This window comes from Brevundimonas sanguinis, assembly GCF_029636725.1.
GTDB classification, from domain to species: Bacteria; Pseudomonadota; Alphaproteobacteria; order Caulobacterales; family Caulobacteraceae; genus Brevundimonas; species Brevundimonas sanguinis.
Window position 1 is genome coordinate 1,081,086 of record NZ_CP116770.1, and the last position, 54,806, is coordinate 1,135,891.

The window sequence follows — 54,806 nt, forward strand, 5'->3', positions numbered from 1 at the left end:
CGCATAGGCGCAAATGCGGCACGCTACGCGCCGCCGATGCCTCGCCATGGTTCGCCACAGTCCGCTGCCGCCCCCGGCAGCCCAATTCCGACTGGAGGTGATCCATGCCCAACCCGCTTGCGGGCCTGCCGCCGCGCCTGTTGCGCACCAAGGAAGCCGCGCGCTTCCTCGGCATATCCGTCCGCACCCTTGAGAAGCATCGCACCTATGGCACCGGCCCGACCTATCGCAAGGTCGGCGGCCGCGTCCTCTACACCGTCCGCGATCTGGAAGACTGGAGCGCGGTCGGTGAGCGTAAGTCCACCCGCGACAAGACCGCCGGCATCGTGTTTCCCGCGCGTCCGCTCACCCCCGAAGAACGGGGCGACTGCTAGATGCTGCGCGAGGACGGGCACGACCCCGCGCAGCCGACCGAGGACAGCGAGCGCAGCCGCCTAGACCCATTCGTGGTGGCGACCGGCGACGCGCCGTCGCGCGACCAGCGCGATTTGATGGAACGGCCGTTCTTCTCGCTGGCGAAGACCCCACGCACCAAGCCGATTCTCTACAAGGCCGCTGACATAGAAGTGCAGGTGTTCGGGATGCCCGAGCACGGCATGGCGACCATATGGGACGCCGATGTGCTGATATGGGCGGCCTCGCAGATTGTCGCGGCCGAGAACACCGGCCTCGCCACTTCGCGCTTTATCCGCTTCACGCCCTACCATCTGTTGCGCGCCATCGGCCGCCCGACCGGCAATCACCAATACCGGCTTTGAAAGCCGCGCTGGCGCGGCTGCAATCGACCGTCATCGCCACCACGATCCGCAACGGCCCGCATTGGCGTCGCCGGCAGTTCTCTTGGATCAACGAGTGGGAGGAAATGACGACGCGCGCCGGCCGCGTCGAGGGCATGGAGTTCGTCCTGCCCGAATGGTTCTACAACAGCGTCATCGACCGTTCGCTGGTCCTGACCATCGACCCGGCCTATTTCCGGCTGACTGGCGGCATTGAGCGATGGCTTTATCGCGTCGCCCGAAAGCACGCCGGGCACCAGCGCCACGGCTGGATTTTCGAGATTGCGCATCTTCACCAGAAATCCGGCAGCCTCGCGCGGCCGTCCGACTTTGCGCTCGACCTGCGCCGGATCGCGGCCCGCCAGCAGCTCCCCGGCTACCTGCTCCAGATCGAGCGGGAAGACGGCCGTGAGTTGCTGCGCATCCGCCCCGGAAACTTATCAACAGGCACTGTTGATAACCCTGTTAATGCCATCGGCACATCCGGCGCACGGGGTATCGGCACATCAGGCGCATCACTATCGGCACATCAGGCGCACGAACCGCAGCTAACGCTTTGGCCTGAAACGCGGAATCCGACTGCTAACTTATCTAACAGAGAATCTAACTCTTATTCTTTGACGCGCGCGCAGGCGAAGCGTGGTGCCGGTTCTGCCCGAAGGGGCGAACCATGACGGCCGCGCCCGACGCACTGCGCCCGCGCAGCCCCCAGCACATCACCGGAGACGAACAATGACTCGTCGCGCCCGCCGCAGCGCGCACGGCCGTCCGCTGCCGGACGGGCCGGCGCCCTTCACCACATTGGTCGAGCTGACCTTCGAGAAACGCAAGGTTGAGCACTGGATACGGTTCGGCCACAAGAGCTACGAACAGATCATCGACCGCCGCCGCAGTGTCGTCGGCTTCGCACCGAGCAGCGTTTTCGCCTTTGTGCGATGGGCGAGCGGCGAGCATGGCACGGTCGTTTCGCGCATCGACATTGTGCGCGCCATCGGCCGGGGCGAACCGTTCCAGACATTGCCCTTCGTCCGACCCGGCGGCGAAATCCTGTTGCGCCTCGATAGCTGGCCCAAGGTGCAGCGCGCGCTTGCAGCCATCGACGCCGTGGATGCGCTCGGCCTCGATCCGGCCGATGCCTCGCCGGATCACTGGCGGCACGTCCACAACCGTCTGACCGCCAATCTGGAGCCGCACGCCTACACCCCCGAGCGCCACGCCGCTTGGCTTCATCGCCGAAGGATCGGCCCATGACGCGCCGCCGCACCCTCACGGTGACGGTGCTCGCCGTCATCGGCATCGCCGCCGCAAGCGCCGTCGATTGGCCTTTGAGGCTCATCTGGAACGCCACGGCCAGCGCGCCAGTCGGGTTCTACACCGTTGAGCGGGCCGACCGGATCGACGTGCCCGAGCTAGTCGCCATCATGCCGCCCGAACCGCTCGCCGCCTTCATGGTCGAGCGCGGCTATATCGCGCGAGGCGTCCCGCTCTTGAAGCGCGTTTTGGGCCTGCCCGGACAGCGGGTTTGCCGCGCCGGCCGCACGATCACGGTTGATGAGATCGAGATGGGCGAGGCGCTGGAGCGCGACAGCCTCGGCCGCGATCTGCCCGTCTGGCAGGGGTGCCGCGTCATCGGCGACGACCAGCTTTTCCTCATGAATTGGGAAGTCCGCGACAGCCTCGACGGCCGCTATTTCGGACCCATCCCCGCAGCTTCCGTCATCGGTCGAGCGGTCCCGCTCTGGACCGATGAGGAAGGCGTCGGCCGGTACGAGTGGCGCGCGCCGACGCACTGAAACCATCCCCCGAAAGCCAATCACAGGAGATTTCAATGGCAGAAATAGGCACCTTCACCCGCACCGAAACCGGCTATGCCGGAGAGCTTCATTCGTTCGGCCTCCACGAAAAGCTCTTCATCGTCCCGGCCAAGCCGAGCGACGTGAAAAACGCGCCCGACTATCGCCTGCACCTCGATAGCGAGGACGGCCCGGACGCCGGCGCGGCATGGAAGGACGCCAGCGAAAATGCCGGCGACTTCGTGTCGATGAGGCTGGAGGGACCGATCTTCCCGTTCCCGATCCGCGCCAAGCTGTTCCAGTCCAATGACGACCCTTCTGTCTGGACCCTGCGTTGGAAGCACCCCCGGAAAGTCGAGGACGAGGAGTGACGGCCGCGCGCGTCCGGCCAGCCATCCGATCAAAGATCGGCATCCCTTTGTTCGCGGGAAAGCCGTCTCATCCCTTCGTCCCGCTCGGCGACCAGACGGCCGGCGCGCGCAGCGAAGGTCAAGGGCGGCCATCGGCCGGCGCTTGCGCCTTGCCCTTGAGCGCAGCGAGCACGCTGGCAGGCTGGTGGCGAAGCGGAGAAAGGCAGGCATGGCGTTGTGCAATCCTGTTGCTGGCCGGCGCACTTTCCGCCTGCATCGGATCGGGCGTCGCTGTCGCGCAATCCGCGCCCGTCGAGCGGCCGGCCGCAGCCCATCCCTATGCGGCCAACATCGCCGAGGCGTCGCAGCGTTTCGGCATCCCCGAGCACTGGATTCGCGCCGTGCTGCGCGCCGAAAGCGCGGGCGACGTGCGCGCGGTTTCGGCGGCCGGGGCGATGGGATTGATGCAGGTGATGCCCGACACATGGGCGGGCCTGCGCGTCCGCCATGGCCTCGGCCGTGATCCCTATGACCCGCGCGACAACATCCTCGCCGGCACCGCCTATCTGCGCGAAATGTTCGACCGCTACGGCAATGTCGCGGCGATGCTGGCGGCCTACAATGCCGGTCCCGGCCGCTACAACGAGCACAGCGCGACAGGCCGACCGCTTCCCGCCGAGACGCGCGCCTATGTCGCCGCGCTCGCCCCGATCCTTGGCGGCGCGGCTCCATCGGATACGCTATCCCCACAGCCGGCACCGCCGCCCGATTGGCGCGAGGCACCGCTATTCGTCATGCGCCCCGACGACACGCGAGCTGCCGCCGCACCGCCGTCCGAGGCGCAATCAGGCGACGGCCACGCTGCCATTCCGGCGCGCGACCCCGCCCGTGCGGAGCCGCAGGACGGTAGCATTTTCGTGGCGAGCGCCAGCGACGGGGAAACGCCATGAGCGCGGCGTTCCCGCGTTCGGCCGCTTTGGTTTTGGCATCCGGTCGGTCAGGTTTACGCCCGGCAGGTTTACCGGCAGGAGGGGCAGAAAAGGCAGAAAGGGCGGAGGGCAAGATTAAAGAAGACGGCACCATATCGGGCCGCTTCTGGAAATTGTTGTTGTCTGCACACTGGTTAGGTGGCCGGTTCCGGCACCATGGTTTTGAGGGGTCGCGTGCCGCGATTTCGCACAAAGCCTTGGCTTTGCTGGGTTTCGAGCGGCACCATAGGCCCATATCAGCCGTTTTTCGGTGGTTTTATCAGGAGTCGCGCCCATGAGCGCCGACGATGAAAACCGCTTCCGTCCGAAGCCGGGCCGTATCCGATCCGACACACCGAAGGCCGGCAAGACCAAGAGCTTTTTCACGCAGGTCAAGAAGATCACCCGGCAGCATCAGGCAGCAGCCTCCCGCGATCCTTCCATGCCGTCATCCGCTCGCCCGTCATCGCCGGGGCGGTCCCGTGCCGTGGTCGCCAGCGGCAAGGGCGTGAAGCGCGGCCGGGGCGCGAGCTTCGTGCGCGCTCGGAACATCTCCGGCCAATGGCATCATCGCCAGCCCGGCAGCCGCCGCGTGATCGTCAAGCAGCGCAGCGTTCGGGCCGCGTGGAAGGGCGCACGCGCCCGCGCGCATCTGCGCTATGTCCAGCGCGACGGCACGTCACGCGACGGCGAGCGGGGCCGGCTCTATTCGGCGACCGAGGACCGCGCCGATGGCGACGCCTTCCTTGATCGCGGCAAGGACGACCGCCACCAGTTCAGATTCATCGTCTCGCCCGAGGATGGCGCGGAGCTATCGGACCTCACGGCCTACACCCGCGATTTCATGAAGCAGGTGGAAGCCGACCTCGGCACGAAACTCGATTGGGTCGCCGTCAACCACTACAACACCGGCCATCCCCATGTGCATGTCATCGTCAACGGCCGCGACGAGATGGGCGAGGATCTAATCATCAATGGCGACTACCTCGCCAACGGCCTACGGGAGCGCGCCAGCGAGCTTGCCAGTCTGGAACTCGGCCCCGTCACCGAAATCGAGCAGACCCGCAAGCTGTCGGCCGAGATAGACCAGGACCGTTTCACCCGGATTGACCGCGCCATGGCCGAGGAAGCCGATGCCCGGTTCCTCGACCTGCGCCATGAACCGGCCGCACCGCGCCGCCAGTTCGAGCGCACCTTACGCCTGCGCCGTCTCGCCAAGCTGGAGAAGATGGGACTGGCGACCGAGCACGCGCCCGGCGTTTGGGAGTTGAGCAAGGACATGGAGCCGGCCCTGCGCGAGTTGGGCGAGCGCGGCGACATTATCCGCACCATGCAGAAGGCGCTCGGCCCGCAGGGAGGCGAACGCGATCCCATGAGCTTTCAAATCCATGACGGAGCGCCAGAGACACCCATCGTCGGCCGCGTCGTGGACAAGCACCTGTCGGACGAGCTGGGCGAGAACCTGACCATTGTGGTGGACGGGATCGACGGCAGGACGCACCACATCGCAGGCATCGCGCCCGAGCGGCTGGAGGACGCCCGCGTTTGCAGCGTCGTCCAGATCGGCCCGGCCGAGGCGACCGCCCGACCGTCCGAACGCGCCATTGCCGCCATCACCGAGGACGGCATCTATCGTCCGAGCCGCCATCTGGAGCAGGCGAAGTTCGAGGGCCGCGTTCCGGGCGGCGATTATGAGGGCTATGTCGATGCCCATGTCCGGCGACTGGAGGCATTGCGCCGCGCCGGGATCGTCGAGAGGATCGACGCCGACCAATGGCGCATCCCCGATGATCTGGTCAGCCGCGCCGCCGCCTATGACGCCGGCCGTGACCGGCAGGCCAGCGTTCGCATCCTTTCCCCGGTCGATCTAGGCAAGCAGATCGGATCGGACGGCACGACATGGCTGGACCGGCGATTGGTCCATGGCGAAACGGCCGACCTTGCGCCGGCCGGCTTCGGCCAGCAGGTGCGTGAGGCGATGGACCAGCGGCGCGAGCATCACATCGAACAGGGCGATGCCACCCGAGCACGGAACGGCCGCATCTTCTACCGGCGCAGCCTTCTCGCCACCTTGCGCGAGCGGGAGGTTGCCCGCATTGGCGCGGAGATGGCCGAGGGCAAGGGGTTGCCGTTCCGTGCCGCCACGGACGGCGAGAACGTCAGCGGCAAGTTCACCGGGACCGTTCAGCTATCGAGCGGCAAGTTCGCCGTGGTGGAAAAGAGCCATGAGTTCACGCTTGTCCCGTGGCGGCCGGTGATCGACCGCCAGCTCGGCCGCGAGATCACTGGCGTCGTGCAGGGCGGATCGGTGTCGTGGCAGTTGGGGCGAAGGCATGACCTTGGCCTTTAGCACATACGCGTGTTTCATCCGGTATCTATCATGCCCCGTGTATCTCACGCTGGATGCCGGCTATTGTAGGGGCCATCATTCAAGCGAGCAGTAGAAAAGAAGATATGCCGAGACCGAAACTTCATAGCGATGAGTTCATTCTAGATACCGCGCTAGGCATCCTTCTTCAGAAAGGTCCATCGGCCTTCACCCTCTCCGATGTTGCGGAAGCGGTCGGCATCTCGCGGGCTGCACTGATCCAGCGGTTCAAAGACAAGGCGACGCTGCATCTAAAGGTCATGGAGCGCAACACGCAGGAGGTGCGCGACTATTTCGCGGGTGCGAGTCCCGAAAAGGGCCTCGATCCGCTGTGGGCGATGCTCAAGGACCTCATCGCCGGTATGGGTGACGGTGCCGGAACGGAAGGCTACCTTCTTCTATTGTGGGGAGACGTTCAGGAGCCGTCGCTTCGCGCCCTTGCGGCGGAGCGGAACAGACTGGTCCTGAAAGCTATCGAGGCACGACTGCCCGCCGGGCCGCGCCCACCCGAGCATACCGCCGGCTTGATTCAGACGGTCATTCAGGGGTCTTGCATGCAATGGCTCGTTGAGCCGGAAGGCGAGCTAGCGGCTTTCATGACCAAGCGCACCCACATGCTTCTGTCCGTCCTCTATCCCGACCATGTGTTCGGGTAACACCATCTGGAGGGTTGTTTATAACAGTCGTGTCGGTTATTTATAAGGCGTGCGCCACGGTATCGCCGGGCACGGAAACCCGGAACGACTATCATGCCTATACAAGAACCCAGCCCGTTGGGGGGCGAACGACAAAAAGCACTGCCTGCGCCAACCTTGGCGCTGAACCTCATGGCCGACGAGTTCGATGCGTTGAACGCGAGCAGCGGGCCGCAAATCGCTTATCGCGACCTGTTCTGCCCACACATGGACCTGCCGCGCGCCTTGCGGAACTGGTCAGAGGCTCGGGGCGTCCAGTTGCGGAGCCTTCGCAAAATCACGCATGAGCGCGGCGGTCGGTCGCAGAAGGTGCTTTTCGGCCTTCATGACGGTTATGCCGTTGAAAGCGTTCTGATCCGTCGTCACGACGGACACACCGCCTGTATTTCGTCACAGGTTGGATGTGCCTTCGCCTGCCAGTTCTGCGCTTCCGGCCAAGCCGGCCTCAAGCGCAACCTTTCGGCGGGCGAGATTGTCGAACAGGTCGTTCAACTCGGGCCGAAGGTCAACCGGATCGTGTTCATGGGCATCGGCGAGCCTTTGAACAACTACGAGCAGGTGATGAAGGCGATTCGTATCCTGCGCGACCGGCGAGGGATGAATTTTCCCACCACGGGAATCACGCTTTCGACCATCGGCATACCGAAGGCTCTAGCGCAATTGCGAGAAGAGCATCTGGCGATCAATCTGACTATATCGCTGCATGCGACGACGCAGGAAGTTCGCGACCGTCTCATCCCCGGATCGCGTAAGCACGACATCAAGGAAGTCATCGCGCGCGCTTCGTCATGGGCGGAACGGCACAACCGGATCGTCACCTTTGTCTATCTGGTCCTCCCCGGCATCAACGACACGCTTGCTGATGCGAAACGGCTTGCCGGTCTCATGAACAAGCGAAGGGCGCGTGTGAACCTTATGCGCTGGAATCCTGTCGATGGCATCGCGCTTGATCGAACCGGCGACCGCAGCCTCGGACTTTTCCGTGAAGTGCTGGATCGCGCCGGTGTGCCGGTCGTGGTGCGGGATACACAGGGGCGGGATATTTCGGCGGCATGCGGTCAGCTCTGGTTGCGCGATCTGCGCGGAATCCCGGTCGAAAAACGCGGAGCCACAAAAAAGGCCGCCTAGCGGGAGCTTAGGATGCGGCGTTCGAAAAGACATGCGAACGATGCCTTCCGATCAAGTGAAACGCTGCTCGGGTCGCGCATACCTCTCTTGTCGCTGATCCAGACGCTTGCGGTCGCTGAATATCTCAACTTCCGCCACGCAGCGAACGCACTCGGGGTTGCACAATCCAGCGTCAGCGCCCGCGTGAAGGCGCTGGAAGAAGACCTTGGCATCCTCCTGTTCGAGCGTCGTGCGCGTGGCGTTCGGTTGACCGAAGCCGGACGCCACTTCGTCGAGCGGATCGCAGCCGGCGTCGATCAACTCGACCATGCGGTGAAGACCGCAGGCATGGCGGCGACGGGGGAATGGGGCCGCCTGCGCATCGGCGTCCATGCCTTGATTCCGCGCAGCTTCCTCGCCGATCTGATCGGGCAGTATCGGGAAAACCATCCCGGCATCGAGGTCGAAATCACCGAAGGCACGGCCCGCGATGCGGTCATGCAGCTTCGTGCCGACCGGCTGGACGTGGCGTTCGTCGCTGGCACACCAGAGCTGCCCGACTGCCATACACGGCCGGTCTGGACTGAATCGCTGGTAGCGGTGCTACCGGATAGGCATCGTCTTGCCGGGCAGCCGGCAATCACTTGGGCCGATCTGGTCGGCGAAACCTTCCTTGTCCGCTATGGTGGCACTGGCCCGCAGGTTCATGACCATATCGTGCTGCGCCTTGCCGGGCGCTGGCCCGCGCCTTCGATACTGCGCTTCGACGTAGGACGTGGCACGCTACTATCCATGGTCGGACAGGGATTCGGCATTACCATCGTCGGGGCAGCGACGGCACTGCTGCCGACTGCCGGCATCACCTTCCTGCCTTTCGCCGATGAGCCAGAGCCGGTTGCCTTTACCGCCGTCTGGTCGCCGTTCAATCGAAGCGCCGCGCTCCGTGATCTGCTCTCTCTCGCAAAAGAAATGGGTCGGCTGATCCGCGTCGACTGAACCTCTGCCCGTTCCAGCCAACCGCCAAAGCAAGGCATAGGGGTTTCATACGGCCAAGAATGACGGGAACGTCAACAGCGGGGGATTGGGTGGCTACGAGCCAGCGATACGGCATTGCGAGGCAACAGCTGATCGTATAAGTGATAGCTAGTCAAATTTGTGATCGTGGAGTGGTCAGCATGGGAAATCCAAAGTCAGCAGACAAGTAAGCCGCAACAGCAAAATTGTTGTTGCGGCGCTCTGTGAGACCAATCCCATGTGATTGCTGATGTGCAGACGCCGCCCGAGATTTCTTAATCGAGCGGTTGACTTATCATGACCATCACACGCCCTGCATGGGCCTATACGCTGCCGGCAGCCCTACTGCTGATGGCTCCCTTCGACATCCTCGCTTCACTGGCGATGGATATTTATCTCCCCGTCGTTCCAGCGATGCCCGGCATCCTGAACACGACGCCCGCCATGATCCAACTCACGTTGAGCCTCTATATTGTGATGCTCGGTGTGGGCCAGGTGATTTTTGGTCCGCTCTCAGACCGCATCGGGCGACGGCCAATTCTACTTGCGGGCGCAACGGCTTTCGTCATTGCGTCTCTGGGAGCAGCTTGGTCTTCAACTGCACCAGCCTTTGTCGCTTTCCGTCTGCTTCAAGCAGTCGGCGCGTCGGCCATGCTGGTGGCGACGTTCGCGACGGTTCGCGACGTTTATGCCAGTCGTCCTGAGGGTGTCGTCATCTACGGCCTTTTCAGTTCGATGCTGGCGTTCGTACCTGCGCTCGGCCCTATCGCCGGAGCGTTGATCGGCGAGTTCTTGGGATGGCAGGCGATATTCATTGCTTTGGCTATACTGGCGATGCTCGCACTCCTAAATGCGGGTTTCAGGTGGCACGAAACCCGCCCTCTGGATCAAGCGAAGACGCGCCGATCTGTTTTGCCGATCTTCGCGAGTCCGGCTTTTTGGGTTTACACCATCGGCTTTAGCGCCGGTATGGGCACCTTCTTCGTCTTCTTCTCGACGGCTCCCCGTGTGCTCATAGGCCAAGCGGAATATTCCGAGATCGGATTCAGCTTTGCCTTCGCCACTGTCGCGCTTGTAATGATCGTGACAACTCGTTTCGCGAAGTCCTTTGTCACCAGATGGGGCATCGCGGGATGCGTAGCGCGTGGAATGGCGTTGCTCGTTTTCGGGGCGGTCCTGTTGGGGATCGGCGAACTCTTCGGTTCGCCGTCATTCCTCACCTTCATCGTGCCGATGTGGGTCATGGCGGTCGCCATTGTCTTCACTGTGTCCGTTACCGCGAACGGCGCTTTGGCAGAGTTCGACGACATCGCAGGATCAGCGGTCGCGTTCTACTTCTGCGTTCAAAGCCTGATAGTCAGCATTGTCGGGACATTGGCGGTGACGCTGTTAAACGGTGACACAGCGTGGCCGGTGATCTGTTACGCCACGGCGATGGCAGTGCTGGTGTCGTTGGGGCTGGCGCTCCTTCGGCTCCGTGGGACTGCCACCGAGAAGTCGCCAGTCGTCTAACCGACGACTGGTGGCAGGCCCGCTCCGATGCGGCGCACTAACCATCGAAACCTCGTGAATGGCGGTATCCTGTCTGGCAGGATACCGCTCATTTCCCTTGTTCAGTTCATCGCCGTCGCCGAGCATCTGAATTTTCGGCATGCGGCCAAGGCACTCGGCGTCAGCCAGTCGAGCGTCAGCGCGCGTGTGAAAGCGCTGGAGGATAACCTTGGTATCCTGCTGTTTGAGCGCCATGCGCGGGGCGTTCGGCTAACAGACGCAGGCAGGCACTTCATGGAGCGTGTCACGGCGGGTGTCGATCAACTCGATCACGCGGTGAAGACCGCCGGCATGACAGCTCAAGGAGAATGTGGCCGGCTTCGCATCGGCATCCATGCCTTGATCCCACGCAGCTTTCTCACGGAGCTGATCCGTCATTATCGGGAAGCCCATACCGGCATTGAGGTCGAGATAACCGAAGGCACGGCCCGCGATGCGGTGATGCAGCTTCGTGCTGACCAGCTCGACGTGGCGTTCGTCGCGGGCAAGCCCGAGATGCCCGACTGCCATACCCGACCGATCTGGACCGAACCGCTGGTGGTGGTGCTATCGGATGGGCATCGCCTCGCCGGGCAGTCCGCAATCACTTGGTCCGATCTGGTCGGCGAGACTTTCATTGTTCGCTATGGTGGCACCGGCCCGCAGGTCCATGACCATATCGTGCTGCGCCTTGCCGGGCGTTGGCCCGCACCGTCGATCCTGCGCTTTGATGTGGGGCGCGGCACGCTGCTATCTATGGTCGGACAAGGCTTCGGCATCACTATCGTCGGCGAGGCCACGTCATTATTGCCGACGACCGGCATCGTCTTCCTGCCCTTCCTCGATGAACCGGAGCCGGTTGCCTTTACAGCCGTCTGGTCGCCGTTCAATCGCAGCTCCGCACTGAAAAATCTACTCAACCTCGCAGGCAAAATGAAGCGTGACGGCGATTCGCCCAATCGTTTCCTCGATGGCACTCGACCGGCACGATAACGGCAAAGGCGACCCGTCCTATTTGCCGCCGATAGTATCCGGCAGCCCTCCGGCATCCTCTTTCCTGTTGCCCGTCCCGATTTTGCCTACTCTCTGATCGGCTCCGTCTTTTTTTGCCGACTGGAGCCTGTATGCGCGGAGGCCGAATCCTTTGGGGGCAGATTGGTGCCGTCTTCACCATCGTTCTGGTGATGGTGTGGGCAGCGACGCAATGGACGGCGTTCCGCCTCGGCTTCCAGCCGCAGCTTGGAGCACCATGGTTCGAGCTGGCGGGCCTGCCGGTCTATTATCCGCCCGCCTTCTTCTGGTGGTGGTTTTCGTTCGACGCCTACGCGCCCGCGATCTTCGTCGAGGGCGGCATCATCGCGGTATCGGGCGGCTTCCTCGCCATCGCCGCCGCCATCTTCATGTCGATCATCCGGGCGCGGGAGGCGCGCAACGTCGCCACCTACGGATCGGCGCGATGGGCTGAGGACCGGGAAATCCGTGCGGCCGGATTGCTCGGCCCCGATGGCGTCTTGCTCGGCCGATACGACCGGGACTATCTGCGCCATGACGGTCCCGAGCATGTCCTATGCTTTGCCCCGACGCGTAGCGGCAAAGGCGTCGGGCTGGTGGTGCCGACGCTGCTGACATGGCCGGCATCCGCCATCGTTCACGACATAAAAGGCGAGAACTGGACGCTGACAGCGGGCTTCCGCGCGAAGCATGGCCGCGTGCTGCTGTTCGATCCGACCAACGCCAGATCGTCGGCCTACAACCCGCTGCTGGAGGTCCGGCAAGGGGAATGGGAAGTCCGCGACGTGCAGAATATCGCGGATATTCTGGTCGATCCCGAAGGCAGTCTCGACAAGCGCAACCATTGGGAAAAGACCAGCCATAGCTTGCTGGTCGGCGCGATCCTGCATGTTCTCTATGCGGAGAAGGACAAGACCTTGGCGGGCGTCGCCAACTTCCTGTCCGATCCCCGCCGCCCGGTCGAGGCAACCTTGCGCGCGATGATGGACACGCCGCATCTCGGCGAAGCAGGCGCTCATCCCGTCATCGCGTCGTCCGCCCGCGAACTGTTGAACAAATCCGAGAACGAGCGGTCGGGCGTGCTCTCCACCGCCATGTCGTTTCTCGGCCTCTACCGCGATCCCGTGGTGGCGCGGGTGACGGCGCGGTGCGACTGGCGCATTGCCGACCTGGTCGGCAGCCGCCAGCCCGTCACGCTCTATCTGGTCGTGCCGCCATCCGACATAAACCGCACCAAGCCGCTCATTCGCCTGATCCTCAACCAGATCGGCAGGCGGTTGACCGAGGAACTGACCACCTCCGGCAAGCGCCATCGGCTGCTGTTGATGCTGGACGAGTTTCCGGCGCTCGGCCGGCTCGACTTCTTTGAATCGGCGCTCGCCTTCATGGCGGGGTATGGAATCAAAGGCTTCCTGATCGCGCAGAGCCTCAACCAGATCGAGCGCGCCTATGGCCCGAACAACGCGATCCTCGACAACTGCCATGTGCGCGTCAGCTTCGCCACGAACGACGAAAGGACGGCCAAGCGGGTGAGCGACGCACTCGGCACCGCGACCGAACTGCGCGACTCCACCAACTACGCCGGGCACAGATTGGCCCCGTGGCTTGGGCATCTCATGGTTTCACGGCAGGAGACGGCCCGCCCGCTACTCACGCCGGGCGAAATCATGCAGCTTCCGCCCACCGATGAAATCGTGATGGTCGCGGGCACACCGCCGATCCGCGCGACCAAGGCCCGCTATTTCGAGGACGCGCGGTTGCAGGAACGCATCCTGACCCCGCCCGATCTGGTCGCCGCTCCGCTGGCGCCCAGTCCATCCGCCGATGATTGGTCCGGCCGTGTGGTCGCGGCGGAAAGCCATTCCGCGACCGACGCCGCACACGGGGCCGAGGGCGATCCGGCCAATGCTGGCATCCGCCGCGAGCCGGAGCTGCCTGAGCATGAGGAAATCGTCGCCCCGCCGCCATCACCCGAACAGGAGTTCGAGTTTGTGGACGACGAGCCGGACGTTGACGCGGCCAAGGCCCGCGCCATGCGCCAACGTATGAGGATGGTCGCGCGGCAGGTCGCATTGAACCCCGATGACGGAATCGACCTTTGAGGACACGACCATGGCAACCAGAACCCGCCTGAATCTCTATTTCGACCCCGCGCTCATTCCGCAGATCGAAGCGATGGCGCTGCGCCGCTCGGTGGCGCTGCGCCGTAATGTCTCAAAATCCGCCATCGTGGAGGCGGCGGTCATATCTTACCTGTCCGGCGATGCCGACGACCAGCTTGAAGCCGCCATGTCGCGCCGCATGGACAAGCTCGGCCGCCAGATCGACACGCTCGACCTGGATCTCGCCGTCCTCGGCGAGACGGTCGCGCAGTTCATCCATTTCTGGATGACCATCACACCGCCGCTTACGGGAGCCGCACAATCCGCTGCCCGAGCGAAAGGCGCGGAGCGGTTCGAGGGCTTCATGCAAAATCTCGGCCGGCGTCTGGCGACGGGCGACAGGTTCCTCAAGGAGCTGTCGCGTGACCTCGACTCACTTCCCGACGATCAGTTGCCGGACGAGTCCGAGAGCAACGGCGATCAAGAATGAGTATTCGGACCCATCCTATTTACCGCCGTTCGCCGCCGATCACCGCCGCCTCATAGATACTTGTTGAACCGGCCGCATTTCGGTCTCTCTTAATCGACCCCGATCTGGGGATTGCCTGTCGCGCCCCATGAAGAAACGGGGCCGACATGACCACCAACCACCAAAAACCGGAATCCATCGCGCGCGGCGCGCGCATGTTGCGCACCGCGCTCGGCCCCGCCATTGCCCGGCTGCTCGAAGACCCGGCCGTCGTCGAGGTGATGCTGAACCCGGATGGTCGCCTTTGGGTGGACCGGCTATCCGAAGGGCTTTCCGACACGGGCGAGCGACTGTCCGCCGCCGATGGCGAACGCATCGTTCGGCTAGTCGCGCATCATGTCGGCGCGGAGGTTCATGCCCGCAGCCCCCGCGTCTCGGCCGAACTGCCCGAGAGCGGGGAGCGGTTTGAAGGGCTATTGCCGCCCGTGGTCGCTGCCCCGACCTTCGCCATCCGCAAGCCCGCCGTCGCGGTGTTCACGCTCGACGACTATGTGGCGGCGGGCATCATGTCCACCGATCAGGCGGAAACGCTGCGCGAAGCCGTCGCATCCCGCGCCAATATCTTGGTAGCGGGCGGCACCAGCACCGGCAAAACCACGCTGACCAATGCGCTGCTCGCCGAGGTGGCGAAGACGGCGGATCGCGTCGTCATCATCGAGGACACGCGCGAGCTGCAATGCGCCGCGCCCAACCTTGTCGCCATGCGGACGAAAGACGGCGTGGCGACGCTTTCCGATCTGGTCCGGTCCTCGCTGCGCCTGCGCCCCGACCGCATCCCTATCGGCGAGGTGCGCGGATCGGAAGCCCTCGACCTGCTCAAAGCATGGGGCACGGGCCATCCGGGCGGGATCGGCACCATTCATGCAGGCACCGGCATCGGCGCGCTGCGCCGCCTTGAACAGCTCATCCAAGAGGCTGTCGTCACCGTCCCGCGCGCCCTGATCGCCGAGACAATCGACCTCGTTGCCGTCCTTTCCGGGCGCGGTTCCGCGCGCCGGCTGGCCGAACTCGCCCGCGTCGAAGGGCTGGGACCGGACGGCGACTACCGCATCACGCATCCCATCCCTTTGGCAATCCCCACCAGCACAGGAGAATCTTCATGATCCGCACGATTTCGCGCGGCTATCGCTTCGCCGCGACCGCCGCATCCACCCTTGTCATCAGCTTCATGCTCGCCCCGGCCGCCCATGCGTCCGGTTCGTCGATGCCGTGGGAAGCACCGCTCCAAAGCATCCTCCAGTCCATCGAAGGGCCGGTCGCCAAGATCATCGCCGTCATCATCATCATCGTGACCGGCCTGACTTTGGCCTTCGGCGATACGGGCGGCGGCTTTCGCAAGCTGATCCAGATCGTGTTCGGCCTGTCCATCGCCTTCGCGGCGTCGAGCTTCTTCCTGTCGTTCTTCTCGTTCGGCGGCGGGGCGCTCATCTGATGGCGGGCGGCCTCGAACAGCTCGACGCGGTGCCGGGGTTCACGGTCCCGGTCCATCGGGCGCTGACCGAGCATATTTTGCTCGGCGGCGCACCGCGCTCCATCGCGATTCTGAACGGCACGCTGGCCGGGGCCGTGGGCCTCGGCCTGCGCCTCTGGCTGGTCGGCATCGCCATCTGGGCCATCGGTCATTTCGCGGCCGTGTGGGCGGCAAAGCGCGATCCCCTCTTTGTCGAGGTCGGGCGGCGGCATCTGCGCATCCCCGGCCATCTGGCGGTGTGAGGGAGGCGCGTCGATGATGAACCTTGCCGAATACCGCAGCACCGCCACCCGACTCGCCGACTATCTGCCATGGGCGGCACTGGTCGGCTCCGGCGTCGTCTTGAACAAGGATGGGAGTTTTCAGAGGACCGCGAAGTTTCGCGGCCCCGATCTGGATTCCGCCGTCGCGGCCGAGCTGGTCGCCGTCGCCGGCCGCATCAACAACGCCGTGCGCCGTCTCGGCTCCGGCTGGAGCATCTTCGTCGAGGCACAGCGCAGCGAGGCGGCGACCTATCCCGATAGTCGCTTTCCCGATGCCGCGTCGGCGCTGGTCGATGCGGAACGGAAGGCTGGTTTCGAGGAAGCGGACGCGCATTTCGTGTCCGGCTACTTCCTCACCTTCCTCTGGCTGCCCCCGGCCGAGGAAGCCGCCCGCACTGAGGCATGGCTCTATGAGGGCCGCGAGAAAACCGGCGTGGACCCGTGGGAGCTGATGCGCGGCTTCATCGACCGCACCGACCGCGTGCTGGCGCTGCTCGACGGCTTCATGCCCGAGTGCCGTTGGATGGATGACGGCGCAACGCTGACCTACCTCCATTCCACCATCTCAACCAACCGCCATCGCGTGCGCGTGCCCGAGGTGCCGATGCACCTCGACGCGCTGCTCGCCGACCAGCCGTTGACTGGCGGGCTGGAGCCGCGCCTTGGCGACACACATCTGCGCGTCCTGACCATCGTGGGATTCCCGACCGCAACGATGCCGGGCCTGCTCGACGAGATGAACCGGCTGCCGTTCCCCTACAGGTGGGGCACGCGCGCGATCCTGCTCGACAAGACCGATGCGACCCGGTTGCTGACCCGCATCCGTCGCCAATGGTTCGCTAAGCGCAAGAGCATCGCGGCGATCTTGAAAGAGGTGATGACCAACGAGGCGTCCGCCCTTGTGGACACCGACGCGGCGAACAAGGCGCTCGACGCCGACATGGCGTTGCAGGAGCTTGGGGCAGACGTGGCGGGCATGGCCTACGTCACGGCGACCGTCACCGTATGGGATGCCGACCCGCGCGTGGCGCAAGAGAAGCTGCGCCTGGTCGAGAAGATCGTTCAGGGCCGTGACTTCACCGTCATGCCCGAGAGCGTCAACGCGGTTGACGCATGGCTCGGCAGTCTGCCCGGACACGCCTACGCCAATGTCCGCCAGCCGCCCATCAGCACTTTGAATCTCGCCCACATGATCCCGCTTTCAGCGGTGTGGGCGGGGCCGGAACGGGACGAGCATTTCGGTGCACCCCCTTTGCTCTTTGGAAAGACTGAAGGCTCAACCCCGTTCCGGCTAAGTCTCCATGTCGGCGACGTAGGACACACCCTTGTCGTTGGCCCGACCGGCGCGGGCAAATCCGTGCTGCTGGCGCTCATGGCCTTGCAGTTCCGGCGCTATGCGGGATCGCAGGTTTTCGCCTTCGACTTCGGCGGCAGCATCCGCGCCGCCGCGCTCGCCATGGGCGGGGATTGGCACGATTTGGGCGGTGGCCTCACGGAAGGAGATGAGGCGTCCGTTTCGCTCCAGCCACTTGCCCGCATCCACGACACCTATGAACGCGCATGGGCGGCGGACTGGATTGCGGCCATCCTCATGCGCGAGGGGCTGGCGATCACGCCCGAGGTCAAGGAACACCTTTGGACGGCGCTGACTTCGCTCGCTTCCGCGCCGGTCGAGGAACGGACCATCACCGGCCTTGCGGTGCTGTTGCAATCCAACGATCTGAAACAGGCGCTCCGTCCGTTCTGCGTCGGCGGTGCCTATGGCCGGCTGCTCGACGCCGAGACAGAGCATTTGGGATCGGCGGACGTGCAAGCCTTCGAGATCGAGGGCCTTGTCGGGACCGGCGCGGCCCCTGCCGTGCTTGCTTATCTGTTCCATCGTATCGGCGACCGGCTCGATGGCCGCCCCACGCTGCTCATCATAGATGAAGGCTGGCTTGCGCTGGACGACGAGGGTTTCGCCGGCCAGCTCCGTGAGTGGCTGAAAACGCTGCGCAAGAAGAACGCCAGCGTCATCTTCGCCACACAAAGCCTGTCCGACATTGACGGCAGCAACATCGCGCCCGCGATTATCGAGAGCTGCCCGACGCGACTCTTGCTGCCGAACGAGCGCGCCATCGAGCCGCAGATCACGGCCATCTATCGCCGCTTCGGCCTCAATGACAGGCAGATCGAAATCCTCGCACGGGCCACGCCCAAGCGGGATTATTACTGCCAGTCACGGCGCGGCAATCGCCTGTTCGAGCTTGGCCTGTCCGAAGTCGGCCTCGCCCTCTGCGCCGCATCCGCCAAATCCGACCAGACCCTCATTGCGCAGATCGTCGCCGAACGCGGCCGCGACGGCTTCCTCGCCGCATGGCTGCGCGAGCGCGGCGTCGATTGGGCGGCCGACCTGATCCCGAACCTCACCAATCTTGCCGACCGGCCGGAATCCGCCGCGCCGGCCCCGCTCGATAGCCACCCCACACAGGAGATTCTTCCATGACCTATCCCAAGATCGTTGGGGCCTCGGCCCTCGCGCTGGCGCTCGCCATGCCCGTCGCGCTTTCGCCCATGCTGGCAAGCCCGGCCCATGCACAATTCGGCTTCGGCCGGATCGTCTATGACCCGACCAACTATGCGCAAAACCTGCTTACCGCCGCGCGCACGCTGGAGCAGATCAACAACCAGATTCAGAGCCTCCAGAACGAGGCGCAGATGCTCATCAATCAGGCCCGCAATCTGGCGAGCCTGCCATATTCCTCGCTCCAGCAGCTCCAGCAGAGCGTCCAGCGCACGCAGCAGCTTCTCGGGCAGGCACAGAACATCGCCTTCGAGGTCGGCCAGATCGACCAAGCGTTCCAGAAGCAATATGGCAATGTCTCGCTTTCGGCGACCGACGCCCAGCTTGTCGCCGATGCGCGCAGCCGGTGGGAGAACACGGTCGGCAGCTTGCAGGACGCCATGCGCGTGCAGGCGGGAGCGGTCGGCAATATCGACAGCAACCGCGCCGAAATGGCCGCGCTGGTCGGCCAGAGCCAAGGCGCGACCGGCGCGCTGCAAGCCACGCAGGCCGGCAACCAGCTTCTCGCCCTCCAGTCGCAGCAGCTTTCCGACCTGATCGCGGTCATCTCGGCCAATGGCCGGGCCGACGCGCTGACCGAGGCCGAGCGCGCGACCGCTGCTGAACAGGGCCGCATCCAGCGCGAGCGGTTCCTGACACCCGGCACCGGCTACCTGCCGGGCAACGCGCAGATGTTCAACAACGGCAACAACTGACCGGGAGGCTCGCCATGGACGGCAAGATGCTGGCCCGGCTCGGGGCCGTGGTGTTCGTTGCGATTGCCTTGACAGTGACCGCAATCGACATGGCGCGGAAGGATGAACCTTCCGCGCCGCTCCCGGCCTCGGCCCTCCAGCCGCCGCCCGATCCCCTGCGCGCCAGCCTGCGCCGTTGCCAGCAGCTCGGCGAGGCCGCCGCAAGCGATGCCGACTGCCTCGCCGCTTGGGCTGAATCCCGCGACCGCTTCCTCGGCCGTGACCGCAGCGAGGCGCGCTGACCATGGGCAACACGGGCGTCATCGACAATTTCCTCGGAGTCTTCACCTCCTACATCGACAGTGGTTTTGGGCTGCTCGGCGGCGAGGTCGCCTTCATCGCCACAACGCTGATCGTCATCGACGTGACGCTCGCCGCGCTCTTTTGGGCATGGGGCGCGGATGACGACATTATCGCGCGGCTGGTCAAAAAGACGCTGTTCATCGGCGTCTTCGCCTACATCATCGGCAATTGGAACAACCTCGCCCGCATCGTCTTCGAGAGTTTCGCCGGCCTCGGCCTCATGGCCTCGGGCACCGGCTTTTCCGTCACCGATCTGATGCGGCCGGGCCGCGTGGCGCAGACCGGCCTCGACGCCGGCCGTCCGCTTCTCGATTCCATTTCCGACCTGATGGGCTGGATCAGCTTCTTCGAGAACTTCATCCAGATCGCGTGCCTGCTGTTTGCATGGGCGCTGGTGGTGCTGGCCTTCTTCATCCTCGCCATCCAGCTTTTCGTGACGCTGATCGAGTTCAAGCTGACCACGCTCGCCGGCTTCGTCCTGATCCCCTTCGGCCTGTTCGGCAAGACCGCCTTCATGGCCGAGAAGGTCTTGGGCAATGTGGTGTCGTCCGGCATCAAGGTCTTGGTGCTCGCCGTCATCATCGGCATCGGCAGCACCTTATTTTCGCAATTCACGGCCGGTTTCGGCGGGGCAACCCCGACCATCGACGACGCCATGGCGATTGTGCTGGCAGCCCTGTCGCTGCTCGGCCTCGGCATCTTCGGCCCCGGCATCGCCAACGGCATCGTCTCTGGCGGCCCGCAGCTCGGCGCGGGCGCGGCCGTGGGAACCGGCCTTGCGGTCGCAGGTGCAGGTGTCGCCGCTGGCGGCGGGGCTATGCTTGCGGCCAAGGGCGGTGCTGCCGCCCTCTCCGGTGGGGCCGCGGCCGTCCGCGGCGGTGCGACCGCCGCGGGCGCGGCAACCGCAGCCTATAGCGTCGGCGCGCTCGGCCAGTCCGGCGCGGTCGGTGTTGCTTCCGGCCTTGGTGGTGTTGCCCGCGCCGCAGGCTCGGCCGCCGTCTCTCCCTTGAAGCGCGCCGTCTCGAAAGCCACCGAGAGCGTCAAGTCCAGCTTTTCCGGTGGCGCACGCGCCGCCTTCGGTGTGACCGGCGGCTCATCCACCGCAGGCACGGTCGGCGGCGCGAGCGCCGATCCCACCGCAGCAGCATCCGGCCCGGCCGGCAGCCCGCCCGCATGGGCGCAACGGATGCGGCGCTCGCAGGCCATGAACCACGGCACGACCATGGCCGCCCATGCGGTGCGCTCCGGCGACAGCCACGGCTCCGGTTCCTCCATCAACCTTTCCGAAAGTGACCGCTCATGAGCATCTTCAAACGACCAGCAACCCACTACGGCAAATCGCCGGAACCCGAGACGCCCTATCAGAAGGCCGCGCAGGCATGGGACGAGCGTATCGGCTCGGCCCGCGTGCAGGCGAGGAACTGGCGTTATATGGCCTTCGGTTCCCTGATCCTGTCGGCCGGCTTCGCCTCGGCGCTGGTCTGGCAATCCGCGCGCGGGACCGTGGTGCCGTGGGTGGTGCAGGTGGACAATCTTGGACAGGCGCAGACCGTCGCGCCGGCCGCCGCCGATTATCGCCCGACCGACCCGCAGATCGCTTTCCATCTCGGCCGATTCATCGAGCAGGTCCGCGCGATCCCGGCCGACGCGATCATTGTCCGCCAGAACTGGCTTCGCGCCTACGAATGGACCACGGATCGCGGGGCGGCGGCGCTCAACGACTACGCCCGCGCCAATGATCCTTTCGCCAAGGTCGGCCGTCAACAGGTCGCCGTCGAGGTGTCTAGCGTCATCCGGGCGTCCCCCAACAGCTTCCGCGTCGCGTGGACCGAACGCCATTTCGAGAACGGCCAGCTTTCCAGCACGGAACGATGGACCGCGATCCTGACCATCGCCATCCAGCCGCCGCGCGATGCCGAACGGCTGCGCGCCAATCCGCTCGGCATCTACGTCAACGCAATTTCGTGGTCGCGGGAGATGAGCCAATGAGGACGATCACCCGCACCCCCACAATCGCGGCCGTGCTGCTTTCTGCCACCATGCTCGCAGGCTGCGCCACCAACCGGACGCCGCAATTCAGCTATGACGCCAGCGTACCCCCGCTGCCAACCGTGCAGGCGGCGGCAACCGATAACACGCCCCGGCCTTTGCGTGTGCCCCCTGCATGGACCGTCGCGCGTGGAGGAACCGCCGCAGGGACGCCGGCCGGCCGCGTCGAGAACGCCAATGCAGCCGCCCGCGTCGAGCCGCGCCGGGAAGGCTACTACAATGCAATCCAGATTTATCCGTGGTCGGAAGGCGCGCTCTATCAGGTCTATGCCGCAGTCGGGCAGATCACGACCATTGCGCTGGAGCCGGGCGAGAGCCTGACAGGCGCGGGGCCGATTGCGGCCGGCGACACCGCCCGCTGGATCATAGGCGACACCGAGAGCGGCAGCGGTGCGAACCGCCGCGTCCATATCCTCGTGAAACCGACGCGACCTGACATTTCCACCAACCTTGTCGTCACCACCGACCGGCGCACCTACATGATCGAGTTGCGCGCGCGGGAATCACTCTACATGCCGGCCGTCGCATGGGCCTATCCCGCACCGCCTGCCGGCCAGCGTCACACCGTTCCAGCCGCACCGATCATCCCGGCCGAGGCTGCGCGGAACTACCGCTATGCATTGCACGTGCAGGGCGACAACCCGCCATGGCGGCCGGCTTCCGTGTTCGACGATGGCCGGCGCGTCTATGTCGTCTTCCCGGCCGGGATCGTGCAGGGCGAAATGCCGCCGATTTTCGTGCTCGGCACGAATGGCGAACCGCAGATCGTCAACAGCCGAGTCCACCAGAACGTCCTGATCGTGGACCGCCTGTTCGGCGCGGCCGAGCTGCGCCTTGGCAACGGCAACCGCCAGCAGGTCGTCAGGATCGTTCGCATCAACCCGACGCAGGCCGCTGCCGCACAGCCCGCCAGCGCGACCGGAGGCTCCCCGTCATGACCGACAACACCATCAGCGACACCATCGCGCCCATGCGCCTGCGCGCCGAACCGCCGCGCGTCACCCGCCTGTCTCGCAAGATGCTGGCAGGCGTCGGCGCGGTCGCCTTGCTCGGCATCGGCGGCGCACTGATCTACGCGCTCCAGATCCGCGATGCAGGGCCGGGAGGCGAAGAACTCTATTCGACCGAGAACCGCCCAACGGCGGACGGCCTGTCCGGCTTGCCGCGCGACTATACGGGGCCGGTGCTCGGCCCGGCGCTGCCCGGCGACCTCGGCCGTCCGATCCTCGACGCGCAGAACAGGGGACAGCCGGTCGCGCCGCCCGTCATGACGACGCCCGCCGTCGATCCCGAAGAAGAACGCCGCCGCGCCGAGGAAGAAGCCGCGCGCTTGAGCAACGTGTTTTTCCAGTCCGGCCCACGCACGGGAGCGCCGGCAGGAACGTCCATGCCCGGCCTTGCAGGACTCGGCCTCGGCGGACAGCCCGCGACGCAAGACCGGCACGCGGCTTTCCTCAACGGACCCGTGGACCGGCAGACCATCGCGCCGGATCGCGTCGCGCCGCCGGCATCGCCCTACATCCTTCAGGCCGGGGCCGTGATCCCCGCCGCGCTCATCACCGGCATCCGCTCGGACCTGCCGGGCCAGATCACGGCGCAAGTGACCGAGAACGTCTATGACAGCCCGACCGGCAGCCTGCTCCTGATCCCGCAAGGGACGCGCATCATCGGTCAATACGATGACGGCGTGACCTTCGGCCAGCGCAGGGTGCTCTTGGTGTGGAATCGCCTGATCCTGCCCGGTGGCCGTTCCATCGTCCTTGAGCGCCTGCCGGGCGCGGACGCCAGCGGCTATGCCGGGCTGGAAGACGGGGTTGATTACCATTGGTGGGATCTGATGAAGGCCGCAGGGCTGTCCACGCTGCTCGCAGTCGGCACGGAGCTGGCGACCAGCGACGAGGACCGGCTTGTTCGAGCTATCCGCGACGGGGCGCAGGATACCGTCAATCAGGCGGGCCAGCAGATCGTGCAGCGCCAGTTGCAGGTTGCGCCGACTCTCACCATCCGGCCCGGCTTCCCGGTCAGGATCATCGTCACCCGCGACCTTGTATTTGAGCCGGCAGGAGGTTGACCATGACCAAGCTGAAACTCGGCCCGCTTCCCGACGACAAGCCCGTGAAGGTGACGGTGGAGCTACCCGCGCCGCTTCACCGCGATCTGACCGCCTATGCCGAGGTGCTGGCCCGCGAGAGCGGCCAGCCCGTCGCCGATCCCGTCAGGCTCATCGTGCCCATGCTGGAGCGGTTCATCGCCACGGATCGCGGCTTCGCCAAGGCACGGCGAGCCGCCAACTGAGTCCCATCCCGGCAGGGGTGCCGCCAGCGCATAGACGCAAATGCGGCACGCTACAGCCCGCCGACTGCCCTCCATGGTTCGCCCAATTCCGGGGCCTACAGCGCCCCGGAATCCACCAGAACCAAGGAGGATTCCATGTGTGCAGAGCGCCGTCGCGCCCGCAAAGGGCGACCGCGACAGCCGGTCCCCGAGACACTTCCCGACGATCTTTTCGACTATGCCGACGAACCTACGCCGGACGGCCGGGAGCGCCGCAGGTCGCCGCTTCGCATCGTCGATGTGGTGTCGTTGCCTGTCTTCGACGACTGGCCCGAGAAGGTGCCGATCACCGAGGAAGAACTGCAAATCTTCGAGCGGTATTTCGGTGACGTGCTCGACCGACTGTTCGGCCCAATCGACGATCCTGGCAATCAGGACTTGCAACGGTTATCCTCCGATGATAACACTAAGCCATGAGCGAGGATCGTGACCCGAGCCTCGACACGCTTCTGGACCTCGACGGACAGGTGCTCGTTGTCGATCCCGAGGGCGGCCATTGGGTGAAGTTCGTCGTCACCCGCGTTCCGGCCTCGCCGGAAAAGCCGCACGGCCTCGATTATTCGCTCACGCTTCACGGGCCTTCGGGCGAACGGTTGGTCGGATTCGATAACGCCCATCCGGTCGGCCGAGGAAGGCGGGGCGAGCCGATGGACCACCGGCATCGCCTCCAGACCGTGAAGCCCTACGCCTACGAGGATGCGGCCACGCTGCTGGCCGACTTCTGGCAGGCGGCGGACGCGGTGTTGAAGGAACGAGGCGTAACATGGCCACATTGAAAGTCGGGATTGCCGACTACGACGAGATGAAGGCGCGCACCATGCGGATCGCCAAAGGCGAGGAAAAGCCCGCACCCGACGATCCGAAGGTGTGGTTCACATCCATGGAATCCTTCGCGCAGCTCCTTTCGAGCGGGAACCGCGAGTTGCTGCGCGTCATCGACGAGCAGTCACCCGGTTCGCTGGAGGAACTGTCGCGGATCACGGGACGGGCGAAGCCTAACCTGTCCCGAACCCTCAAGAAGATGGCGAGCTACGGCCTGATCCGTATGGACCCCGGCGAGGGCCAGAAGCTCGTCCCTAAGGTGCTGCATGACCGCGTGGAGCTGGAATTGCCGCTGATAGAACGTCGCACGGCGGAAGGAGTCCGGTCATGAATATGCAAAGTCCCCATGTTGCGCTGCGCGCCGCGCTCTACCTGCGCGTTTCCACCACGCGGCAGGCCGAGCATGACGTGTCGATCCCCGACCAGCGCAAGCAGGGCGAGGCTTATTGTGTCTCGCGCGGCTACCAGCTTGTCGAAACCTTCGTGGAAGCCGGCGCTTCGGCCACCAATGACCGCCGCCCCGAGTTCCAACGGATGATCGAGGCCGGCACGTCCAAGCCCGCGCCCTTCGATGTCGTCGTGGTCCATTCGTTCAGCCGGTTCTTCCGCGATCACTTCGAGCTGGAGTTCAACGTCAGGAAGCTCGCCAAGAACGGCGTCAAGCTGGTGTCCATCACGCAGGAGATGGGCGACGACCCCATGCACGTCATGATGCGGCAGATCATGGCGCTGTTCGACGAATACCAGTCGAAGGAGAACGGCAAGCACGTCATGCGCGCCTTGAAGGAGAACGCCCGGCAAGGCTTCTGGAACGGCTCCCTGCCGCCCATCGGCTACCGTGTCGTCGATGCCGAGCAGCGCGGCGCGAAGATGAAGAAGAAGCTGGAGATCGACCCGCTCCATGCCGACACCGTGCGGCTGATTTTCCGCCTTGCATCGGAAGGCGACGGCACGTCCGGCCCCATGGGCGTCAAGAACATCGTCAATCACCTGAACAAGCACCGCATGTTTACCCGCAACGGCGGGCGTTGGGGCATCGGCCAGCTTCACCGTGTCCTGACCCGGCGCACCTATATCGGCGAGCATCGCTTCAATCGCCGCTCCAATAAGGGCGTGGTGAAGCCGGAGGAGGAAATCGTCACCGTCGCCGTGCCGCCGCTGATCGACCTTGAGATATTCGAGGCCGTGCAGAATCGCTTGAAGGTCAACAATCCGAAGGTGACGCCGCCGCGCGTCGTCAGCGGCCCGAACCTGCTGACCGGCATCTGCCATTGCGGCAATTGCGGAGGCGCAATGACGCTGCGCACCGGCAAGAACGGCCGGTATCGCTACTATGCTTGCTCGATTCGGGCACGGCAGGGCGACACAGGCTGCAAGGGCCGCGCGATCCCGATGGATAAGCTCGACCGCATGGTGGTGACGCATATCGAGGAAAGGCTTCTCGACCCCGAGCGGATCGAAGACGTTCTCGCCTCGCTTCTGGATCGCCGGCAGGAAGGCGTCGAGCGGCGCAGCCAGCATATTGCCGAGTTGAACCATCGCGCGGCCGAGGCCGACAACCGCCTCAAGCGCCTCTACGATGCCATTGAAGCCGGTTCGCTCGACCCGGCCGAGTCTTCCCTTGGCGAGCGCATCGCGGGCCTCACGGCGCTTCGGGATCAGGCGCGGGCCGATGCCACGCGGATCGAAGCCATGCTCGCAAGCTCTACCCACCAGCGCCTCACCGGGGCAGCCGTGCGGGAACTGGCGAGCGAAGCACGCACCCGACTGCGGCTTGGAAAGGGCGGCTATCGGCGGGAACACGTCCGGGCCTTCGCCCAACACGTCGAGGTCGCAGACGACGCGATCTACATCAAAGGAAGCAAAAACGTCCTGTTGAGGACGCTGGTAGCCGCCAAGGGAGGGAAATCGGCGGGAATCGGCGTTCCCGGTTTTGTTCCGAAGTGGCGGAGAGGGGGGGATTCGAACCCCCGGTACGCTTCCACGTACGCCGCATTTCGAGTGCGGTACATTCAACCACTCTGCCACCTCTCCGCGGGTCGGTAGTCCCTAATGGGGCTGAGCGAGCGGTCTCTCTAATGAAAGCCGTGCCGGGCTGCAAGCCGTATGTCGAAGAAAATCGACTGGCGCTTCAACGCTGTCCGGGAAGGGCCAGTCCAGAGGGGGCGCCGCCGGACGGTTCGGGGCCGATATAGCGAAAAAGTTCGGCCGGGCGGCCGCCGGTGTCGCTGGCGAAAACGCCTGTGGGCTGGACCAGGCCGGTGCGCTCGACGCCGCGCCGGAAGTTCTGTTTGTGCAGGGACAGGCCCGCCACAGCCTCGGCTGCGTTCTGCAGAGCGGATAGGGTGAAGGTCGGCGGCGTCAGGTCGAACAGGACCGGGCGGTACTTCAGCTTGGAGCGCAGTCGGCCAAGGCCCGTGGCGACGATGCGGCGGTGGTCCGAGGTCATGGACAGGTCGCCCAGAGGCGCCGGGACGGGCCGGTCATGATCGCGGGCGGATTCGGCGACCAGGCCCGCCTCATAGAGGAGTTCATAGCGCTCCAGCACGCGCTCTTCGTTCCAGCGCGCGTCGGGCGAGAGGGCGAACAGGGACTCGGCGCGGCCGCGTCGGGCGGGATCAACGCCTGCCCAATCGGCCAGGTCCGAGCGCAGGCTGGCCAGGACGGCGGGGCGGCCCTGGCGCCAGTCCTCCCAGGGGAAGATGTCGAAAACGGGCGTCCAGGCGGCGTCCCGGCCCGAGGCGAAGCCGGGGGCGTCGGGCGCCTCGGCGGTCAGGGCCAGATAGCCGACCGAAACTTCGCGCGCGCGTTCCGGCCCCGGGGTGGCGCGGGGCGAGGCGCGGCCGGCGTCGCCGAAGGTGTAGAGCTGCTCGACAAAGCCGAGCGGAAAGCCGGTCTGTTCGGTGACGAAGGCGCGCAGGGCCAGTTCAAAGGTGCGGTCGCGCGCCGGATCGAACGGGCCGAAGGGCAGGGCGGCGGCGCCGTCCGAGGCATGGGTGGTCAGCACCACGGCCTGACGGTCGCGCAGGGCGATGACCACGGCCGACAGGCCGATCCGCACGCCCTGTTCGCCCCCCTGCTTCATCAAGCGTCCTATTCGGTGTGCCAGGCGTCGGCGCCGGGCAGGATGCCGACAGCTTCGGCCAGAACGCGGTAGCGGTCCAGATAGCGCTGTTGGGCGATGGCGGCGGGCTGGGGCTCGATCACCAGGTCATAGCCGGGCGGCGGGGCGCCGAAGATCTGCAGGGACTCGCGGCGGGTGAAGCCGGCCAGCTGCGTCGCCTCATAGAAGGCGCAGGCCTTGTCGGCCTTCTTGATCAGGGTCTTGATCGTCTGCGGCGTCTTGGGCGGCAGCTGGAAGCGGACGTGGATGGCGGCTTCCAGCCGGGCCTCGAAATCCTTGTAGCTGGAGCCAAGCGCTGATTTGAACGGCGAGATCATGTCGCCGATGACGTATTCCGAGGCGTCGTGCAGCAGGGCGGCGAGGCGCCATTTCGGCTCAAGCCCCGGCCGGATGTGGGCGGCGATCTCTTCGACGACGAGCGAGTGCTGGGCCACGGAGAAGGCGTGCTCGCCGATGGTCTGGCCGTTCCAGCGAGCGACGCGGGCCAGGCCGTGGGCGATGTCCTCGATTTCGATGTCGAACGGCGACGGGTCCAGCAGGTCCAGGCGGCGACCCGACAGCATCCGCTGCCAGGCGCGCGGGGGCTTGGGTTTGCGGACTCGGGGCGCGGGGCCGGCGTCTTCGATTTCTTCGGCCAAGGTCTTGATGTTGCGCATGCTCAGGCTGGTGACTCAGACCGAACGCGCGATCAAGGGCGGCCGTTGCGATAGATGGGGGTTAATCGCCGACGTTCAGCGTCACCAGCGCCTTGGCCGCGTCGAACAGGCGGTCCGGATCGCGGTCCTTGCTGCGGACGGTGGCGACGACGATCGGGCCGCCGACCGGGCCGCGCGCCTCATACCCCACGGTGCGCCAGCCGCTGGCCGAGGCCTCCTTGCCGGTCATCAGGAAGGTGGCGCGCACCGCCTCGCCGGAACCGCTGGTGCGGATGCGGGCGGCGCCGTCGGTCGCGTCGATGTTCACCGCATCGTCGCCGGACGAGACGTTGACGCGGCTGGACTTGTCGTCGGCGCGGATGGTCAGGCCGCCGATGCGGATGTTGGCGCGGTCGCCGTCGGCGTCGATGCGCATGCCGGGCAGTCGGACCGTGGCCTTGTCGCCCTGAGCATCGACGCGAAGGCCGGGCATCCTGACCTGGGCGGTTTCGGCGGCGGCCTCGGCGTCTGCGGCGGCGCGCGACGCATCGGCTTCGGCGCGGGCGGCGTCGGCCTCAGCCCTGACGGCCTCGGCCTCGACGCGGGCGTTTTCGGCCTCCACCTCGGCCACGGCCTCGGGCAGGTCGGAGGTCAGGCGGTTCTCAAAGCTTTTCAGAGCCTCGGTGGAAGAGCGGCCGTCCAGTTGAACCAGTTGCAGGATGACTTCCGAACCGCGCGGCCCGCCATAGACGCACGACCCGTCGGCGCGGGCCGACCCCTTGCGCGTCAGCACGCCCTGGGTCTGGGGACACTGCAGGGCGTCGACGACCTTCAGCACCCCGGATGAATCCGAGGTCGAAGAGGTGGTGATGCGCACCGTACCCGGGTTGTCGCAGGCGGCGGCCATCAGCGCCAAAGCGATAACAGGCCAGGTGATCTGTTGCATGGTCGGCTCCACTCAAGGTCCCGATTGTGCGCCATAAGCGCCCTGGGACCAGTGAAATCGCGGTAATCGAAAGGCGGCGGGATAGGGGCGAAAAACCGCCGCCCCTTCAGCCCCCGGGACGGGCGCCTTCGCGACGGCTCATGAAGGCCAGGCGCTCGAACAGATGCACGTCCTGTTCATTCTTCAGCAGGGCGCCGTGCAGCGGGGGGATCAGCTTGCCGGGCGTCTTTTCGCGCAGCGTCTCAGGCGACACGTCGTCGACCAGCAGCAGCTTCAGCCAGTCCAGCAGTTCCGACGTCGACGGCTTCTTCTTCAGGCCCGGCGTGTCGCGGATTTCATAGAAGGTCTTCAGAGCCTCGGACACCAGGCGCGGCTTGATGCCGGGGAAGTGGACCTCGACGATGTCCTGCATCGTCTGCGCGTCGGGGAAGCGGATGTAGTGGAAGAAGCAGCGGCGCAGGAAGGCGTCTGGCAGCTCCTTCTCATTGTTCGAGCTGATGACGACGACGGGGCGGACCTCGGCGCGGATCGTCTCGTCCGTCTCCTGGACGTAGAACTCCATGCGGTCGAGTTCCTGCAGCAGGTCGTTGGGAAACTCGATGTCGGCCTTGTCGATCTCGTCGATCAGCAGGACGGGGCGGGCGGGGGCGGTGAAGGCCTCCCACAGCTTGCCCTTTTTCAGATAGTTGCGCACGTCGTGCACCCGTGCGTCGCCCAGCTGACTGTCGCGCAGGCGGCTGACGGCGTCGTATTCGTACAGGCCGTTGTGGGCCTTGGTCGTCGACTTGACGTGCCAGGTGATCAGCGGCGCATTCAGCGCGCGGGCCAGTTCATAGGCCAGGACCGTCTTGCCCGTGCCGGGCTCGCCCTTGATCAGCAACGGCCGTTCAAGCGCTACGGCTGCGTTGACGGCGACCTTCAGGTCTTCGGTGGCGATGTAGTTGGACGTGCCTTCGAACCGGCTCATGCAAAACCTGCTCCATTCCGGGGGAAGGGAGCAGGTAGCTTAAAGAGATGGGCGTGAACAGGCGGCAGGATCAGGTGATGCGCTTGGCCGACACCGGGTCGCTGGCGGGGAAGGTTTCCTCTACGCCCTCGTCGATCAGGGCTTCCTGACGGTTTTCGGCGTCCTTTTCCTTGTCTTTCAGCTGGTCGGGCTTGCCGCTTTCGTGGGGCGCGCGCTTGGCCGGGGGGGTGTTGGGGTCAGCGTCTTCCTGGGTCTTGGAGTAGGTTTTGTCGGTCATGGGTTTCCTCATTGTTCGGGGCCGTAGCCCAGGTCTTCTATGTCGTCGTCGGAGAGACGTTTGGCTTCCCAATGGGCGGCGCTGGCCTGGGCGCCGCGCTGGTTGCGCATCAGACCGGCGTAGACGAGTTCCACTTCGTCGGCGCCGGATGCGGTGGCGCCGTCGCCGTCAGCCTGGCTAAGCCGGACGCTGTCGACGCCCAGCAGGGCGTCCGCCTCGGCCTCTATCCCGTCCAGAGCCAGTTCCGCGTCGAGATCCGGGTCGTCTTCGTCGAAGGGTTCGGCGTCTGCGTCACCGTCCAACTGGGTAACGTCCAGAACGTCGTCGGCTTCGTCGAACGACAGCTCGCCGTCGCCCTCATCGTCCATATGGGTCTCGTCATAAACCTCGGCCTGATCCTGGGCGTCGGTTTCGAAATCGGGTCCTGCCATCATTGTCTCCCTTACGGCAGATCAACGGCGCGGCTCGTCAGGGCGTTCCCGCCTGCGCCGCCACGACGCGGGAAGGCCCAAGTGAAGGGATGGTTAACCACGTCGGTTTACAGTTCGTCAGCGGCCGGCCGTCACGGTGAGGGCGGCGCCACGGAGACCATCCCTTGCCTCTGAAACTGTCGCTGAAACCCGGCGAGAAATTCGTCCTGAACGGGGCCGTCGTCCAGAACGGCGACCGTCGCGGCGTGCTGATCCTGCAGAACAAGGCCAGCGTCCTGCGCGAAAAGGACATCATGCAGCCCGAGGACGTCACCAGCCCTGCGCGCCGCATCTATTTCCCCGTCATGATGATGTATCTGGATGAGGCCGACGCGCCGAAATTCTATGACGAGTTCGCCCTGCGCCTGACGGAGTTCATGGGCGCGGTGCGCAATCCGGACATCCTGACCGAATGCGTCGCCTGCTCGAAACACGTGCTGGCGCGTCAGTATTACAAGGCCCTGATGGGCGCTCGCAAAATCGTCGATTACGAAGATCAAAGGCTCGGCAATGTCGCTTCAGGCGTACAAGACGGCGGCGACGCGGGCTGAATCCCCGCGTGAAATGGAATACCGGCTGTTCGGCCAGGTGACGCGCGCCCTGATGCATGCCTCGACCCTGGAAAGGTCGGATGTCGCCGGGCGGATGGACGCGCTGGACTGGAACCGTCGGCTGTGGTCGACGCTGGCGACCGCCTGCACGGACCCGGATAACGCCTTGCCGCAGGCGATGCGGGCGCAGTTCATTTCGCTGAGCCTGTTCGTCAGCCGGCACACGTCCGAAGTCATGCGCGGCGAGGATGATTTCTCGACCCTGATCGAGATCAACCGCATGATCATGCAGGGGCTCAGCGGTCAGACCGACGCAGGCTGAGGCTCCGTCAGGCGGCCCTAGAACAGGTTAGCGGCCCAGTGGGCGACGCCGCTGACCACCGCGACCACCGTGGTCCACACCAGAGCCAGATAGACGCCGCACACCGCCGTGCCGAACATGCCGGCCAGAATGAAGGCGCCGTCGCGCTGGATGATGCCCAGGCCGAACAGGGCCAGGGTCAGGCCGGGCAGGGCGTCGCCGAACGGCACCGGCAGCGCCATCATCAGCGCCAAAAGGATGCAGATCACGCCGATTCCAACGTCTGCGGCTTCGCCGGTCAGCGCGGGCCAGCGGGGGCGCGTCAGACGCTCGACCCGACGCAGGCGCGGAAGGACCTTTTCGACGGCCGTCCGATAGGCGGCGCGGCTCACCGACAGCTTCAGCAGCCAGCGGGGCAGCCAGACTCGGTCGCGTTGAAGCGCCAACTCCGCGGCGATCAGGATGATAGGAACTGAAAACACCGCCTTGCCGCCCGGCGGCCAGGGGAACAGCGCCATCAAGGCCAGCATCAGGATGACGGCGCCGAAGCCGCGCTCACCGAACGCCTCGATCATTTCGCGCAGAGACAGTTTTTCAGCCTCGCCCTGGCCCAGTTGCTCCAGAACGTCGGAAAAGGTCCGTCCCTCATCGGGCGGTGGGGCGGAAACGAGCGTCATAAAGCGAGACTCAGAACGGTGTCATACGCGTAGTTAGGAGGCCGCAGCGCCTTGCGCCATCCCTACCGCTACGGTTGCTGTGCACTAGACGCCTAATGTTTCGAGACGTGTTCGGGTTTGCCCTTGCGCTTGGTGTGGGCGAACTCTTCCAGCTGTTTCTCGCTCATCGATTCCATCATGGATTTCGACGCGCCCTTGAGCTTGGACTTGGGCGTATCGCCGCGCTTGGCCGCCAGGGCGGCTCCGGCGGCTTTCTGCTGGGCGGCGGATTTGGCGGGCATGACGATCTCCTTTCGAGAAGGGAGCAACTGTTCGCCTGTCCTAGGGTTCCTTGGGCAGGGTTAAACTGATCCGGGTTCGGCCGGCCTGCTGCTGGATTTCGTCGGGCGCGTCGATGCGCAGCGACAGGCCTTCCTTCTCAAGCAGAAAGGGTTCGCCGGCGCGTAATTCGTGAAGGTCGACGGCTGCCAGCGGCAGGGTGACGGCGTGTGCGATCACGCCGTTCGCCACCACGCCGACCGGAGCCTCGATCAGGGCCGGACTGCGTTCGCTCTTCAAAGCCAGCCCCGGAGCCTCCATGACCACCATGCCGTGCGGCAGGGCGATGGCGCCGTCGGCCAGCGGGGTCATCTCCGCCGCCGAGAAGGACAACTGGATTTCCTTGCCGCGATCGACGGGCGATTTCAGTTCCAGAACCAGCCAGTGCGGGGCCTGATCCAGGAAGGCTTCGCGGGTCGTGACGCCTGCGGGAGCATGGGCCAGTCTCTCAATCGCCTGGGCTTTGAGGGCGGCAAGGTTGAAATGCGCGGCTGCGGCCGAAACGTCCTCGGCGGAACCTTCGCCGATCGTCTGGCGCAGAAGGACATCCAGCGGGGCGCCCTGACCGACCTGGGTTCGCCACTGGTCCGCGCCTATGTCCGCCAACAGCCAGGAGAGGGCGGCGCCGACGGGATAGGCGCGCCAACGGAACAGCTCGGAGACCAGACTCATGTCGTTCTGACCGGGCGCTGCGAGCGCTCTGGCGATGGCGGAAGGCAGGGCTGCGTCGGGGCGACCGGCGATCAGGTGGCTGGCCTGCAGACCGATGAACTCGGCCGTGCCTTCGGACCATTCTCTTTGCTGCTGCACCGCCAGAACTTCGGCCGGCAGATCGGCGCTGCGTGCGGTCCTGAGCGCCAGATAGGTTCGCGCCAGTTGCTTTCGGGCGGGTGCGTCAGGCTCCAGCAGGGCCGCCTGCAGAACCAGACGCTCCAGATCCAGCGCGGCGATGAAACCGGCCAGGTCGGGTATTGCATCCAGATCGACGAATTCCTGATGCCCGTCGCCGGACATCCAGCGGAAGGCCGTGTCCTGGAAGTCGTGAAACTGTTCGTGGAAGAGGGTCGACAGGTCGTCGTCGGCGCCGTCGGGTCGCAACAGCACCGTGTCCGGAACGCCGGAAGGATAATCGAGGACGAAATGAAACTCGGCGCCTTCCAAGCGGCCGGGTCGGAAGCGGGGCGTGCCAGGCCGCCGGGCGCCGCCGAAGACGGCGCCGATATCCGGCGCATAGAGGATGAAGGGCTGATCCTTGGGCCAGTAGCCGGGCCACAGGCGGCTGAGCGCGTCGGCGTGTCGTTCGACGCGCTCGGCCTGCGCTATCAGGGCGTCCTGATCAAGTGTCGGCGCCGGGGCCTGAGCCCAGGCCGTGGAGGCGAAAAGCGCGCCCAGAGCGCCCAGCAAAGCCCCCCGCCCGATCACATCAGCTTCCCAGCAGCTCGCGGCCGATCAGGAAGCGGCGGATTTCGTTGGTGCCGGCGCCGATGTCGTAGAGCTTGGCGTCGCGGACCAGGCGCTCGACCGGCCATTCCTTGGTGTAGCCGGCGCCGCCCAGGGCCTGGACGGCCTCCAGGGTGACCTTCACGGCGTTTTCCGAGGCCAGCAGGATGGCGCCGGCCGCGTCGTAGCGGGTGGTCTTGCCCTGATCGCAGGCGCGGGCGACGGCATAGACATAGGCGCGGGCGCTGTTCAGGGCGACGTACATGTCGGCCACCTTGCCCTGCATCAGCTGGAAGGAGCCGATGGCCTTGCCGAACTGTTTGCGGTCGCGGACATAGGGCAGGACCACGTCCAGCGCCGCCTGCATGATGCCCAGCGGACCCGCTGACAGGACGGCGCGCTCATAGTCCAGGCCGCTCATCAGCACGGCCGCGCCGCGCCCTTCGCCGCCCATGATGTTCTCTTCGGGGACCTCGCAGTCCTCGAACACCAGTTCGGCCGTGTCCGAGCCGCGCATGCCCATCTTGTCCAGCTTCTTGGAGACGCTGAAACCCTTCATGCCCTTTTCGATCAGGAAGGCGGTGACGCCGCCGTTGCCGTCGCCGGTGCGGGCGTAGACGACCAGGGTCTCTGCGTGCGGGGCGTTGGTGATCCAGAACTTCGTGCCGTTCAGGACGTAGCGATCGCCCTTCTTCTCGGCGCGGGTGCGCATGGACATGACGTCCGAACCCGAACCAGCCTCGGACATGGCTAGAGAACCGACGTGCTCGCCCGAGATCAGCTTGGGCAGGTATTTCGCCTTCTGCTCGGGCGTGCCCCAACGGCGGATCTGGTTGACGCACAGGTTGGAGTGGGCGCCGTAGCTCAGGCCGATCGAGGCCGAGGCGCGCGACACCTCCTCCATCGCCACCACGTGTTCGAGGTAGCCGAGGCCGAGGCCGCCGAACTCTTCTTCCACCGTGATGCCGTGCAGGCCCAGCTCGCCCATCTCGGGCCACAGGTCGCGGGCGAACTCGTTCTTCTCGTCGATTTCAGCGGCGCGAGGGGCCAGCCGCTCGGCGGCCCAGCGGGCGGTGGTGTCGCGGATGGCGTCAGCGGTCTCGCCGAGGCCGAATTCCATGGATTGGGGCGCGAAGGGAATGCTCATGCCCAAAGGCGTAGCATCGTGCGCGGCCTTCGCAAAGACGCCTGTTAGCGCGACTGTTTGTGCTTTGGCGGGAGGTCCTTGGCGCGCAGGAAGCTCCAGGCCGCCACGCCGATGAAGACCAGCCCCGCCGCCGCCAGACCGGCGCCGATCACCACCGTGGCGTCGCCCGAAGCGGGGGCGTTGAGGGCGCGGCGGAAGGCGGCGATTCCGGCCGCGAAGGCCAGGGCGCCGACGCCGCCGATGAACAGGACGGCGCCCTTGTCGCCCAGGGCGGCGTCGCCGGCGGCGTCTTTGGCGGCGCGTTTCTCGTGACGCAGGACGGGCACGCTGGGCGGCGCGGCGTCGGCGGAAGCGGCCTCGGCGGACGCTGGCTCGGCGCCGGGACCTCGCACCGGCGCCGTCAGCAGGGCGTCCAGCGGGGCGGGCTGGTCGGGCGCCGTGTCGAACAGGGCGCGTTCGGCCGAACGGCGGCGATAAAGGGCGTCGACCGGCGGCGAGGCGCGCTCGGGCCAGGCGGACAGGGCGACGGCGGCCTCGGTCGGGGCGTTGGCGTCCAGCTTCTCCAGCACATCGCAGGACTGGAAGCGCTCAAGGCCGATGGAGAAGATGAAGCTGGCGAGGGCGTCGAACTGATGCTGGTTCAGCGGCAGGCGCACCCGCTCGTTCAACAGGGCGACAATGGGCATCAGGTCGTATTGCAGCAGCAGTTCGGCCTCGGCCTCGCTGACCACGGCGCCGGGACGGGCCGAGCGCGCGTGGCCATAGCCGATGACCGGCGTCCCGTCGCGGCGCAGCACGGTGCGCGGGCGAAAGCCCTCGAAACTCTTGATCAGCAGAAGGCCTTCACGAGAGACCTTGCGGCGTTGCGGCGCGGCTGCGGACACGGATTGACCCAATTCGAAACGGGCGTTCTCGCCCTGACCGGGGCGGAGCAAGCCTTGTTCCGAAACGGGCGAGGCCGTTTCAGGTCATATTTACAGCAGGACGATGGTCGCCAGGCCCAGGAAGATCAGGAAGCCGAAGAAGTCGGTCGTCGCCGTCACGAACACGGCCGAAGACACGGCCGGGTCGAACTTCAGCTTGGCCAGGGTCAGCGGCGTCAGCACCCCGACGCTGGCGGCGACCAGCAGGTTCAGGATCATGGCCGTTCCGATGACGGCGCCGATGCGCCAATCCTGGAACCAGAACCCTGCCGCCAGCCCGATCAGCGGCGCCAAGATGAAGCCGTTGGCCAGGCCCACGGCCATCTCGCGCCAGAAAGTGCGCAGGGCGTTCGATGCGTTCAGTTCGCGCGTCGCCAGGGCGCGCACGGTGACGGTCAGGGCCTGCGTCCCTGCATTGCCGCCGATGGCCGAGACGATGGGCATCAGCACGGCCAGGGCGACGATCTGCTGGATGGTGCCCTCGAACAGGGCGATGACGCTGGCGCCCAGGACCGCGGTGAACAGGTTGATGCCCAGCCACGGCACGCGGCCGCGCACGATCTCCAGCACGCTGGACGAGCGGTCCTCGTCCGAGACGCCGGCCAGACGCAGGATGTCCTCGCGGTTCTCTTCCTGAATGATGTTGACGACGTCATCGACGGTCAGCTGGCCGACCAGCCGCCCGCCCGTATCGACCACGGGCGCCGAGATCAGGTGATACTTCTCGAAGATATAGGCGACTTCTTCCTGATCGACGTCGACCTCGATGACGTTGACCGGCTCCATCAGTTCGGTCAGCGGCGTGGTGCGCGGGCTGCGCAGCATCCGGCTGATGGCCACCCCGCCGACCGGGCGGTTCATCGGATCGACGACATAGATGTCGAAGAAGAGCTCGGGCAGGTCGTCGCCCTGGGCGCGGACGTGGTCAATGGTGTCGCCGACGTTCCAGAACTGCGGCGCGGCCATGAACTCGCGCTGCATCAGGCGGCCGGCCGAATCCTCTTCATAGCCGAGCGAGGATTCGATGGCGGCGCGCTCGACCTCGGGCATGGCGGCCAGCACGCGCTCGCGCTGATCGTCCTCAAGGTCTTCGACCACCGAGGCGGCGTCGTCCGAATCGAGCTCTTGCAGGGCTTCGGCCAAGGTGGCCGAGGGGACCCGCTCCAGCACCTGCTCGCGGATGCCGTCGTCCATTTCGGGCAGGGATTCAGCCAGCAGGTCCGGCGGCAGCCACTGGACCACGACCGAGCGATGCTCGGCGGTCAGAAAGCCCATCAGATCGGCGACGTCGGCCGGGTGCAGGTCTTCCAGCAGGCTGCGCAGGCGCAGGCCGTCGCCGTCGTCCGCCGCGTCCACCACTTTTTCGACGAAGGCCGCCGTCAGGGCGTAGTCTTCGCCGAGGGCGGCGTGACTTTCGTTTTCCAGCTGGGCGTCTGCGGGGCGCAGAGGGGCAAGGTCCGTGTGGGTCACGTGTCTGCCTCCTCTGGAGTTGTTGTCAGCCGTATCTAGCCGGGATTCGCCCTGTTAGATCAGATGGTGCGGTCGAGAAGACTCGAACTTCCACGGGTTGCCCCACAGCGACCTCAACGCTGCGCGTCTACCAATTCCGCCACGACCGCTCGCATCGGAGGGCGGGCAATAGCGGAGAGAGAGCGGAAAGAAAAGAGCGTTTTGCGGAAATAAGCCCGAGCCGGGTTTTTCCTCCCCATTTCATGGGGAGGGGGACCACGAAGTGGTGGAGGGGCTGCTCCGGCCGAACCAAGCAGCCCCTCCGTCTCGTCGGCTATCGCCGCCGATCCACCTCCCCACTGCGTAGGGAGGAGAAGGCCGCGTCGGGTCGAGAAGGCGGAGCCTTCTGAGCGCGGCCCAGCATCAAGCCGCCCCCGCCATGAAATCATAGACATCCGCCGGGCGCGTCACCGTGATGGCGATGCGGTCGTCGCGAATCTCGATCTCGCCGCGCGCGACCGGGTGGTTGTTGGCCAGGATCCAGACCTCGTCCTTTTCCGAGGCGTCCAGCGGGATCACCGCGCCCCGGCCCATGCGCAGCAGTTGCTGCATCGGCAGGACCGAACGGCCCAGCACGACCGAAATCTCGACATCGACGGCTTCGATCTGGCTCAAAGAGGATGCTCGCAAATCACCGGGCGACCCTTGCGCCGCCGCGTTCGGCCCCACATTGAGGGCATCATGCTTGCCGACCCGTTAAACTCTGCCCAACACAGCCTGCTCCGCGAGGATCAGCGCCCCGTCCAATGGGCGCTGTCGTCCGGCTATGTCGACTACGCCGCCGCCGAAGCCGCCATGGAGGCGCGCGTGGCCGCGATCGCGGCCGGCGAGGCGGAGGAGCTGGTCTGGCTGCTGGAGCATCCGCCGCTCTATACGGCCGGGGTCTCGGCCAAGGACGACGACCTGCTGGCGCCCGATCGCTTTCCTGTGCACCGGACCGGGCGGGGCGGGCAGTTCACCTATCACGGGCCGGGCCAGCGCGTGGCCTATGTGATGCTGGACCTGAACAAGCGGGGCAAGGACGTGCGCGGCTTCGTGCATGGGCTGGAGGACTGGATCATCGGCGCCCTGGACCGTTTCGGCGTCGAGGCCGGAATGCGCGAGGGCCGCGTCGGCGTCTGGGTCGAGCGCAAGGGCGCGGGCTGGAGCCGTGAGGACAAGATCGCCGCCATCGGCGTCAAGGTCCGCAAATGGGTCAGCTTCCACGGCATCAGCCTGAACGTGGAGCCGGACCTGGACCATTTCGGCGGCATCGTGCCGTGCGGCATCACCGAGCACGGCGTGACCAGCCTGGTCGATCTGGGGGTGCTGGCGACGATGGATGAGGCGGACGACGCGCTGAAGTCGTCCTTCCAGCGGGTGTTCGGCCCGGTTCAGCCGGGCGTCGCGCCGCTCTGACGCCGGGCGCCCGGCGCGGCGCCGTAGCGGTTAAAGGCCTTTTGGCCCGGCAGGACCCCCAGGTCGACGGCGACGACGGCCAATCCTGCGACGGCGATCCAGCCAAGCAGGGTCATGGGCTGCGGCCAGGCCAGGGCGAAGGCCAGCAGGATCGGTCCGCTCCACCAGCCTGAGCGCCCCCGGTCATGCAGGCGCTGCGACAGGATGCAAAAGCCGCAATAGATCAGGGCGGCCGCGATCAGGGCGTGAAGCCAGCCGGACAGGCCGAGCACGAGGTCTACGACGGTCCACAGGCCCAGCAGGACGGCGGCGCCCGCCATGAAGCCGCTGCGTCCAACGCGGCCGGTCGAAGTCAGGAAAAGGTCGGTCAGGGCGATCATAAGCGTCGTCTTTTGACCTCATTGGCGGCTGCGGCGCCAGCCATCAAATGGATCAGGCGCGAGCGGAAGCTCCGCGCGGCGAATAAGCTGCGCAATTCGCCGCAGGGGTGGCGACGGCGCCGTTAATGAGTCTAAAACCCGACGATACCGCGTTTTAGACGGACACCGGGAGATTCCCTCATGCAACGCCTGCTTTCCGCGTCGGCGGCCGCACTGGCCCTGACCTTCGCCGCCTCGGCCGTCTCGGCCCAGAACTTCAGCGATCTGGCGCGTCAGGATCTACAGGCCATGCACGCGGCCCTGCGCGACAACCATCCGGCCGCCGTGACGCCGGGCGAGGCCAGCGCGACCTTCCGCGGCTGGCTGGACTCGGGTCTGCAACAGGCCCTGGCCAAGACCGGACAGGTCAACAGCGGCGACAGCCACGCCTATCTGCTGCGTTGGTACGCCAACGGCTTCCGCGATTCCAACATCGCCGCCCGCCCGACTTATGAGGGCCTGGGCCCCTACTTCGCCACCAGCTGGCCGGGCGTGGCCACGGCCTGGCGCAATGGCCAGTACGTTGTCTCCTATGTTCAGGACGGCGTGCGCGGCGCGCCGCCGCTGGGCGCCGTGCTGAAGAGCTGCAACGCCGAGCCGATCGAGGACCTGGCCAAGGCCAAGCTTGACCAGTTCGAGGGCGACCTGACGACCGAAGCCGGTCGCGTCCGCAGCGCCCCCTATCTGCTGTGGAACCGCAACAACCCGATGACGACGGGCGTGCCGGGGACCTGCGAGTTCCAGGTCGGCCGCCGCACCCGCAGCTTCACCCTGTCGCCGCAGCCGGCCACGGCCCAGAATCTGGAAGCCGCCTATCGCGCCTCGGTCTATGTGCCGTCGGGCGCGCCGCTGTCGGTTCAGATGGTCGACGGGCGTCCGTGGGTCAGCGTTCACTCGCTGGCCGATGACGCGGGCTGGGACGCCTTCTTCGCCCAGGTCGAGGCCCAGTCCGCCGCTATTCGCGGGCCGCAGGGCTTTGTGCTGGACCTGCGCGGCGCCAACGGCGCCTCGGTCAACGCCACCTCGCGCGGCTATGGGCTGGCGAACCGCATCTGGTCGCCGGAATTCACCGTCAGCCGCCAGCCGGAAGCCGGTCAGATCACCTATCGCGCCACGCCGGGCAACCGCCAGTGGTTCGCCGACACTCTGAACCGGATGCAGTCTGATCCGCGCTTCGTTCAGGAATCGGGCGCGGTGATCGAACAGACCCAGGCCATCGTCGCCGCCTTCGACAGCGCTATCGCCGCTGGCCAGCCGACCTTCGTCATGCCGGGCCGTCCGGCGACCCTGGACACCGGCGCCGCCAATCCGGTGCAGGGCCAGGTGGTCGTGCTGGTGGACGCCGGCTGCTCGGGCGGGTGCCTGGACACGCTGGACCTGCTGAGCCGCCTGCCGAACGTGCGCATCGCCGGTTCGACCACGGCCGAGGACACCATCTTCATCGAGCCGACGACCCTGCGTCTGCCGTCCAACTACGCCGACCTGAGCTATGGTCATAAGGCGTGGACGACGCGTCAGCGCGGCAACAACTCGCCCTACGCGCCTGCAGGCGCGCTGGCCTACACGGGCGACGCCACGGATGAGACGGCCGTTCGCGCCTGGGTCGCCGGCCTGTTCGGCTGATCGCAACCATCTAAATCAGCCTATCGAGGGCCGGACGGTGGAACGACCGTCCGGCCCTTCCTATTTTCAGACCATGACCCAGACCGAATCTCACGCCGCCATGCGCTCCGCCTCCGGCTATGACCTGACGCCCCCGACCGACAGCCAGCGCGTTGCGCTGGAGGCCGACCTGTCGCCGGAAGAGAAGCGCGTGCTTCTGGCGCACGGCACCGAGGCGCCGTTTTGCGGGACGCTGCTGGGCGAGAAGCGGGCAGGGGTGTTCTGCTGTCGCGAATGCGGCCTGCCCCTGTTCCGGTCGGGAACCAAGTTTGAAAGCGGCACCGGCTGGCCCAGTTTCACCGAGCCGGTCGATCCGGCCCATGTCCGCGCCGTGCGCGACGACAGCCACGGCATGGTGCGCGTCGAGACGCGCTGCGCCCGCTGCGACAGCCATCAGGGCCACGTCTTCCCGGACGGGCCGCCGCCCACGGGCCTGCGCTACTGCATCAACTCGGTGGCGTTGAGCTTCGTGGCCGAAGGCGCAGCCCTGCCGGATCCTTTGGGGCGCGGCGACGGGACCGCCTGACCTTGGCCGCATTTAGGGGTAGGGTGGTTGTGAACGGGAGTAGATGCGTATGCTGATCGAACTCATGACCGCCTCCCTCTTGCTGGCGAGCAATGATCCCGAAGGCGTGGTTTCGACCGCTCCGCGCGCGGGTTCGGGCGCCGTGCCGACCGCCAGCGCGGCCGCCCTGGCCGAGACCGTAGGCGAGGCCTCGCCTGCTGTGACGCTGCAGACGGCGGCGCCGCACGGCCTCAGCACCGAAGAACAGATTTCTCGCTGGATCGGCGAGCGCAAGGCGGGTTCGCCGCCGGTCGAGCAATGGGCCGACGCCTGGGAAGAGGCCGCGCCCCGCAAGATGCGCGGCGAGGTCAGCGCCGGGATCGGCACCGGCGGCTATAGCGACTTCGCCGCCGCCGTCTCCATGCCGCTGGGCGAAAACGGCACGCTGAACCTGAGCGTCAGCCAGACCAAGAACGCGCCCTGGGGCTATGGCTACGGTCCCTACGGCTATTATGGCGCGGGCCGCTATGGACTGAACGGCTACGGCTGGCGCGACGCCTATGGCGCCGTGCCGGGGCCGATGGGGGTGCGCAACCCGCATGAACGCCCCAGCCGCATCCGTCCCTTCAGCACGGACGAGCGGCAGGCTGAACCCGCGCGCGACCGGGATGGCGACGCCGGACGATAGTCCGACCGGCAGTAAAGTGCGTCTCATAGGCCACGCCGACCTTTTTTAGGGCCGGGCGTCGCATCGTCGCATTCCCTTGATAGCGCCTGATCCCATATGCCCTCGTGCAAAGGATCAGTATGGACAGTTTGCTTAGTTCGGCCGCCGACTTCATCGCCCGCAACGCCATGTGGGCCGGCGTGATCCTTGGCGCAGTGACCTTCTTTGAGTCGCTGGTCGTGATCGGCGCCTTCGTGCCCGCGACGGGCCTGCTGGTCGCCGCAGGCGGACTGGTGGCGGCCGGCGTGCTGGATCCCTTCACCGTCATTGGCGGGTGCGTGATCGGCGCCGTCATGGGCGACGCCATCTCCTACTGGATCGGCCGGCGGCTGGGCACGCGGGTGCTACGTCATCACCTGCTGGTGCCGCACCGCCGCAAGCTGGCCTGGACGCGCCTGTACTGCCGTCGCTACGGCGTGGCTTCGATCTTCATCGGCCGTTTCTTCGGTCCCTTGCGCGCCTTCGTGCCGGTGATGGTGGGCGTGCTGCAGATGCGCCAGCGCGTGTTCCAGTTCGCCAACGTGACCTCGGCCTTCGTGTGGGTGCTGGCCATGCTGGCGCCCGGCTATCTGGCCGCCAAGGGGCTGGCGCGGCTGGAGATGATGAGCGAGGCGCACAACCCGACCCTGTGGCTGCTGGCCTTCGGCGCGGTGGTGGCGGCGCTGGTCCTCGCCATGCGCTGGCTGAAGGGCCGCGCGGCGCGGCGCAACGCCCTGCTGGAAGCCTCGGTGCGCGGGCTGGGGGAGTAACCTCAACCCGCTCATTGTGCGGTTGTGGGGCGCAAGGGCGAGAGGTCGGCCCTCGGCCATCCTCGGGCTTGTTCTGAGTTGCGTCTGTTATCCTCGCTGATCCCGGCGGACGCCGGGATGAGCGGGATGAAAGGGCGTGATCAACGCTCCAAGTGAACTGCTCACGAAAAAGGGCCCGGCTGACGCCGGGCCCTTTCGCGTTCCTGCCGTGCGGCGGGATCAGTCGTGGGTGTGGCCGTGGCTCTCGGCGGCCGTAGCCGTGCCCGAGGCGCTCCAGGCCTGACCGTCTTCGCTCTCGAACCAGAACGGCTTGCGCTGAGGGCCGCCGACCTCGTTCATGTGGTTATCGTAGAGGCGGCCGTTGATCATGGTGTGGCTGATCTTGGTCGAGTCCCGCAGGTTCACCAGGGGATTGGCGTCCAGCACGACCAGATCGGCCAGTTTACCGGCCTCCAGAGAGCCGATGTCCTTGTCCATGCCGAGCGCACGGGCGCCGTTGATGGTGCCGACACGCAGGGCTTCGTGGGCGCTCATGCCGCCCTGTTCGAACATCCACAGCTCCCAGTGGGCGCCGAGGCCTTCGCGCTGGCCGTGGGCGCCGATCTGGACCGAGACGCCCTGATCCATCAGCCGCTTGGATTCGCGGGCGATGGAGATGTGGTTCAGCTCTTCCGGCGGGGTCTTCACCGGACGACGCGAACGGTCGTCCAGAATGCGGCGCGGGACATACTGGCTCAGGATCGGGTCCTTCCAGACGTCGGTGACCTCATACCAGTGGTTCTCGCCCCAGGCGCCGCCGAAGCCGACGATCAGGGTCGGGGTATAGGCCGTGCCCGTCTGCGACCACAGCTGTACGGCGTCGTCGTACATGCGCGCCACCGGCACCGAGTGCTCGATGGTGGTGTGACCGTCGACCAGCATGCTCATGTTGACGTTATAGAGCGAGCCGCCTTCCGGCACGACCATCATGCCCAGTTCGCGGGCGGCCTGCAGGATCTGTTGGCGCTGTTCGCGGCGCGGCTGGTTGTAGCTCTTGACGCTCCAGGCGCCGGCGGCCTGCATCCGGCGAAGGTGCGAGCGCGCGTCGTCCAGGTTGTTGACCACGGCCGTCGTCGGCGTCGCGGCGCCGTAGAGGATGGTGCCGGTCGAGAAGATGCGCGGCGCCACCACACGCCCGGCCTTGGCCAGTTCGCTGTGGGCGAAGATCTCGCTGGTGTCGTTCGACGGGTCGTGCAGCGTCGTCACCCCGAAGGCCAGGGCGGCGTAGTTCACCCAGCTTTGCTGCGGGATGATCTCGTCGGAGCCCATGCGGCCGTGCCAGTGGGCGTCGACCAGACCCGGGATGATGGTCTTGCCGGCCATGTCCATGACGCGAGCGCCGGCCGGAACCGTGACCGAGCCGCGCGGGCCGATGGCCTCGATGCGGTTGCCGTTGATGACGACGACGCCGTCCTCGATGACTTCCTCGCCCTTCATGGTGATCAGGCGGGCGCCGGACAGGACGGTGACGCCGCTGGGGCGGGCGTAGTCGGCGGTGAAGCCGATCTTGATCCCGTGCTCGGCGGGCTTGGGCAGAGCTGCCGGAGCGCCGTCGACGAAGGCGAAGCTCTCGCTCAGCGGACGCGAGAACAGCTCCGGTCCCAGAGACCACTGCAGACGGCTGGAATCGCCCGACCAGTGCAGCCATTCGCCCGCATCGCGGGTGACGCGCGTCTGCGGCAGGGCCTTGGTGTCGGCACCGACCGTGATGGCGCGGCCCGTGGAGGCGAAGGGCGCGATATAGGCGTTGAAACGCTCGGTCCAGGCGATCCACTGCTCGTCCGGCGAGACCGAGAACTCGGCCGCCCATTCGCTGCTCAGGTGGTTGCGCACGTCGCCGCCCGACAGGTTCATCGAGCGTAGGACGCGCTTGTCGCCCTCACGCGCGCTGACGAAGATGCGCTCGTTGCTGGCGCCGAACTGCGGCGTCGTGCCCGAATCGGTGATCTTGACCGGTTCGCCGCCGCGGACGGAAACGCGGTAGATGCCCGGCTCGCGGCTCCACAGGGCCGAGCGCAGGTAGCCGTCGCTGGACGTGCGGTAGACGACCGTCTGGCCGTCCGGCGAGAAGCGCGGCTCTAGATAGTGGCCGGGGTTGGTCGTGATGGTCCGGCCTTCGCCGCCTGCGACGGGAACCACGCGGATGGAGCCCAGCTTGTCGTCGTTCCAGGTCGTGTAGACGATCGAGCGGCCGTCGCGCGACCAGGAAGGATACAGCTCGAAATGATCGCTCTGGCGCGTCAGGCGGCGCGGCGTTCCGGCCACGCCGTTGCGCAGGTCGCGGATCCACAGATTGCCCAGGGCCTCGAACACCACCTTGGAGCCGTCGGGCGAGGTCTGCGCCCAGCGGATCATCTTCACTTCGAACTGGTCCGGCGCCACCTCGACGGGGAAGCGGGCGGTCTCCTGCACCCGGCGGGTGTCGGTGACCCGGAAGGGGATCTCGTTGACGGCCTTGGAGGCCACGTCGATGCGGCGGATCTTGCCGCCCGCCCAGATGACGATGGAGCCGTTGTCCGGCGTCCAGGCGAAGCCCGGATAGACGCCGTGGATGGCCCAGGTCTCCTGCATGTCGCGGTCAAGGCCGTCGTAGATCGGCGTCTCGCGGCCTGATTCCAGATCCATGACGTAGAGGACCGACTGGTAACGGTCGCGACGCACGAAGGCGAGCGACTTGCCGTCCGGCGACGGGGTCGGGCGCACCGAGCCGCCCGGGCCGGTGACGAAGGGTTTGATCTCGCCCGTCTCGCGATCCAGTCGACGGATCACATAGAGCTGGGTGTTGGGGTCCTTGGAGTAGTCGAAGACGCCGCCCGGCGTGGCGTCGTCGCTGAAATACATATAGCGGCCGTCGGGCGAGAAGGCGGGCTCGCCCGTGTCCTTTTGCTGGGTGCGGCGCTCGGTCAGCTGCACGCCGCTGCCGCCGCCCGAGCGGTGGTACATCCACATCTCGCCCGCGCCCAGCGAGCGTGAAGAGGTGAAGTGCTTGCGGCCGACGACGAACTGGCTGTCCGGCGTCCAGGTCGGGGAGTTCAGCAGGCGGAACGTTTCATTCGACACCTGGCGCGGGTTGGAGCCGTCGCGATCCATGACCCACAGGTTTTCGCCGCCGCCACGGTCCGAGGTGAAGGCGATGAACCGGCCGTCCGGCGAATAGCGCGGCTGCATGTCCCAGGCGACGCCCGAAGCGATGGGGCGGGCTTCGCCGCCGCCGATGGGCATCACATAGATGTCGCCCAGCAGGTCGAAGACGATCTCGCGGCCATCAGGGCTGACGTCGACAGCCATCCAGGTGCCTTCATCGACGTTAATGTTGATGTCGCGCTGGGCGCCGCCGGTCGGGTTCTGCACGTCCCATTTGGGCGTGGTCGCCGAGTTCGGATCCTGGGCGAACGCCGGAAAGGCTACGGTTAAAGCCGCAGCCGTAGTCAATAGAACGCGCTTCATGAAAGCCCCCTCGGCTATCAAACGTATACAGATGGGGGCGAGGCTAGCGGCAGCGGCCGGATCTTGGCCAGTCGGGATAAGACCGATAAGGCCGAATATTCTTCGGAGAACTCTCAGAACCCCTGCGCGTCTGTCCAAAAGCAAAGCCTGCAGCCTGCTCTGTGATCGGCGGTAGCGCAGTAGATCAGGATTTCAGGAGCCAGAAATGGCCGGAGCCCAAACCCTTGCAGGTTTGGGCTCCGATGGTGCCGCCGGGCAGGATTGAACTGCCGACCTCAGCCTTACCAAGGATGCGCTCTACCACTGAGCTACGGCGGCGGGTCACTGAGGAAGCGGCCGTATAGCCAAAGGTTTTGGCCGGGCCAAGCCAAAAATGCACGCTTGATCAAAATCTTTCGGCGCGGTCTGCTGCGTCCATGGATAAGCCGACTAAAGACGCTGATGGGGCGGGCCCTGAGGCCGCCGTCCCATCTTCACCTGCACCTGCCGCCGCAGCGAAGGCCGAGCGGGCGGCCCGGTTGGCCGCCGCCCTGCGTGCGAATCTGCGTCGCCGCAAGGCGCCGGGCGCGGGCGGCGCGCGCCCGGCCAAGGAAAGCAACTGAAAGTCATCCCTCTTGCGACGTTCCGGCCTTTCGCCGGCGCCGCCAGGCTTGCTAGATAGCCGGTTCGCCGGGCCGTAGGGGTCCGGGCCCCCCAGGACTTCCCCGACACTCATGGACAGCATCGTCATCCACGGCGGCCACCGCCTCAACGGCTCCATTCCGGTCAGCGGCGCCAAGAACTCGGCGATCAAGCTGATGGCGGCGTCGATTCTGACGGATCAGCCCCTGTTGCTGACGAACATGCCTCGCCTGGCCGACACGCGATTCCTGGGCCAGCTGCTGCGCCAGTTCGGCGTGGAAGTGACCGAGCGCGACGGGGCGGACGGTCAGGAGACCCTGTTCCACGCGCCAGAGCTGACCTCGACCTTCGCTCCCTATGACCTGGTGCGTCAGATGCGGGCCTCGTTCAACGTGCTGGGGCCGCTGCTGGCGCGCACGGGGCACGCCAAGGTCTCCCTGCCGGGGGGCTGCACCATCGGCGCGCGTCCAGTGGACCTGCACCTTCAGGCGCTGACCGCGATGGGCGCGGCGATCGAGCTGGAAGAGGGCTATGTCTCCGCCACGGCGCCCAAGGGGCTGCGCGGGGCCGAGATCGAGTTTCCCTTCGTTTCCGTCGGCGCCACCGAACACGCCCTGCTGGCCGCCGTGCTGGCGAACGGAACGACGGTGCTGAAGCGCGCCGCGCGCGAGCCCGAGATCGGCGACCTGGCCCGCTGCCTGATCGCGATGGGCGCGAAGATCGAGGGCCTGGACACCGACGTGCTGACGATCACCGGCGTCTCGTCCCTGTCGGGCGCGACCTGGTCGGTGATTCCCGACCGGATCGAGATGGGCTCTTATGCGCTGGCCGCGGCTATGGCCGGGGGCCAAGTGCGCCTGACCAAGGGGCGCGCTGACCTGATCACCGCCCTGACCGACAAAATGATCGAGGCGGGGGTCGAGATCGAGCCGACTGACGACGGGCTGATCGTGCGCCGCGATCCGACGCAGCGGCTGAAGGCGGTCGACGCCACGACCGAGATCTATCCGGGCTTCGCTACCGACCTGCAGGCGCAGTTCATGGCCCTGATGACGACGGCCGAAGGCACGAGCGTCATCCACGAAAACATCTTCGAGAATCGCTTCATGCACGCGCCGGAACTGGCGCGTCTGGGCGCCGACATCACCGTCCACGCCGGCCAGGCGGTGGTGCGCGGCGTCGAGGAGCTGAAGGGGGCGCCGGTGATGGCGACGGATCTTCGCGCCTCCATGTCTCTGGTCATCGCCGGTCTTGTGGCCGAAGGTGAGACGACGGTCGGCCGCGTCTATCACCTGGATCGCGGCTTCGAGCGCATGGAAGAGAAGTTGGGCGCCTGCGGCGCCGATGTCCGACGCATCAAGGGGGAGGGCGATGAGCACTGACGGCGAATCCATCCCTGATCCGGTGATCGACGGCGATGGCGGGGAGGCGGCGCCGATCGCGCCGCTGCGCCTGCTGGCCGAGGACGCGGACGACCTGCAGATCATTTCGGCCGCGCTTCAGGACGCCATCATGCGTCCGGTCGACATCCGCTGGGAAAAGGAGGCGCGGCGCCTGACCGTGGTCCTGTCGCGCTTCTGCTGGGAATGCGGCGGCGCGCGCGTGATGGCGGCCATGCAGTTCGGGGACGTCCAGGCGGTCAAGAGCCGCCGTCTGCCGCGCCTGCCCGATCAGGCGCTGGAACTGCTGGCGATGGACTTTCAGCCGACCGAGGCGCCGGGCGGCCGCGTGTTCATGATGTTCGCCGGCGGCGGAGACCTGCGAATCGACGTCGAATGCCTGGACGCGGTCCTGACCGATCTGTCCGAGCGCTGGCCTGCGCGGGTGGCGCCCACCCATCTGGACGAGGCGGGCTGATGAGCGCGACGCACAAGCTGACGGCGATCGAGCTCGACAACGCCTCCCTGCCGGCCGCGACGGCTGAGATCGAGCATGAGCGCCGCGTCGCCATCTTCGACCTGGTGGAGCAGAACCGTTTCGTGCCCGAAGGCGCCGCAGGGGGCCCCTATGCGCTGAAGCTGTCGTCGCAGGACAATCGCCTGGCTTTCGACATCACCGGCCCGGATTTCAGCCGCACCCATGTCCTGTCGCTGACGCCGATGAAGACTGTGATCCGCGACTACGGCCTGATCTGCGAAAGCTATTACGAGGCGTTGCGCGGCTCTTCGCCCAGTCAGATCGAGTCGGTCGACATGGGGCGCCGGGGCCTGCACAACGAAGGCGCGGCCCTGCTGAAAGCGCGTCTGGAAGGTAAGGTCGAGATGGACCAGGAGACCGCCCGGCGGCTCTTTACTTTGGTCTGCGCGCTCTATCGTCGGGGCTGAACTCGACTATCTAAGCGTTTTGGTGCATTAGGCGCCCTCACTTTTACGGCTCGCGCTCACGCCCGGCGCGAGCCTTATGCCGTATTCACCGGGCGAGAGAGGCCGCATGGCTAAGGAAGAACTGCTTGAGTTCCCCGGCGTGGTCAGCGAATTGCTGCCCAACGCGACGTTTCGCGTGACGCTGGAAAACGATCACGAGATCATCGCCCACACTGCGGGCAAGATGCGCAAGAACCGCATCCGGGTGCTGGCCGGCGACAAGGTGCTGGTCGAAATGACGCCCTATGACCTGACCAAGGGTCGCATCACCTATCGCTTCAAGTAAGGACGCGCGTGTCGCGTCCTGACGCTCCGGCTCCGAGGCTGATCCTGGCCTCGTCGAGCCCGCGCCGCATCGAGCTGCTGGCGCAGATCGGCATTGCGCCCGATGTGGTCGATCCTGCCGACATCGACGAAGCGCCCCAGCGGGCCGAGACGCCGCCGCGTCTGGCCCAGCGCCTGGCCTGTTCCAAGGCCGCTGTCGTGGCCGAACGCCATCCCGACGACGTGGTCCTGGCCGCCGATACGGTGGTGGCTGTCGGGCGTCGCTTGTTGGAGAAGCCCGTCGATGAGGCCGAGGCGACCCGGTTTCTGAAGCTGCTGTCGGGCCGCAATCATCGCGTCTTCACCGGCGTGGCCGTAGTGCGAGGCGGGCGGACCTCCTGGCGGGTGGTGGAAACCCGCGTCAGCTTCAAGCCGCTGTCGGACGGCGAGATCGCCGCCTATGTCGCCGCGGGCGAATGGCGGGGCAAGGCCGGGGGCTACGGCATCCAGGGCCGGGCGGCGGCCTTCATCACCCGAATCGTCGGCAGCCATCCCGCCGTCATGGGGCTGCCTTTGTATGAGGCGGCGAACCTTCTTCGCGGCGCGGGATGGCGAGGCGGGGCGGCCTGATGGCCGATGTCGAGGTCTTCCTGGACGCGGCTCCGGGCGAGACCCGAGGCGTGGCTTTCCGCGACGGCCGCGCCGAGACGCTGATCCTTCATAGAGAGGACGACCGCCCCGAGTATCGCCTGGGCGCGCGCCTCGTGGGCCGGGTGGCGCGGCTGGCGCCGGGGCTGCACGGCGCCTTCGTCGACCTGGGCTGCGGCGAGCCGTTCGGCTTCCTCCCTCTGGGCAAGGCGGATCGCCCGACCGAAGGCGCCAAGCTGGAACTGGAAATCACCGCCGAGCCCCGCGAGCGCAAGGGGCCGGTGCTGCGTCGTCTGGGCGAGGCGAGCGGCGAGCCGCGCCTGCTGGCGCCGGGGCCTGACGTTGAGGCGATCCTGCGGGCTCTCTATCCCGATATGCCTATAGAGACCGGCGCCGCGGCCATTCGCGCCGCGACCGAGGCTCAGGACGAGGCGCTGGCGGGCGGCGTCGTTGTTTCGGAGGTCGGCCTGGATCTGGCGATCCAGCGCACGCGCGCCCTGATCGCGGTCGACATTGATTACGCCCCTGTCGCCGGTCGTGATTCCCGCAAGGGGCGCGAGGCGGTGAATCGCGAGGGCCTGCGCCAGACCGCGCGCCTGCTGGGCCTGACGGGGTGGGGCGGTCTGGCGGCGGTCGATCTGGCGGGCGTGGGCCTGCATCCCGAAAGCACCCTGAACATGGCGCGTCAGGCTTTCGCCGGGACGCAAGGCGTCGCGGTGGGGCCGCTCAGTCGGTTCGGGCTGCTGCAACTGTCCCTGCCGTGGGGCCGAACGCCGGCGGACGAGCGGCTGGCCGGGCCGGGCGCAGCCGAACGCGCCGCCCTGCATCGCCTGCGGCTGGCGCTGGCGACAGATCGGGCGACGCCGCGTTTCACGCTGCATTGCAGCCCGGCCTCTGAAATGATTCTGTCGCCGTGGGCGGCTGAACTGGGGCCGCGCGCCCATATCCGCCCCGACGCCGCACCGGGCGAATTTCATATCAAGGAGGGCTGACGCATGGCCCAGTGCCCCATTTGCCGCCGCGCCGAGTCTGTCGCAGCCTATAAGCCTTTCTGCTCCAAGCGTTGCGCCGACGTTGATCTGCAACGCTGGTTCACCGGCGGATACGCCATTCCCGCCGAAGAAGCGCACGATGATGAAAAAGATCGCGGAATTGAGTGAATTGGCGTCTGGACAGCCCGCCCAGGCTCGCCTATAGAGCCGCCTCTCGCGACGCAAAGCGAAGCCTGGATAGCTCAGTTGGTAGAGCAGCGGATTGAAAATCCGCGTGTCGGTGGTTCGAATCCGCCTCCAGGCACCACTTTCCCCTAAATGATGAATCTTCGCCTCGGCCGCAAAAAAGCCGAAAATTCGTCATGGGCCTAAACTTTTCTTAACAATCGGTAACACTGCAAGTTTGTTGCCGGATCATGACAGTGACGTGCATTTTTTGTGCGTGTCGCGCCGCGCTGCGTCCGGCCGGGGGTGAAAAGACATTTTCCGCCCTTGACGCTAAGATAGGGCTTCGCCAAAGGGACAGGACCGCATTCCTGCTTGCAGGCTGTGGGCGGCGAGATATTGTCTCTGTCGCCAGGTCCGCAGACGTTTCGACGTTTGGAGGATTGCGGCGCCGACCGGCGGGGGAGAAATCCGGCGGGAGGAAAAGATTTCACTGTAAAGGCGCGGCCGACTGACGCGGCCGCCGTCTTGGGTTCCACGAGTCAGACCAAAGCAGGAACTGGCGAAACATGCTCGATAAGAAGACGAATATCCTCCTCGCAATGGCCGGCGCCGCCGTCCTGATGGCGAGCTCGCCGGTTCTGGCGCAGGACGCAGCCGCTCCGGCCGCTCCGGCCGCCGCTTCGGCTCCCGCCGCTGCCGACGCCGCCGCTCCGGCCGCCGACGCCGCCACCCCGGCCGCTGATGCAGCCGCCACGGAAGAAGCCGCCGCCGAAGGTCACGGCGGTGCGGGCCTGACCCCGATCGCCATGTTCATGATGGCGCACCCGGTCGTTAAGGTCGTCATGGCCGGCCTGATCCTGGCCTCGATCTTCTCCTGGACGCTGCTGCTCATCAAACTGGTCGAGTTCAGCTCGCTGAGCAAAAAGACCAACCGCTTCCTGGAAGAGTACCGCGGTGCTCGCACCCTGGCTGACATCCGTCGCCTGGCCACCTCGGAAGAGTTCGACGGCAACCCGCTGGCCGACATGGCCGCCGCCGCCACCGGCGAAGTGGAGCTGTCGCGTCAAGCCGGCCTGGACGTCGCCGGCGTTCACCGCGGCTCGACGATCGACCGCGCGAACAACGCCATCGGCGCCGTTCAAGGTGGTCTGGGCATCCGTCTGTCGGGCGGCCAGCAGTTCCTGGCGTCGGTCGGTTCGGGCGGTCCGTTCATCGGTCTGTTCGGCACCGTGTACGGCATCATGAACTCGTTCATCGGCATCGCCGAATCGAACACCACCAACCTGGCCGTCGTTGCTCCGGGTATCGCTGAAGCCCTGCTGGCCACCGGTATCGGCCTGTTCGCGGCTATCCCCGCGGTTATCTTCTATAACTACTTCAACACCCGCATCGCTTCGTACGGCGCTCGCGCCGACGGGTTCAACGCTGAGCTGATCAACTCGATCTCGCGTCAACTCGACAAGGGAGCGTAAGCCGAATGGCCGCCAAACTTTCCGGTTCCGGCGGCGGCAAGTACACCGTCGAGGCGAACAGCGAAATCAATGTCACGCCTTTCGTGGACATTATGCTCGTTCTCCTCATCATCTTCATGGTGGCGGCTCCGCTCGCCACCGTGTCGGTGCCGGTGACGCTTCCTCGCGCCGTCGCTCCGCCGGCCCAGAATCCGCCCAAGCCTGTCTTCATCTCCATCCAGAATGGCGGTGAAGTGTGGATCGGCGACTTCCGGACCACGGTGGGCTCGTTAGGCGATGATCTGAAAGTCCAGATCGGAACACGTGACCCTGAGCAGGAGCGGATTTTCATCCGCGCTGACCAGCAAACGCGTTACGGGGACTTCATGCAGGTCATGAACGCCTTGCAGGATAATGGTTTCTACAGTGTCGCCCTGGTTGGCGAAGATCAGTCGTAAGGGGGCGTGACGCAAGCATGACTGCTGAACATCGCGAGCACCGCGACCCTCTGCTCGACGCTCCGAGAAAGAAAAAACTTTCGACGGGCGCAATGATCGGGATCGGCATCTCTATCGCCGTTCACGTTCTTGCGGGTCTTTACCTCTACAAGAGCAAGTTCGAACTCCAGGAGTTCAACTATGTAGACGAGGCTGTAGATGTGGAGCTGATGGCGCCGCCGCCACCGCCTCCGCCTCCGCCACCGCCGCCTCCGCCGCCGGACACGCCTCCGCCGCCGAAGCTTCAGGTGCGCGAGCCGGTCGTCAACACCTCGGCGCCTCCGCCGCCGGTGACCTTGCCGATCGAGCCGACGAAGAAGGAAGACCGCGTCGAATACACGGGCCCGCCCGTGATCGTCCCAGGTCCTCCGCCTCCGCCGGCGCCGCCCGCGCCGCCGCGTCCTTCGGTGATCACCAACCCGCAGTGGGCTCGCCCGCCGCGTCCGACCGAACGGGACTTCCCGCAGCGCGCTCTTGATCGCGGCGTGGGCGGTTCGGCCACGGTCGAATGTACGGTGACCCCGAGCGGTCGTCCTGAAGACTGCCGTGTCGTCTCGGAAGAGCCGTCGGGCATGGGCTTCGGCGCCGCTGCGGTCCGCATCGTCCAGCGCGGGCAGCTTTCGCCCCGCACGGTCGATGGCGCTGCAACGAACGCCAAGTTCGTGGTCCGGGTGCCGTTTAACCTGGACTAAGCGAGCGATCGCACTGAACGAAAAGAAGCGCCTCGAGGTTTCGCCTCGGGGCGTTTTTTTGTGGCCGTATTCGGCATCGGTATTGGCGCGCCAGCAG

General features: G+C 66.0%; 59 protein-coding genes, 4 tRNA genes and 3 pseudogenes. 48 read left to right on the forward strand and 18 right to left on the reverse strand.

Annotated elements, in window-relative coordinates:
* Window positions 1-104: 104 nt before the first annotated feature.
* The 30 genes and pseudogenes from PIB44_RS05505 to PIB44_RS15175 all read left to right on the forward strand — a co-directional run.
* Window positions 105-374 carry a helix-turn-helix transcriptional regulator gene (locus PIB44_RS05505; protein WP_258124062.1) on the forward strand — a complete coding sequence of 90 codons (270 nt, stop codon included), beginning with the start codon at window positions 105-107 and terminating at the stop codon, window positions 372-374.
* A gap of 117 nt (window positions 375-491) precedes the next feature.
* Window positions 492-1,450: pseudogene (locus tag PIB44_RS05510) on the forward strand (replication initiator protein A).
* Between the two features lie 58 nt (window positions 1,451-1,508).
* Window positions 1,509-2,027: a DUF2840 domain-containing protein gene (locus PIB44_RS05515; protein WP_278070707.1), complete on the forward strand. Its 519-nt coding sequence runs from the start codon at window positions 1,509-1,511 to the stop codon at window positions 2,025-2,027.
* Entirely contained in the window at window positions 2,024-2,569 is a 546-nt protein-coding gene (locus tag PIB44_RS05520) for a S26 family signal peptidase (RefSeq protein ID WP_278070708.1), read from the forward strand. Before PIB44_RS05515 ends, PIB44_RS05520 begins: the two co-directional genes overlap by 4 nt.
* Window positions 2,548-2,940, forward strand: coding sequence for a DUF736 domain-containing protein (locus PIB44_RS05525; protein WP_253120556.1), 393 nt, complete (start codon window positions 2,548-2,550; stop codon window positions 2,938-2,940). The genes PIB44_RS05520 and PIB44_RS05525 overlap by 22 nt, the downstream gene beginning before the upstream one ends.
* On the forward strand, window positions 2,937-3,869 hold the full coding sequence (locus tag PIB44_RS05530; RefSeq protein ID WP_278070709.1) for a lytic transglycosylase domain-containing protein: 933 nt from the start codon (window positions 2,937-2,939) through the stop codon (window positions 3,867-3,869). The genes PIB44_RS05525 and PIB44_RS05530 overlap by 4 nt, the downstream gene beginning before the upstream one ends.
* 460 nt (window positions 3,870-4,329) lie before the next feature.
* Window positions 4,330-4,782 (forward strand): annotated as a pseudogene (locus PIB44_RS15170) (type VI secretion protein); the annotation flags it as partial.
* 333 nt (window positions 4,783-5,115) lie between these two features.
* The gene (locus tag PIB44_RS05535) at window positions 5,116-6,237 is read left to right on the forward strand and encodes a DUF3363 domain-containing protein (RefSeq protein ID WP_230999696.1); all 1,122 of its coding nucleotides are present in this window, start codon (window positions 5,116-5,118) and stop codon (window positions 6,235-6,237) included.
* 104 nt (window positions 6,238-6,341) lie between these two features.
* Window positions 6,342-6,911, forward strand: coding sequence for a TetR/AcrR family transcriptional regulator (locus PIB44_RS05540; protein WP_029074205.1), 570 nt, complete (start codon window positions 6,342-6,344; stop codon window positions 6,909-6,911).
* A 171-nt stretch (window positions 6,912-7,082) separates the two neighbouring features.
* Complete coding sequence (rlmN, locus tag PIB44_RS05545; protein ID WP_207896397.1) at window positions 7,083-8,078, forward strand: 23S rRNA (adenine(2503)-C(2))-methyltransferase RlmN; 996 nt, start codon at window positions 7,083-7,085, stop codon at window positions 8,076-8,078.
* Between the two features lie 12 nt (window positions 8,079-8,090).
* On the forward strand, window positions 8,091-9,053 hold the full coding sequence (locus PIB44_RS05550; protein ID WP_029074207.1) for a LysR family transcriptional regulator: 963 nt from the start codon (window positions 8,091-8,093) through the stop codon (window positions 9,051-9,053).
* Window positions 9,054-9,368: 315 nt separating this feature from the next.
* Window positions 9,369-10,583, forward strand: a complete 1,215-nt coding sequence (gene floR / locus PIB44_RS05555; protein WP_029074208.1) for a chloramphenicol/florfenicol efflux MFS transporter FloR — start codon at window positions 9,369-9,371, stop codon at window positions 10,581-10,583.
* 27 nt (window positions 10,584-10,610) lie between these two features.
* On the forward strand, window positions 10,611-11,594 hold the full coding sequence (locus PIB44_RS05565) for a LysR family transcriptional regulator (RefSeq protein ID WP_051231116.1): 984 nt from the start codon (window positions 10,611-10,613) through the stop codon (window positions 11,592-11,594).
* A 131-nt stretch (window positions 11,595-11,725) separates the two neighbouring features.
* The gene (locus PIB44_RS05570) at window positions 11,726-13,714 is read left to right on the forward strand and encodes a conjugal transfer protein TraG (protein ID WP_029074209.1); all 1,989 of its coding nucleotides are present in this window, start codon (window positions 11,726-11,728) and stop codon (window positions 13,712-13,714) included.
* Window positions 13,695-14,204: a CopG family transcriptional regulator gene (locus PIB44_RS05575; RefSeq protein ID WP_090613559.1), complete on the forward strand. Its 510-nt coding sequence runs from the start codon at window positions 13,695-13,697 to the stop codon at window positions 14,202-14,204. Before PIB44_RS05570 ends, PIB44_RS05575 begins: the two co-directional genes overlap by 20 nt.
* A gap of 146 nt (window positions 14,205-14,350) precedes the next feature.
* The gene (trbB, locus tag PIB44_RS05580) at window positions 14,351-15,346 is read left to right on the forward strand and encodes a P-type conjugative transfer ATPase TrbB (protein WP_029074211.1); all 996 of its coding nucleotides are present in this window, start codon (window positions 14,351-14,353) and stop codon (window positions 15,344-15,346) included.
* Window positions 15,343-15,675: a TrbC/VirB2 family type IV secretion system protein gene (locus tag PIB44_RS05585; protein WP_029074212.1), complete on the forward strand. Its 333-nt coding sequence runs from the start codon at window positions 15,343-15,345 to the stop codon at window positions 15,673-15,675. The genes trbB and PIB44_RS05585 overlap by 4 nt, the downstream gene beginning before the upstream one ends.
* Window positions 15,675-15,956, forward strand: coding sequence for a VirB3 family type IV secretion system protein (locus tag PIB44_RS05590; protein WP_029074213.1), 282 nt, complete (start codon window positions 15,675-15,677; stop codon window positions 15,954-15,956). Before PIB44_RS05585 ends, PIB44_RS05590 begins: the two co-directional genes overlap by 1 nt.
* 13 nt (window positions 15,957-15,969) lie before the next feature.
* Window positions 15,970-18,462 (forward strand): conjugal transfer protein TrbE, encoded by a 2,493-nt coding sequence (gene trbE, locus PIB44_RS05595; RefSeq protein WP_029074214.1) that lies wholly within the window; start codon window positions 15,970-15,972, stop codon window positions 18,460-18,462.
* A complete protein-coding gene (trbJ, locus tag PIB44_RS05600) occupies window positions 18,459-19,235 on the forward strand; it encodes a P-type conjugative transfer protein TrbJ (protein WP_029074215.1) in 777 nt (258 codons plus the stop codon). The genes trbE and trbJ overlap by 4 nt, the downstream gene beginning before the upstream one ends.
* A gap of 14 nt (window positions 19,236-19,249) precedes the next feature.
* Window positions 19,250-19,516, forward strand: a complete 267-nt coding sequence (trbK-alt, locus tag PIB44_RS05605; protein WP_029074216.1) for a putative entry exclusion protein TrbK-alt — start codon at window positions 19,250-19,252, stop codon at window positions 19,514-19,516.
* Between the two features lie 2 nt (window positions 19,517-19,518).
* Window positions 19,519-20,880, forward strand: coding sequence for a P-type conjugative transfer protein TrbL (trbL, locus tag PIB44_RS05610; RefSeq protein WP_029074217.1), 1,362 nt, complete (start codon window positions 19,519-19,521; stop codon window positions 20,878-20,880).
* A 2-nt stretch (window positions 20,881-20,882) separates the two neighbouring features.
* Window positions 20,883-21,566: a conjugal transfer protein TrbF gene (trbF, locus tag PIB44_RS05615; protein ID WP_446680384.1), complete on the forward strand. Its 684-nt coding sequence runs from the start codon at window positions 20,883-20,885 to the stop codon at window positions 21,564-21,566.
* Complete coding sequence (gene trbG, locus PIB44_RS05620) at window positions 21,563-22,564, forward strand: P-type conjugative transfer protein TrbG (RefSeq protein ID WP_029074219.1); 1,002 nt, start codon at window positions 21,563-21,565, stop codon at window positions 22,562-22,564. Before trbF ends, trbG begins: the two co-directional genes overlap by 4 nt.
* Window positions 22,561-23,697, forward strand: coding sequence for a TraB/TrbI/VirB10 family type IV secretion system protein (locus PIB44_RS05625; protein WP_029074220.1), 1,137 nt, complete (start codon window positions 22,561-22,563; stop codon window positions 23,695-23,697). Before trbG ends, PIB44_RS05625 begins: the two co-directional genes overlap by 4 nt.
* A 2-nt stretch (window positions 23,698-23,699) precedes the next feature.
* Window positions 23,700-23,921, forward strand: a complete 222-nt coding sequence (locus PIB44_RS05630) for a DUF2274 domain-containing protein (protein WP_029074221.1) — start codon at window positions 23,700-23,702, stop codon at window positions 23,919-23,921.
* A gap of 135 nt (window positions 23,922-24,056) precedes the next feature.
* Entirely contained in the window at window positions 24,057-24,377 is a 321-nt protein-coding gene (locus PIB44_RS05635) for a hypothetical protein (RefSeq protein ID WP_029074222.1), read from the forward strand.
* Window positions 24,374-24,736 carry a toxin-antitoxin system TumE family protein gene (locus PIB44_RS05640; protein WP_242221579.1) on the forward strand — a complete coding sequence of 121 codons (363 nt, stop codon included), beginning with the start codon at window positions 24,374-24,376 and terminating at the stop codon, window positions 24,734-24,736. Before PIB44_RS05635 ends, PIB44_RS05640 begins: the two co-directional genes overlap by 4 nt.
* On the forward strand, window positions 24,724-25,113 hold the full coding sequence (locus PIB44_RS05645; RefSeq protein WP_242221581.1) for an HVO_A0114 family putative DNA-binding protein: 390 nt from the start codon (window positions 24,724-24,726) through the stop codon (window positions 25,111-25,113). The genes PIB44_RS05640 and PIB44_RS05645 overlap by 13 nt, the downstream gene beginning before the upstream one ends.
* A gap of 2 nt (window positions 25,114-25,115) precedes the next feature.
* Window positions 25,116-26,150, forward strand: a pseudogene (locus PIB44_RS15175) (recombinase family protein); the annotation flags it as partial.
* 576 nt (window positions 26,151-26,726) lie between these two features.
* On the opposite strand, the gene PIB44_RS05650 reads toward PIB44_RS15175, so the two are convergent.
* The 7 genes from PIB44_RS05650 to PIB44_RS05680 all read right to left on the reverse strand — a co-directional run bounded on the left by PIB44_RS05650 (window position 26,727) and on the right by PIB44_RS05680 (window position 31,165).
* A tRNA-Ser gene (locus PIB44_RS05650) sits at window positions 26,727-26,816 on the reverse strand.
* Between the two features lie 97 nt (window positions 26,817-26,913).
* Window positions 26,914-27,867: an NUDIX hydrolase gene (locus PIB44_RS05655; protein WP_278070710.1), complete on the reverse strand. Its 954-nt coding sequence runs from the start codon at window positions 27,865-27,867 to the stop codon at window positions 26,914-26,916.
* 8 nt (window positions 27,868-27,875) lie between these two features.
* Window positions 27,876-28,469 carry a YfbR-like 5'-deoxynucleotidase gene (locus PIB44_RS05660; RefSeq protein WP_025978264.1) on the reverse strand — a complete coding sequence of 198 codons (594 nt, stop codon included), beginning with the start codon at window positions 28,467-28,469 and terminating at the stop codon, window positions 27,876-27,878.
* Window positions 28,470-28,623: 154 nt separating this feature from the next.
* Window positions 28,624-29,487, reverse strand: coding sequence for a methyltransferase type 11 (locus PIB44_RS05665; RefSeq protein WP_278070711.1), 864 nt, complete (start codon window positions 29,485-29,487; stop codon window positions 28,624-28,626).
* Between the two features lie 106 nt (window positions 29,488-29,593).
* A complete protein-coding gene (locus PIB44_RS05670) occupies window positions 29,594-30,454 on the reverse strand; it encodes an AAA family ATPase (protein ID WP_278070712.1) in 861 nt (286 codons plus the stop codon).
* A 70-nt stretch (window positions 30,455-30,524) separates the two neighbouring features.
* Entirely contained in the window at window positions 30,525-30,731 is a 207-nt protein-coding gene (locus PIB44_RS05675; protein ID WP_025978267.1) for a hypothetical protein, read from the reverse strand.
* A gap of 8 nt (window positions 30,732-30,739) precedes the next feature.
* Window positions 30,740-31,165, reverse strand: coding sequence for a hypothetical protein (locus PIB44_RS05680; protein WP_253120506.1), 426 nt, complete (start codon window positions 31,163-31,165; stop codon window positions 30,740-30,742).
* Window positions 31,166-31,326: 161 nt separating this feature from the next.
* Between PIB44_RS05680 and flbT the strand changes: the two genes are divergently transcribed.
* Both flbT and flaF read left to right on the forward strand, forming a co-directional pair.
* A complete protein-coding gene (gene flbT / locus PIB44_RS05685; RefSeq protein ID WP_025978269.1) occupies window positions 31,327-31,752 on the forward strand; it encodes a flagellar biosynthesis repressor FlbT in 426 nt (141 codons plus the stop codon).
* Window positions 31,712-32,074 carry a flagellar biosynthesis regulator FlaF gene (flaF, locus tag PIB44_RS05690; RefSeq protein WP_029972678.1) on the forward strand — a complete coding sequence of 121 codons (363 nt, stop codon included), beginning with the start codon at window positions 31,712-31,714 and terminating at the stop codon, window positions 32,072-32,074. Before flbT ends, flaF begins: the two co-directional genes overlap by 41 nt.
* A gap of 17 nt (window positions 32,075-32,091) precedes the next feature.
* On the opposite strand, the gene PIB44_RS05695 is transcribed toward flaF, so the two are convergent.
* From PIB44_RS05695 to PIB44_RS05730, 8 genes are all read right to left on the reverse strand, one after another.
* Window positions 32,092-32,730 (reverse strand): exopolysaccharide biosynthesis protein, encoded by a 639-nt coding sequence (locus PIB44_RS05695; protein ID WP_278070713.1) that lies wholly within the window; start codon window positions 32,728-32,730, stop codon window positions 32,092-32,094.
* Between the two features lie 92 nt (window positions 32,731-32,822).
* The gene (locus tag PIB44_RS05700) at window positions 32,823-33,011 is read right to left on the reverse strand and encodes a DUF3008 family protein (RefSeq protein ID WP_025978272.1); all 189 of its coding nucleotides are present in this window, start codon (window positions 33,009-33,011) and stop codon (window positions 32,823-32,825) included.
* 40 nt (window positions 33,012-33,051) lie between these two features.
* Window positions 33,052-34,470, reverse strand: coding sequence for a hypothetical protein (locus tag PIB44_RS05705; protein ID WP_278070714.1), 1,419 nt, complete (start codon window positions 34,468-34,470; stop codon window positions 33,052-33,054).
* A gap of 1 nt (window position 34,471) precedes the next feature.
* Complete coding sequence (locus PIB44_RS05710) at window positions 34,472-35,635, reverse strand: isovaleryl-CoA dehydrogenase (protein WP_278070715.1); 1,164 nt, start codon at window positions 35,633-35,635, stop codon at window positions 34,472-34,474.
* Between the two features lie 44 nt (window positions 35,636-35,679).
* Window positions 35,680-36,519 (reverse strand): lysozyme, encoded by an 840-nt coding sequence (locus tag PIB44_RS05715; RefSeq protein WP_278070716.1) that lies wholly within the window; start codon window positions 36,517-36,519, stop codon window positions 35,680-35,682.
* A 90-nt stretch (window positions 36,520-36,609) separates the two neighbouring features.
* The gene (gene mgtE, locus PIB44_RS05720; protein ID WP_278070717.1) at window positions 36,610-38,028 is read right to left on the reverse strand and encodes a magnesium transporter; all 1,419 of its coding nucleotides are present in this window, start codon (window positions 38,026-38,028) and stop codon (window positions 36,610-36,612) included.
* Between the two features lie 64 nt (window positions 38,029-38,092).
* Window positions 38,093-38,177 (reverse strand) — tRNA-Leu (locus PIB44_RS05725).
* Window positions 38,178-38,430: 253 nt separating this feature from the next.
* Complete coding sequence (locus PIB44_RS05730) at window positions 38,431-38,682, reverse strand: FliM/FliN family flagellar motor switch protein (RefSeq protein ID WP_003164329.1); 252 nt, start codon at window positions 38,680-38,682, stop codon at window positions 38,431-38,433.
* A gap of 66 nt (window positions 38,683-38,748) precedes the next feature.
* Between PIB44_RS05730 and lipB the strand changes: the two genes are divergently transcribed.
* Window positions 38,749-39,465 carry a lipoyl(octanoyl) transferase LipB gene (lipB, locus tag PIB44_RS05735; protein ID WP_278070718.1) on the forward strand — a complete coding sequence of 239 codons (717 nt, stop codon included), beginning with the start codon at window positions 38,749-38,751 and terminating at the stop codon, window positions 39,463-39,465.
* Here lipB and PIB44_RS05740 read toward each other — a convergent pair.
* Window positions 39,441-39,845 (reverse strand): DUF805 domain-containing protein, encoded by a 405-nt coding sequence (locus tag PIB44_RS05740; RefSeq protein WP_278070719.1) that lies wholly within the window; start codon window positions 39,843-39,845, stop codon window positions 39,441-39,443. The genes lipB and PIB44_RS05740 overlap by 25 nt on opposite strands.
* A 180-nt stretch (window positions 39,846-40,025) precedes the next feature.
* On the opposite strand from PIB44_RS05740, the gene PIB44_RS05745 reads away from it, so the two are divergent.
* From PIB44_RS05745 to PIB44_RS05760, 4 genes are all read left to right on the forward strand, one after another.
* Complete coding sequence (locus tag PIB44_RS05745) at window positions 40,026-41,507, forward strand: hypothetical protein (protein ID WP_278070720.1); 1,482 nt, start codon at window positions 40,026-40,028, stop codon at window positions 41,505-41,507.
* 73 nt (window positions 41,508-41,580) lie between these two features.
* Window positions 41,581-42,072, forward strand: a complete 492-nt coding sequence (gene msrB, locus PIB44_RS05750; RefSeq protein ID WP_278070721.1) for a peptide-methionine (R)-S-oxide reductase MsrB — start codon at window positions 41,581-41,583, stop codon at window positions 42,070-42,072.
* A 43-nt stretch (window positions 42,073-42,115) separates the two neighbouring features.
* The gene (locus tag PIB44_RS05755; protein ID WP_278070722.1) at window positions 42,116-42,739 is read left to right on the forward strand and encodes a hypothetical protein; all 624 of its coding nucleotides are present in this window, start codon (window positions 42,116-42,118) and stop codon (window positions 42,737-42,739) included.
* 119 nt (window positions 42,740-42,858) lie between these two features.
* The gene (locus PIB44_RS05760) at window positions 42,859-43,527 is read left to right on the forward strand and encodes a DedA family protein (protein ID WP_025978283.1); all 669 of its coding nucleotides are present in this window, start codon (window positions 42,859-42,861) and stop codon (window positions 43,525-43,527) included.
* A 219-nt stretch (window positions 43,528-43,746) separates the two neighbouring features.
* Here PIB44_RS05760 and PIB44_RS05765 read toward each other — a convergent pair whose 3' ends face one another.
* Window positions 43,747-47,013: an amidohydrolase family protein gene (locus PIB44_RS05765; RefSeq protein ID WP_278070723.1), complete on the reverse strand. Its 3,267-nt coding sequence runs from the start codon at window positions 47,011-47,013 to the stop codon at window positions 43,747-43,749.
* Window positions 47,014-47,256: 243 nt separating this feature from the next.
* Window positions 47,257-47,331 (reverse strand) — tRNA-Thr (locus PIB44_RS05770).
* A 395-nt stretch (window positions 47,332-47,726) separates the two neighbouring features.
* Between PIB44_RS05770 and murA the strand changes: the two genes are divergently transcribed.
* The 11 genes from murA (at window position 47,727) to PIB44_RS05825 (ending at window position 54,709) form a co-directional block, all read left to right on the forward strand.
* The gene (gene murA, locus PIB44_RS05775) at window positions 47,727-49,016 is read left to right on the forward strand and encodes a UDP-N-acetylglucosamine 1-carboxyvinyltransferase (protein ID WP_025978286.1); all 1,290 of its coding nucleotides are present in this window, start codon (window positions 47,727-47,729) and stop codon (window positions 49,014-49,016) included.
* Complete coding sequence (locus PIB44_RS05780; RefSeq protein ID WP_025978287.1) at window positions 49,006-49,491, forward strand: DUF2948 family protein; 486 nt, start codon at window positions 49,006-49,008, stop codon at window positions 49,489-49,491. The genes murA and PIB44_RS05780 overlap by 11 nt, the downstream gene beginning before the upstream one ends.
* Window positions 49,491-49,958 (forward strand): UPF0262 family protein, encoded by a 468-nt coding sequence (locus tag PIB44_RS05785; RefSeq protein WP_278070724.1) that lies wholly within the window; start codon window positions 49,491-49,493, stop codon window positions 49,956-49,958. Before PIB44_RS05780 ends, PIB44_RS05785 begins: the two co-directional genes overlap by 1 nt.
* 106 nt (window positions 49,959-50,064) lie before the next feature.
* On the forward strand, window positions 50,065-50,283 hold the full coding sequence (gene infA, locus PIB44_RS05790; protein WP_003164348.1) for a translation initiation factor IF-1: 219 nt from the start codon (window positions 50,065-50,067) through the stop codon (window positions 50,281-50,283).
* A gap of 8 nt (window positions 50,284-50,291) precedes the next feature.
* Window positions 50,292-50,891, forward strand: coding sequence for a Maf family protein (locus PIB44_RS05795; RefSeq protein ID WP_025978289.1), 600 nt, complete (start codon window positions 50,292-50,294; stop codon window positions 50,889-50,891).
* Window positions 50,891-51,901: a S1 domain-containing protein gene (locus tag PIB44_RS05800; RefSeq protein ID WP_025978290.1), complete on the forward strand. Its 1,011-nt coding sequence runs from the start codon at window positions 50,891-50,893 to the stop codon at window positions 51,899-51,901. The genes PIB44_RS05795 and PIB44_RS05800 overlap by 1 nt, the downstream gene beginning before the upstream one ends.
* 3 nt (window positions 51,902-51,904) lie before the next feature.
* Window positions 51,905-52,069 (forward strand): DNA gyrase inhibitor YacG, encoded by a 165-nt coding sequence (locus PIB44_RS05805; RefSeq protein ID WP_082891468.1) that lies wholly within the window; start codon window positions 51,905-51,907, stop codon window positions 52,067-52,069.
* Window positions 52,070-52,132: 63 nt separating this feature from the next.
* Window positions 52,133-52,208: transfer RNA gene (locus tag PIB44_RS05810), tRNA-Phe, on the forward strand.
* A gap of 427 nt (window positions 52,209-52,635) precedes the next feature.
* Window positions 52,636-53,541, forward strand: coding sequence for a MotA/TolQ/ExbB proton channel family protein (locus tag PIB44_RS05815; RefSeq protein ID WP_025978291.1), 906 nt, complete (start codon window positions 52,636-52,638; stop codon window positions 53,539-53,541).
* Window positions 53,542-53,546: 5 nt separating this feature from the next.
* Window positions 53,547-53,978 (forward strand): ExbD/TolR family protein, encoded by a 432-nt coding sequence (locus tag PIB44_RS05820; protein ID WP_025978292.1) that lies wholly within the window; start codon window positions 53,547-53,549, stop codon window positions 53,976-53,978.
* A gap of 92 nt (window positions 53,979-54,070) precedes the next feature.
* A complete protein-coding gene (locus PIB44_RS05825) occupies window positions 54,071-54,709 on the forward strand; it encodes an energy transducer TonB (RefSeq protein WP_244093320.1) in 639 nt (212 codons plus the stop codon).
* Window positions 54,710-54,806: the final 97 nt, after the last annotated feature.

Excerpts from the sequence above, each read along its gene's own strand:
- PIB44_RS05505 (WP_258124062.1), top strand. The coding sequence starts at position 105 with ATGCCCAACCCGCTTGCGGGCCTGCCGCCGCGCCTGTTGCGCACCAAG.
- PIB44_RS05515 (WP_278070707.1), top strand. The coding sequence starts at position 1,509 with ATGACTCGTCGCGCCCGCCGCAGCGCGCACGGCCGTCCGCTGCCGGAC.
- PIB44_RS05520 (WP_278070708.1), top strand. The coding sequence starts at position 2,024 with ATGACGCGCCGCCGCACCCTCACGGTGACGGTGCTCGCCGTCATCGGC.
- PIB44_RS05535 (WP_230999696.1), top strand. The coding sequence starts at position 5,116 with ATGGGACTGGCGACCGAGCACGCGCCCGGCGTTTGGGAGTTGAGCAAG.
- PIB44_RS05540 (WP_029074205.1), top strand. The coding sequence starts at position 6,342 with ATGCCGAGACCGAAACTTCATAGCGATGAGTTCATTCTAGATACCGCG.
- rlmN (WP_207896397.1), top strand. The coding sequence starts at position 7,083 with ATGGCCGACGAGTTCGATGCGTTGAACGCGAGCAGCGGGCCGCAAATC.
- PIB44_RS05550 (WP_029074207.1), top strand. The coding sequence starts at position 8,091 with ATGCGGCGTTCGAAAAGACATGCGAACGATGCCTTCCGATCAAGTGAA.
- floR (WP_029074208.1), top strand. The coding sequence starts at position 9,369 with ATGACCATCACACGCCCTGCATGGGCCTATACGCTGCCGGCAGCCCTA.
- PIB44_RS05565 (WP_051231116.1), top strand. The coding sequence starts at position 10,611 with ATGCGGCGCACTAACCATCGAAACCTCGTGAATGGCGGTATCCTGTCT.
- PIB44_RS05570 (WP_029074209.1), top strand. The coding sequence starts at position 11,726 with ATGCGCGGAGGCCGAATCCTTTGGGGGCAGATTGGTGCCGTCTTCACC.
- PIB44_RS05575 (WP_090613559.1), top strand. The coding sequence starts at position 13,695 with ATGACGGAATCGACCTTTGAGGACACGACCATGGCAACCAGAACCCGC.
- trbB (WP_029074211.1), top strand. The coding sequence starts at position 14,351 with ATGACCACCAACCACCAAAAACCGGAATCCATCGCGCGCGGCGCGCGC.
- PIB44_RS05585 (WP_029074212.1), top strand. The coding sequence starts at position 15,343 with ATGATCCGCACGATTTCGCGCGGCTATCGCTTCGCCGCGACCGCCGCA.
- PIB44_RS05590 (WP_029074213.1), top strand. The coding sequence starts at position 15,675 with ATGGCGGGCGGCCTCGAACAGCTCGACGCGGTGCCGGGGTTCACGGTC.
- trbE (WP_029074214.1), top strand. The coding sequence starts at position 15,970 with ATGATGAACCTTGCCGAATACCGCAGCACCGCCACCCGACTCGCCGAC.
- trbJ (WP_029074215.1), top strand. The coding sequence starts at position 18,459 with ATGACCTATCCCAAGATCGTTGGGGCCTCGGCCCTCGCGCTGGCGCTC.
- trbK-alt (WP_029074216.1), top strand. The coding sequence starts at position 19,250 with ATGGACGGCAAGATGCTGGCCCGGCTCGGGGCCGTGGTGTTCGTTGCG.
- trbL (WP_029074217.1), top strand. The coding sequence starts at position 19,519 with ATGGGCAACACGGGCGTCATCGACAATTTCCTCGGAGTCTTCACCTCC.
- trbG (WP_029074219.1), top strand. The coding sequence starts at position 21,563 with ATGAGGACGATCACCCGCACCCCCACAATCGCGGCCGTGCTGCTTTCT.
- PIB44_RS05625 (WP_029074220.1), top strand. The coding sequence starts at position 22,561 with ATGACCGACAACACCATCAGCGACACCATCGCGCCCATGCGCCTGCGC.
- PIB44_RS05630 (WP_029074221.1), top strand. The coding sequence starts at position 23,700 with ATGACCAAGCTGAAACTCGGCCCGCTTCCCGACGACAAGCCCGTGAAG.
- PIB44_RS05635 (WP_029074222.1), top strand. The coding sequence starts at position 24,057 with ATGTGTGCAGAGCGCCGTCGCGCCCGCAAAGGGCGACCGCGACAGCCG.
- PIB44_RS05640 (WP_242221579.1), top strand. The coding sequence starts at position 24,374 with ATGAGCGAGGATCGTGACCCGAGCCTCGACACGCTTCTGGACCTCGAC.
- PIB44_RS05645 (WP_242221581.1), top strand. The coding sequence starts at position 24,724 with ATGGCCACATTGAAAGTCGGGATTGCCGACTACGACGAGATGAAGGCG.
- PIB44_RS05655 (WP_278070710.1), bottom strand. The coding sequence starts at position 27,867 with ATGAAGCAGGGGGGCGAACAGGGCGTGCGGATCGGCCTGTCGGCCGTG.
- PIB44_RS05660 (WP_025978264.1), bottom strand. The coding sequence starts at position 28,469 with ATGCTGTCGGGTCGCCGCCTGGACCTGCTGGACCCGTCGCCGTTCGAC.
- PIB44_RS05665 (WP_278070711.1), bottom strand. The coding sequence starts at position 29,487 with ATGCAACAGATCACCTGGCCTGTTATCGCTTTGGCGCTGATGGCCGCC.
- PIB44_RS05670 (WP_278070712.1), bottom strand. The coding sequence starts at position 30,454 with ATGAGCCGGTTCGAAGGCACGTCCAACTACATCGCCACCGAAGACCTG.
- PIB44_RS05675 (WP_025978267.1), bottom strand. The coding sequence starts at position 30,731 with ATGACCGACAAAACCTACTCCAAGACCCAGGAAGACGCTGACCCCAAC.
- PIB44_RS05680 (WP_253120506.1), bottom strand. The coding sequence starts at position 31,165 with ATGATGGCAGGACCCGATTTCGAAACCGACGCCCAGGATCAGGCCGAG.
- flaF (WP_029972678.1), top strand. The coding sequence starts at position 31,712 with ATGTCGCTTCAGGCGTACAAGACGGCGGCGACGCGGGCTGAATCCCCG.
- PIB44_RS05695 (WP_278070713.1), bottom strand. The coding sequence starts at position 32,730 with ATGACGCTCGTTTCCGCCCCACCGCCCGATGAGGGACGGACCTTTTCC.
- PIB44_RS05700 (WP_025978272.1), bottom strand. The coding sequence starts at position 33,011 with ATGCCCGCCAAATCCGCCGCCCAGCAGAAAGCCGCCGGAGCCGCCCTG.
- PIB44_RS05710 (WP_278070715.1), bottom strand. The coding sequence starts at position 35,635 with ATGAGCATTCCCTTCGCGCCCCAATCCATGGAATTCGGCCTCGGCGAG.
- lipB (WP_278070718.1), top strand. The coding sequence starts at position 38,749 with ATGCTTGCCGACCCGTTAAACTCTGCCCAACACAGCCTGCTCCGCGAG.
- PIB44_RS05740 (WP_278070719.1), bottom strand. The coding sequence starts at position 39,845 with ATGATCGCCCTGACCGACCTTTTCCTGACTTCGACCGGCCGCGTTGGA.
- PIB44_RS05745 (WP_278070720.1), top strand. The coding sequence starts at position 40,026 with ATGCAACGCCTGCTTTCCGCGTCGGCGGCCGCACTGGCCCTGACCTTC.
- msrB (WP_278070721.1), top strand. The coding sequence starts at position 41,581 with ATGACCCAGACCGAATCTCACGCCGCCATGCGCTCCGCCTCCGGCTAT.
- PIB44_RS05755 (WP_278070722.1), top strand. The coding sequence starts at position 42,116 with ATGCGTATGCTGATCGAACTCATGACCGCCTCCCTCTTGCTGGCGAGC.
- PIB44_RS05760 (WP_025978283.1), top strand. The coding sequence starts at position 42,859 with ATGGACAGTTTGCTTAGTTCGGCCGCCGACTTCATCGCCCGCAACGCC.
- PIB44_RS05765 (WP_278070723.1), bottom strand. The coding sequence starts at position 47,013 with ATGAAGCGCGTTCTATTGACTACGGCTGCGGCTTTAACCGTAGCCTTT.
- murA (WP_025978286.1), top strand. The coding sequence starts at position 47,727 with ATGGACAGCATCGTCATCCACGGCGGCCACCGCCTCAACGGCTCCATT.
- PIB44_RS05780 (WP_025978287.1), top strand. The coding sequence starts at position 49,006 with ATGAGCACTGACGGCGAATCCATCCCTGATCCGGTGATCGACGGCGAT.
- PIB44_RS05785 (WP_278070724.1), top strand. The coding sequence starts at position 49,491 with ATGAGCGCGACGCACAAGCTGACGGCGATCGAGCTCGACAACGCCTCC.
- infA (WP_003164348.1), top strand. The coding sequence starts at position 50,065 with ATGGCTAAGGAAGAACTGCTTGAGTTCCCCGGCGTGGTCAGCGAATTG.
- PIB44_RS05800 (WP_025978290.1), top strand. The coding sequence starts at position 50,891 with ATGGCCGATGTCGAGGTCTTCCTGGACGCGGCTCCGGGCGAGACCCGA.
- PIB44_RS05805 (WP_082891468.1), top strand. The coding sequence starts at position 51,905 with ATGGCCCAGTGCCCCATTTGCCGCCGCGCCGAGTCTGTCGCAGCCTAT.
- PIB44_RS05815 (WP_025978291.1), top strand. The coding sequence starts at position 52,636 with ATGCTCGATAAGAAGACGAATATCCTCCTCGCAATGGCCGGCGCCGCC.
- PIB44_RS05820 (WP_025978292.1), top strand. The coding sequence starts at position 53,547 with ATGGCCGCCAAACTTTCCGGTTCCGGCGGCGGCAAGTACACCGTCGAG.
- PIB44_RS05825 (WP_244093320.1), top strand. The coding sequence starts at position 54,071 with ATGATCGGGATCGGCATCTCTATCGCCGTTCACGTTCTTGCGGGTCTT.